Origin of the sequence: Trichloromonas sp. (assembly GCF_034006665.1) — a bacterium.
Classification (GTDB): Bacteria; Desulfobacterota; Desulfuromonadia; order Desulfuromonadales; family Trichloromonadaceae; genus Trichloromonas.
The window spans coordinates 1-56111 of sequence record NZ_JAVESI010000010.1; the positions used below are offsets into that span (position 1 = coordinate 1).

Consider the following 56111-nt stretch of genomic DNA (forward strand, 5'->3'; position numbering starts at 1 on the left):
CAAACCGGGTACCTGCCTCAGATGTACTGAGGGGAAGAATGGACAGGAGCCGTATACGAGGCCCGTACGTACGGTTCTGTGAGAGGGATGAGGCGAGCTTGATCTGCTCGCCTCACCCTACTCGATTTTTCGACGCCGGTCTTTTGGCGGAACTTTCGCGCCGGAAGAGGTGATTTCGCGAGGAGAAAACTTTCGGGCGACGTGAATGCCCGGCAATGTCTCGCCATCAGGGTAAAAATTCCCATACGGCGAAACCTTGGATGGATTCCCTTCGCCTCTGTGCTCCTTTTTCCTGCATTTATGGCACGTCGTTTGCTGGATAGGGCCGACGTGGATTGTTTATGTGCCGGCCGGTTGCCGGCGGTCACCGTCGCGAGAGGCGCTCCGGAAGATTCCGGTTGCTTCCGGCGATGCGGAAAGGAATCTCAATGAGAGAAACGAACAGCCCCTTGAACCTGGTTTTGCCCTATGTGATCTTGACGGCGGCCGCTTTGCTTCTGCTTTGGTGGTTTGACGCTGGGGCGGGGATCTTCTGGCTGGTTTTGGGAATGGCCTGTCTTTGGGGGCTGGTCACCGCTTGGCTGCTGCGGTCGCAAGTCGCCCGGGCCCAGCGGAGTCGCCGGGAGATCGACGCCCAGATCGATGAGCTGACGGCCAAGACCACGTCCCTGTTGGAGTTCATGTCCAAGGAATTCAATGACCAGTTTACCATTGTCCGCGACGAAAACCGCCAGGTGCAGGTTCTGCTCGCTGATGCCATCGACAAGCTGGTGGGCAGTTTCACCGGTATGGATGAGCAGTCTCACCGCCAGTTCGAATTGGCGAACCAACTCACCCGTCAGGGAGGGAAGAGTTCTGCAGAAGGGCTCGATTTCGAAAGCCTCTGGCGTGAGATCGAGGGGGTGTTACGTACCTTCGTCGACGCGGCTACGGAAAACAGCGGGGTCGCCAAACGTCTTCTTGAAGAAATGACCGCCACAAGTACCCAGTTTCTCGGGGTTTTGACCATGCTCGACGAGGTTAAGAAGATTGCCGATCAGACCAACCTGCTGGCAATCAACGCCACCGTCGAAGCGGCTCGGGCCGGGCAGGCCGGCAAAGGTTTCGCGGTGGTCGCCGGTGAGGTGCGCAATCTTTCGGTGCACTCCAACACGTTTAGCAACAAGATCGGCGATGAAGTCAGCGGCATCGCCCAAGCGCTCAACGCCGTGGAAAACACCATCGGCAAGATCGCTCGCCAGGAAGCCAGTCTGCTGACGGAAACCGACACTCGTGTCAAGGAATTGACCGGCAAACTCCACGCCTTCAACGCCCAGGTGGAGCATGCGGCCGACGAAATCGGCCGGATTTCCACGGAAGTCGGCGCCACCGTGCGTACTGCCGTGACCTCGTTGCAGTTCCAGGATATGTGCACGCAGATCATTGATCATGTCGGCAAACGCATCGACGCCTTGGGCGAGATCCTCGAAAGCCTTGCCCGCCTGCCTCTGGCGGCCCGGGAGTTCGCCGATGCCGACGAAACCCATTGCGAGAAACGCCTGCAACGCTTCGCCCGCCAACTTGGCGAGGCTGCGGCTCTGGTGGAACGCGCCCGGCACAATCCGGTTTCGCAGAAGAGTCTGGCGACCGGCGATATCGAACTTTTCTGAGAAGAGCAGCCCGACCTTTTCAACCCCGTAGTCAAGGGAGAGCTTTATGGCCAAAACAATTCTTGCCGCTGACGATTCCCGGTCGATTCTGCAGATGGTCTCTTTCACCCTCAAGGGCGCCGGTTACACGGTGGTCGAGGCTGGTGACGGCCAAGCTGCCCTCGACCTGGCGAAAAAACAGCCCTTTTCCCTGGTTATCACCGATCTCAACATGCCGCGCATGGACGGCATCGCCCTGATCCAGAACCTGCGCGCCTTGCCCAGCTACAAGTTCACGCCGATTCTGATGCTCACCACCGAAGCGGGGGAGACCTTCAAGACCAAGGGCAAGGCCGCCGGCGCCACCGGCTGGCTGGTCAAGCCTTTCGATCCGGAAAAACTGCTGGGTGTGGTCAAGAAGTTGATCGGTTGAGTTCCCGAGTCTGGTCCCTGGGGCAACCACCGGCCCGAATATCTTTCACCAAGCGATCGGAGATCCCATGCTCGAATCCACGCTCCTTGCGCCCGACGGTGCGCGGCCGGCAACTTTGCGGGTCAGCGGCCAGGCTGTTATCGCCTTCATTCTCCAGTTCAAAAGTGCCTTGGAGGCCGCTTTGCAAACGTATCCCGATCTTCACGTCGATTGCGCGGGAGTGACCGAGGCCGATTTTTCCTGCATGCAGCTGCTTTGGAGCGCTCACCAGAGCCATTCCGGGATGCGGGTCACCCCCGCCAGCTGCGAAGTTTTGGGGCCGGTAATCCTGGCTTCCGGGCTCGATCGGATCGATGGGTGTTGCATGGCTGATCATTCTGACGATCGTTTCTGGTCCTGTCCCGACGCTTCTCCGGGAAAAGTCTGAAACGAAGGGTTTCGCCTGCCGTTCCCGTTTTCTGCTACCCCGTTTAATGCCGAGAGGGAAGTGCCATGTCCAGTCCCCATGATGCCTTTCGCGAAGAGGCCTACGAGCTTCTCACCGCCCTGGAAAATTCGCTCCTCGAACTGGAAGAGTGCCCGGGCGATCGGGAGATTGTCGGCGCGGTCTTTCGCGCCATGCACACCATCAAGGGATCCGGGGCGATGTTCGGCTTCGACGACATCTCTTCCTTCACCCACGATGTCGAAACGGTCTTTGATCTGGTCCGCAACGACGAGCTGGAGGTGACCGGGCCGCTGGTCAGCCTCTCCCTGGCTGCTCGTGATCAGATCAAGGCGATGCTCGATGTGACCTGCGGCGGCGACCCCTGCGATTCTGCCCGTACCGAGGAGTTGCGTTCCGCCTTCCGCGCCTTGATTCCGGCCACGGAGGGCGCTCCCCCTGCCGCATCCGCTTCCGCAAAAGTGGAAAAAGCGGCGGTCGTTCGAGAGCGGACCTATCGTATCCGCTTCTACCCCAACCGTGGAATCGCCCTTTCCGGCACCAATCCTCTCTGTCTGCTCAAAGAACTGCGCGAGCTCGGCAAGTGCCAGGTGATCGCCCACATGGACGATGTGCCGCCGTTGGCCGAGCTCAACCCGGAACAGATCTACGCCTGTTGGGATGTGATTCTCACCACCGGCAAAGAGCTCGATGCCATCAAGGACGTCTTCATCTTCGTCGAGGACGAGTGCCGGATTCAGATCGACCTCATCGATGACGAGGAGCTGCTCGGCAACGACAGCAGCTACAAGAAGCTCGGCGATATCCTCATCGAACGCGGCGATCTGACTCCGGAAGCTTTGCGGGAGATCTTACGCCAGCAGAAGCGGGTCGGCGAGATGCTGATCGCGGCCAAGGTGGTCAGCCCTTCCAAGGTCGCCTCGGCTTTGGCCGAACAGCAGCAGGTCAAGGAGATCCGCAGCCGGCAGCAACAGAAACAGCAGGGGGGAGGGGATGCCGCAAGCATTCGCGTCCCCGCCGACCGTCTTGACCGGTTGGTCGATCTGGTCGGCGAGATGGTTACCATCCAGTCGCGTCTGTCGCAGATCTCCCTTGGCCGTGAGGATGCCGAGCTGATCTCCATCGCCGAGGAGGTGGAGCGCCTCACTGCCGAGTTGCGGGACAATACCCTGAACATCCGCATGCTCCCCATCGGGACCACCTTCAGCAAATTCAAACGCTTGGTGCGCGACCTCTCCCAAGAACTGGGCAAGGAGATCGAACTGACCACCGCCGGCGCCGACACCGAGCTGGACAAAACGGTTATCGAGAAACTCAACGATCCCCTGGTGCACATCATCCGCAACAGCATCGACCACGGCATCGAGGCGCCGGAGAAGCGCGAGGCGGCGGGGAAGAAACGCCAGGGGACGATTCGCCTGGCGGCCATCCACTCCGGCGACAGCGTCATCATCGAGATTGTCGACGACGGCGCCGGGCTCAACGAAGAGGCGATCCGGCGCAAGGCGGTGGAAAAGGGGCTGATCGGCGAGCAGGAGCAACTCAGCCGGCAAGAGATTTTTCAGCTGATTTTCGCCGCCGGGTTTTCCACCGCCCAGAAGGTCACCGGCGTTTCCGGACGTGGCGTCGGCATGGATGTGGTCAAGCGCGCCATTGAGTCGTTGCGCGGCTCCATCGACATCGACAGCACAGCGGGGAAGGGAACGATCATCCGCGTGCGCATTCCGCTGACCCTGGCGATCATCGACAGTCTGCTGGTGACTATCGGCGAGGATTGTTACGTCATCCCCTTGAGCGTCGTCGAGGAATGTATCGAACTGACCCGCGCCGATGTGGCCCAGGCCCACGGCCGCAACCTGGTGCGGGTACGGGACCGGCTCGTCCCTTACGTGTATCTGCGTGACGAGTTCGCCATCGCGGATGAGCCGCCGGAGATCGAGCAGGTCGTTGTCACCGCCGTCAATGGCAACCAGGTCGGCTTTGTCGTCGACCGGGTCATCGGCGAACACCAGACCGTCATCAAATCCCTCGGGCGCATGTACCGCGACGTGCAGGGTCTTTCCGGCGCAACCATCCTCGGCGACGGCAAGGTGGCGCTGATCCTCGATATCCCCCAACTCGTCCAACGGGCCGAGCAGGCGGCCTGACCGATAATCTTCTCCACGCTATTCTTCTCCCGAGCCGAAGGAGACTTAACCTCCTTTGGCGTCTTTGCGTTCGTCAAAATTTCGACCTCTCATGCCAGATTCCGACAGGGTATTTTCCCCGTGCGGCCTGTGCGGAAACTTTTCCCTAGCCACCCGAACAGGAGGAGTTAATCCTTTTTTTTGCGGATGATGAACCTTCTGATGTTTACTTTGGCACGTGACTTGCTCAGATTGAAAGTCGACAAACGATGCCCATGATGAGGTAAAATCTACCAGGTATTTTTCCGGTTCGGATTTGTGCTTCGCAATGGGCATCAGCGGCGGTTACCGGCGGGGTGAAGGCTCTTTTGGAAAGGAGATGCAGGCATGGCGGAAGCAAGCGGCAACGAGAATCACCAGTATCTGACCTTCAAACTCGACGAGGAGGTCTTCGCCCTCGGCATCGACAAGGTGCGCGAGGTGCTCGACTACACCAGCGTCACCAAAGTACCCCAGACCCCCGATTTTATGCGTGGGGTCATCAACCTGCGCGGCAGCGTGGTGCCGGTGGTCGACATGCGCCTCAAGTTCGGTATGGCGAAGACCGAACGCACAGTGAACACCTGCATCATCATCGTCGAGATCAACCTCGACGGCGAAACCACCATCCTTGGCGCCCTGGCCGATTCGGTGCAGGAAGTGCTTGATCTGGAGCCCCACCAGATTGAACCGGCGCCGAAAATCGGCACGAAACTGCGCACAGAATTTATTCGCGGTATGGGCAAGCGCGACGAGCAGTTCATCATCCTTCTCGACATCGACAGGGTCTTTTCCGGTGAGGAACTGGCGGCGGTACAGAAAGCGGCTCCGGATTAAGGAAACCGAAGATTTCAATGGATTTCGATTGGCACATCTAACCTGCAGGAGGACAGAATGAAACTTGGAGTCAAGATTGGTCTCGGATTTGCCGTATTGTTGGCCATAGCTGCTATTTTAGGGATTCTTGCCGTCGTGAACATGAGTACGGTTCGAACCCAATCAACCATGTTGCAACAAGAGTATGTCCCCGAAGTTGGCATCGCCAACCAGATTGAGCGCAGTTCTTTCCGCACCATGTACGCCATGCGCGGTTACGGGTTCACCGGTGAAAAAGCCTTTCTTGATACGGCCCAAGAGAACATTAAAGCCCTTCATGAACGATTGGAGAACGCCAAAAAGTTGGGCGATGCGTCGCCTAATCTGAAAGCCCTGCGCCCGGCGGTGGAAAAAGTTGAAAAGCTGGTGGACGACTATGGAAATCTGCTTGAGCAGACCATTACCATCAATGCCGCTATGGAGGAAGAACGCGGAAAACTCGATGCGGTCGCTCGTCAATTCATGGAGAACTGCAGCACTTTCCTGGCCGGTCAGAATCGGCGGATCGAAGAAGAAATCAAAGCCAACGTCGGCGAGGCGGGCCTAGATGAGCGTCTGAAAAAAATTACCCTGGTTAACGATATCATTGACCTCGGAAATGCCACCCGTATTGCCGCTTGGCGTTCGCAGGCGGAACGTGATCCGAAACTGATCGAAAACGCCACCGGCAACTTCGACCTGATGAAGAATAAACTAGGTATGTTGCGTGCGATTACTCGTCTCGAAGAAAACCTTAAAAATATCGATGTGACCGAAGCCGCGGCAATGAACTATCGACAAACAGTGAACGAATTTCTCAGCTTCTGGCTGAAAAACAACGAACTGGGCAAGCAGCGCGCCGAAGCCGGCGATAAGGTGGTTGCCGAAGCCCGCGAAGTTGCCGTGACCGGCATGGACGGCACCGCCCGCATTGCTGAAGGCGCGGTTTCCGCCTTGGCCACCGCCAGTACGATCATGATAGTCGGTTTGCTCATTGCGCTGGCTATCGGAGTTGCGGTCGCCATCTTCATTACCCGCGCCATCACCAAACCGATCTTTAAAGGCGTGAAATTCGCGGAAATGATCGCCGAAGGGGATCTGACCCAACGTCTCGACATCGTGCAGAAGGACGAGATCGGCCAACTGGCTCACGCCCTGAACACCATGGTCGACAAACTCAAGGATGTGGTTGCCAACGTCCAGTCTGCCGCCGACAATGTCGCCTCGGGCAGCCAGCAACTCTCGGCCAGTTCGGAAGAGATGAGCCAAGGCTCCACCGAGCAGGCGGCGGCGGCCGAGGAGGCGAGCAGTTCGATGGAACAGATGGCGGCGAACATCCGCCAGAATGCCGACAACGCCATGCAGACCGAAAAGATCGCCATCAAGAGTGCCCAAGACGCCCAAGAAGGCGGCCAGGCGGTGGCCGAGACGGTCGGGGCGATGAAGCAGATTGCCGAGAAGATCAACATTATCGAGGAGATCGCTCGCCAGACCAACCTGCTCGCCCTGAATGCGGCGATCGAAGCGGCGCGGGCCGGGGAGCACGGCAAGGGCTTCGCGGTCGTTGCCGCCGAGGTGCGCAAGCTGGCGGAGCGCAGCCAGAACGCCGCCGGGGAGATCGGTGAACTTTCCGGGCGCAGCGTCGACATCGCCGAGAAGGCGGGGGAGATGCTGGCGCGCATGGTACCGGACATCCAGAAGACCGCCGAACTGGTACAGGAGATTTCCGCTGCCAGCAAAGAGCAGGACACCGGCGCCGAACAGGTGAATCAGGCGATCCAGCAGCTCGATCAGGTCATCCAGCAGAACGCTTCGGCCTCCGAGGAGATGGCTTCGACTTCCGAGGAACTCTCCAGCCAGGCTGAGCAGTTGCAGGAGACTATCGGCTTCTTCAAGGTCGATATGCGTTCCTCGGCCATCGTGCGCAAGACCGCTGCCGCGAAGAGAAACAAGCCTGCGGCGGTCGCCCGGGTGAGTGCCGGCAAGAGCCAGACCGAAGCCGGCGGCCTGCTGCTCGACATGACCACGGGGCGTGACAAGCTCGACGATGATTTCGAGAAGTTCTGATAGGAACATGTGAGGGGTGAGGTGTAAAGGGTTAAAGGCCTTTGCGTCGCACTCCTTACGCCTCACACTTCACCCCTCACGTTCCCGGGGAGCCCATGAGCTTGCATCCCAAGGACTTTCAGCGCCTGAGCCGCTTCATCTACGAAGAACTGGGCATCAAGATGCCGGCGAGCAAGACGACCATGCTCGAAGGGCGCCTGGCCAAGCGCCTGCGCGCCCTCAAGCTTGACGGCTATGGCGCCTACTGCGACTATCTCTTCAGCCCCCAGGGTCGGGAAAATGAGATGGTGCACCTGACCAATGCGGTGACCACTAACAAGACCGACTTCTTCCGCGAACCGAACCACTTTACTTATCTCACCCAGACCGCCATCCCCGAACTGCTGAAGATCGGTACCGCCGAACGCGGCAAGCTGAGAATCTGGAGCGCGGGCTGTTCTTCCGGCGAGGAACCCTACACACTGGCCATGGTCCTGAGCGAATTCCGCGAGCAGCAGCCCCAGTTGGCGCTGCGTCCGCAGATTCTCGCCACGGATATTTCCAACCGGGTGCTCGACATCGCCCGGCGCGCCGTCTATCACCTGGATCGCATCACGCCCATCCCGGCGGCGGTGCGGCGCAAATACCTGCTGAAAAGCAAGGACAAGGATAATCCCATTGTGCGCATCGCCCCCGAACAGCGGGCGATGGTCAGTTTCGGGCGGCTTAATTTCATGGATGAGGAATTCGGATTGCGCGAATTGCAGGATGTGATTTTCTGCCGTAACGTTATCATCTACTTCGATCGGGAAACCCAGGAGCGGCTGGTGCGCAAGTTCTGTCACCATCTGCTCCCCGGCGGCTATCTCTTTCTCGGCCATTCCGAATCGCTGCACGGCTGCGACGTGCCGGTCGTGCAGGTGGCGCCGACCGTCTATCGGAAACCCCGGTCATGATTGCCTTGGCGCAGTTGCCGAAAATCTATCTCAAGCCGGGAGAACTGACGATCAACGAGCATCCAGCCGAAGTCGCTACGGTGCTTGGTTCCTGCGTGGCGGTGACCCTTTACAGCCCCCGGTATTCCGTCGGTGCCATCTGCCACGCGATGCTCCCCCGGGGCGGCGGATTCAAATATGTGGATGGCGCCCTGCGGCATATGCTGGAGGTCTTTGATCACCTGGGGATTCCCCGGCACGAAATTGAGACTAAGCTTTTCGGCGGCTCCGATATGTTTCCTGTGTTGAATCTGACGAAAGCTGACACGGTAGGGCGCCAAAACGTTGCCATGGCCCAGAGTCTTCTGAAGGAGGAGGGGCTGGTCCCCCGGGTCGCGGATGTGGGGGGAAGGCAGGGCCGCAAGCTGATTTTTTATCCCCATACCGGCGAGGTCTTTCTCAAGCGCCTGAATAAAAATTGGCGGGAAGGGTGAGCTCCGCTGGATTCCCCCTGCAATGATTCTGGAGGAATGAACGGATGGCCAATAAAATCAAGGTGCTGATTGTCGACGACTCGGCCGTGGTGCGCCAGACCCTGGCCGCTATCCTAAGTTCCGATCCCGAGATCGAGATCATGGCTACCGCCTCCGACCCCTTTGTCGCCGCCGAGCGCCTCAAAGAGGGCATCCCCGACGTCATCACCCTTGACGTGGAGATGCCACGCATGGATGGCCTGACTTTCCTGCGCAAGATCATGACCCAGCATCCGATCCCCGTGGTCATGTGCTCCAGCCTTACCGGGAAGGGCTCGGAATCGGCCCTCAAGGCCCTGGAATACGGCGCCGTCGAGATCATCGAGAAACCGGCCCTGGGCACTAAACAGTTCTTGCAGGAAGCCCAGGTACGCATTTGCGACACGGTCAAGGCTGCCGCCAGCGTCAAGGTGCGCAAACTCCCCTTGGCTTCCTTGCGCGCCGAGCCCAAGCTGAGCGCCGACGCAGTGCTGGCCAAGCCGAGTGGCAAGGCGATGATCCGGACCACGGAAAAGGTGGTGGTGATCGGCGCCTCCACCGGCGGGACTGAAGCCCTGCGTATTTTCCTCGAAGCGTTACCCGCTGACACCCCCGGCATCGTCATCGTTCAGCACATGCCCGAGGACTTCACCGCCGCCTTCGCCAGGCGTCTCGATAGTCTCTGCCGGGTGACGGTCAAGGAGGCCGCAGACGGCGATACGGTAGTGCGCGGCCGGGCGCTCATCGCCCCCGGCAACCGGCACACCCTGCTCAAGCGCAGCGGCGCCCGTTATTATGTGGAAGTCAAGGACGGCCCGCTGGTCTCCCGCCACCGGCCCTCGGTCGATGTCCTCTTTCGCAGCGCTGCCCGCTACGCCGGCAAGAACGCCGTCGCCGCCATCATGACCGGCATGGGGGATGACGGCGCCAAGGGGATGAAGGAAATGCGCGATGCCGGCGCCCGTACCATCGCTCAGGATGAAGCCAGTTGCGTCGTGTTCGGCATGCCTAAAGAGGCAATCAAGCTCGGCGGCGCCGAATTCGTCACGCCGTTGGAGAAGATCGCCGCCGAGATCCTGCGCCTCTCTTCCTGATTTCCTTTCCTCTCTCCTTTTTCTTTTCCCGTTGACCGTTTTTGTCGCCGCTTCTATCATGCGCGCACAGGTGTTCTGTTGCCTTCGGCTGGACAGCTGATACCTTTATGGAGATCCGTCCGTCTGCCGGCAAAAAACAGGTGGCGGGCAGGCGAACAGCGTTTGACGCAAAGGGAGAGGAGATCTCATGGAAATCGAGAAAGGCGCGGGGAAACTGGCCAAGACGCTGCGGGTGATGATTCTCGACAAGCCGGGGTATCTCGGCAAGCTGACTTCTGTCATCGGTATGCAAGGGAGCAGCATTGGCGATATCCGGCTGTTGCGCATGGGCTTGACCCACAATACCCGGGAAATGACCATCTACGTCGATAACGACGAGCAGATGGAAGAGATCCTCGACAATCTGGCCAAACTCGAAGGGATTATCGTCGAGGATGTCGTCGACCTGGTGCATCAGCTGCATGAAGGGGGAAAGATCACCATGAAGGGAACGCACCCCCTCAATACCATCAGCGACATCCGCAAAATCTACACCCCCGGCGTCGCAACCATCTGCCGTGATATCCAGAAACGTCCGGAGTTGGCCTACAAATACACGGCGATCCCCAACCAGGTGGCGATTGTTACCAACGGCACAGCGATTCTCGGTCTCGGCGATATCGGCGCGGTGGCGGGGATGCCGGTCATGGAAGGGAAGGCGGCGCTCTTCGACCGGTTTGTGGGGGTGAGCGGCATTCCCATCCTCATCGAGAGCAAAGATCCGGCGGTGATCATCGAGACGGTGAAAAACATCGCTCCGACCTTTGGCGCCATCAAGCTCGAAGACATCGCCGCCCCCGAATGTTTTGAGATCGAAGATGTGCTCGACCGCATTCTCGACATTCCGGTCATGCATGACGACCAGCACGGAACCGCCGTCGTGGTTCTCGCCGCGCTCCTCAACGCCACCAAGTTTTCCGGTTTGATGCTGGGTAAGTCCGCCATCGGCGTTATCGGTCTGGGCGCGGCAGGGATGGGGATTTCCAAACTGCTTCTTTCCTACGGGGTGAAGAAGGTCATCGGCACCGATCTGCAGGAGGCGGCCAAGGAACGCCTGGGGGCGGCCGGCGGCGAAGCCGGTACCCTGGCGGATGTCATGGCCGGCGCCAACATCGTCGTCGCCACCACCGGCTGCCCCGGCCTGATCAAGCCCGAGATGGTGAGAAAAGGGCAGGTCATTCTCGCCCTCTCCAATCCCAATCCGGAAATCACCCCCGAGGATGCCGTCGCCGCCGGCGCCGCTTTCGCCGCCGACGGCAAGAGCGTCAACAACGCCCTCGGTTTCCCCGGCATCTTCCGCGGCGCCCTCAATGTGCGCGCCCGGGTCATCAACAACAAGATGAAGATCGCCGCCGCCAAGGCCATCGCCGCCTGCGCCGAGGAAGGGGAACTTGTCCCCTCTATCCTCACCGACGAAGTCCACCAGAAAGTCGCCGAGGCAGTGGAGCGCGCGGCCTTGGAGTCGGGGGTGATCAAACCCTGGGAATAGGGGCGGTGAGGGGTGAGGAGGGTCGGCTGAAGGCTTTCGCTCCTCACCCCGTTCAGCCTTCAGTCTTTAGTCTTCAGCTTCCCTTCCTCTTCCCCCCCTTCGATCGGGATCTTCCGTCCTGCCGTTTCCTTTGTGCCGACCGGCATGCTGATTTCGAGGATGCCGTTTTTGCAGACCGCCTGGATCTTTTCGGCATCCGCCCCCTCGGGGAGCATCAGCCGCCGGCGGAAGGCGCCGAAGTGCGTTTCCCGCACCAGATAGTCATGATCTTTGGTCTCCCGGTCGGCGGTGCGTTCGCCGCTGATGGTCAGCATGTTGCCGTCGACGCTCACGTCGAGCTTCTCCCGCTTGACTCCCGGCACCTCAACGTCGACATGAAAAATGTGGTCCTTCATGTACGTGTTGATGGCCGGAGTGCCTATCCCCAGCCCCTCTCCGGGTTCGCGGGTCAGCCCGAAGGTGCGGCGGAACATGTCGTCCATTTCCCGGTGCAGCTGGCTCAGTTCCTTGCTCAGATCCCGAAAAGGATCCCAACGGCTCGGTAGCATGGCGTGCCTCCTTTCTCCTGCGTTGATCGTTCCTTATACCTTTACGCTCTTCCGACCGCCTGTCAACCACTGCTCTTGCGGAAATCTTTTTCCGGTATCTCCGAGTTTGGCGATGGGGAATTAAATTCTTGACACAAATGATAGAGTTAGATAAAAGTTCTAGTAACAATTATTTGGAGGGAAAGTCTGATGAAGTTTTCGACTAAAAGTCGTTACGGGCTGCGCGCCCTTTTCGACATGGCTTATCATTCCGGGAACTTGCCGACACAGATCAAGGATATCTCGCGGCGGCAGGATATCTCCCCCCGCTATCTGGAACAGATTTTTCAGGATTTGAAGAAGGCCGGACTGATCAAGAGCCGGCGTGGGCCGCAGGGGGGCTACATGCTGGCCCGCAAGCCCGAGGAGATCACCGTCCGGCAGATCCTCCTCGCCGCCGAAGGGGATTTGACCCTGGTGCTCTGTGCCAAGGACGATTGCGACGCGGGCAGGGGCAAGGGCAAGTGCGAGTTCGACAGTCGCTGCGTCACCCAGCAGGTCTGGGCCGAAGCGACCCGGAAGCTGTCCGCCTATTTCGATTCGGTGACCCTCAAGGATCTTTGCGATCAGGGCAAGGCCATGGGCCTGGAGAAAGAACTCGATCACCGCTTCATGTACTACATCTGACCGCGCCAAGGAGGATTCCATGCCGGTAACCACAAGCACCAGCCCCCTGGGGCAGATCGGCCGGACCCCCCTGGTCCAAATCACCCGCCTCGGCGACGGAAGCGGGGCCGCCGTCTGGGGCAAACTCGAATCGATGAACCCCGGCGGCAGCGTCAAGGATCGTATCGCCTTGGCCATGATCGAAGCGGCCGAACAGGAAGGGCTGCTCAAGCCCGGCGCGACCGTGGTCGAGCCGACCAGCGGCAACACCGGCATCGGTCTTTCCCTGGTCTGCGCCATCAAGGGTTATAAGCTGATTCTCACCATGCCCGACACCATGAGCCAGGAGCGGCGGCGGCTGCTCGGGGCCTACGGCGCCGAACTCGTTCTAACCCCCGGTGCCCAAGGGATGCGCGGCGCCATCGACACCGCCGAGGAACTTGCCCGGGCGAAAAAGGCCTATATGCCCCAGCAGTTCAAAAATCCCGCCAATCCCCGGATCCACGAAGAGACCACCGGACCGGAGATCCTTGCCGCTCTCGATGGCGCGGTTGACGCTTTTGTCGCCGGGGTCGGCACCGGCGGCACCATCACCGGGGTCGGGCGGGCGCTCAAGGCGAGCAATCCGCAGGTCCACATCGCGGCGGTGGAGCCGGCTGATTCGGCGGTCCTCTCCGGCGGCGACCCGGGTTTGCACAAGATTCAGGGGATCGGCGCCGGTTTCGTGCCCGATGTCCTCGATACGGCCATCTACCAAGAAGTCATCCGCGTCGGCAACGACGACGCCATCGCCACCGCCCGCAAGCTGGCCCGGGTCGAAGGGCTCTTTGTCGGCATTTCCGCCGGCGCTAATGTCTTCGCCGCCTTGCAGGTGGCCCGTAAACTCAAGCCTGGGCAGAATGTCGTGACTATCCTCTGCGATACCGGCGAACGCTATCTTTCAACGGGGATTTACGACTGAGGCGTGAGGCGTGAGGCGTGAGGTGTTAAACCTCCAAGAAGACAGCTCTTTTGGTTTTTTCTCCTCACTCTCGACCCCTCACACCTCACGGATTCAGGTTGAATTAAGGGATCGCATGGCGGCTCTGGATGATAAGTATCTGCGTTTGCAGAAGATCCTGCGCGGCCTGGGGTCGGTGCTGATCGCCTTTTCCGGCGGCGTCGACTCGACCCTGCTGCTGCGGGTGGCGGCGGCGGTGCTCGGCGCCGACCAGGTGCTGGCCCTGACCGCGACCTCGCCGACGTTCCCCCGCTACGAGCTTGAGGAAAGCCGTGCGTTGGCTGCTTCTTTCGGGGTCAGGCAACTGGTGGTCGAAAGCGATGAGCTGCGTAGCCCCGGCTTTGCCGAAAACGATCGCAGCCGTTGCTATCATTGCAAGAAAGAGCTCTTTTCTCTGTGCCGCGCCAAGGCCCAGGAACTCGGTTTCGTCGAGATTCTTGACGGCTCGAATGTGGATGATCTCGGCGATTTTCGCCCCGGCCGCCAGGCCGCCGACGAACTGCGGGTACGCTCCCCCCTGCTTGAAGCGGATCTCGGCAAGGAAGAAATCCGCGAACTCAGCCGCCGCTTCGGTCTGCCTACCGCCGACAAACAGCCCTTCGCCTGCCTTGCTTCCCGCTTTCCCTACGGCACGAAGATTACCGCCGAGCGGTTGGCCCAGGTGGAGCGTTGTGAAGATTTTCTGCGGCACCGGGATTTTCGCAACTACCGGGTACGCTATCACGGCGATACGGCGCGCATCGAGGTCGCGCCGGAGGAGATTCCGCGCTTTCTTGACGCCACCCTGCGCGAAGAGGTGGTAGCGGCATTCAAAGCCGCCGGCTTCACCTATGTCGCCCTCGATTTGCAGGGGTATCGCAGCGGCAGCATGAACGAGGTCGCCGCCTGAACGGCTGATGAAAAACGCCCATTTGCGGCGTTGCCCTCGTCCTCGTCGCTGCGACGTATCATTGAGGTGTCCCCCCCCCCCACACCTTAAACAGCTTTTTGGAGAACGGCTAAGCAAAAAGCGCCAAATGCAAGGCGCGCCATGGTTGAGCAATGAGGCGTACTTAGGTACGTCGAAGCCGCGAGGCCATGGCGGCAATGCAGCAGTTGGCGAGTTTTTGCGACGCCGTCAGGGAGGGAACCGATGCAACGCACCAACGCCTTGATCGCCGTCTGTTTCTGCGCCGGGCTGCTCGCCGCCCTGGTCAACAGCGTCGCCGCCTGGCTCGGCGGCCTCTGGGGGGTGACCGCCCTCTTCGGCGTCGACATGGCCCCCGAATTCACCCGCGCCTGGCTTTATCCCCGTCTGGTCTGGGGCGGCCTCTGGGGGCTTCCCTATTTCTTCACCATCCGCTACCTGCATCTGCGTCGGTGCTGGGCACGTAAGGGCCTGTGGCTGAGCCTTCTGCCCACCCTCGCCCAGCTCCTTTTCTTCTTCCCTCGCTTCACCGAAGCCGGCTGGTTCGGTCTCGGCCTCGGCGCCGCCACTCCGCTCTTCGTTATCCTCTACAATCTCGTTTGGGGATTCTTCCTCGGCGTCTTCGCCCGGCTGCTTTGGGGGCGGGGATGAGAGGCGCTCTTTTGTCGCGCCACTTTTGGGGGCTGTTTTTCCCCCTGCTCTTCCTGCTTCTGCTCGGTTGCGCCGATGCCGGGCAGGGGGAAGCCGTCGGTCGTGTCAGCTGGGTTCACGACGGCGACACCCTCAAGGTCGACGGCATCGGCACCGTGCGCTTGATCGGCGTCGACGTGCCGGAGACGGCCTCATCCTACCGTGACCAATATCTGCGCCGGCAAGGCGTCGCCAGTTCGATTCAGCGGCAAACGGCGAAAAAGGCTCTGCATTTCGTCATCGGCGAAGCCAAGGGAAAGCAGGTCAGCCTGTGTTTCGACGGCGAGCGCAAGGATCGTCACGGCCGCACCCTCGCCTATGTCATCCTCCCCGACGGCCGCAACCTCAACCGCCTGCTCCTCGAAGAGGGGCTGGCCGCCGTGTACCGGCGCTTCGATTTTCAGCTAAAGAAAGAGTTTCTGACGGCCGAAAAAGAGGCACGGGGCGCAGGCCGGGGGATGTGGAAAAAATAGTCGTTTACTCCCCAAAATCCCTCCCGTTCGCTTGTCCGCTTCCGCTTTTCCCCCTCCTGAACGTTGCGAAAAAAACCTAAAGTTTTTCCTTGCCGCCGCCGATAAGACGGGCAAGAAGAGAACCCTGCGGGTCTTCGCCTGTACCCGATCGCACCCCAAACAGGCTTCCGTGAATGAAAAAGGTGACCGTCATGACAGAGAAAATCAACTTCGGCAAGGGTATCGGCCCGATCGGCGCACCGAGCGTGCCGCGCAAGGTCGACACGGCTAAATCCGAGGCCGGCAAGGGCGCGACGGATCGGGTCGCTTTTTCGTCGGTGTTGCAGGAAGTCGGTAAGGCCAAGGAGGCCGGCGCCATGCAGAGCCCGGAACGTGCCCAGAAAATCGCGGCTCTCAAGAGCCAGATCGCCAACGGTTCTTATCGGCCCGACCTGGATAAGGTCGCCGAAAGCCTGCTCAAGTTCATCGGCAGGGAGGGCTGATCATGGCCGCCGACGGTGTGCGGGCCGACCTGGAACGGCTGCACGAACTGCTGCTGCGGGAGCGGGAATGCGCCAAGAGCCTCGCCGTCGACGAGCTGATGGCCGTCACCGAGGAGAAGGACGCCCTGCTGCAACGGCTGCGCCCGGTCACCGACGCGAGCCCCGAGGTTCGCGCCTTGGCCGAGATCATCCAGAAAGAGAACCGGCGCAACGCCTATCTTTTCTGGGCGACTCTCAAGTTCATCCGAGAAAGTGTGGGCTTCTTCAACCGGCAGGTGGCGCAACCCGCCTCTTACGGTTCCGCCGGCGGCCTGGTGCAACGCACCGGTAGCGGCATGTTTCTGACCGGGAAGGTGTAGCATGAGTGGCCTCATCAACGCTCTGAATATCGGCAAAAGCAGTCTGCTCGACGGTCAGCGCGCGATCGAGGTCGTCGGCAACAACATCTCCAACGTCAATACCGAAGGCTATTCCCGCCAGGTTCCGGTCTTTACCGACTTCCCCACCCTGAACATGAACGGCTTCATGGTCGGGCGCGGGTCGAAGATCGACGTCCTCGATCGCGAGTACAACAATTTTCTCGCCAAGATGATGCAGGAAAAAAGCGCCGCCCTCGGGGAGGAGGATGCCAAGTCCACCGCCCTGGATGAAATGGAGCGCATCATCAGTATCTCCGAAAACGGTCTCTCCGGCTCCATCGACAACTTTTTCGGCTCTTGGCAGGATCTCACCAACGATCCCGGCAGCCGCGTCAATCGTGACCTGGTGCTGCAATCGGGCGAGCGCCTGGTGCAGGATTTCCAGGCGACGGTCTCCGAACTGACCAAGCTTTCGGAGAGCATGAACACCATGCTGCAATCCCGGGTCGACGATCTCAACCTCAGCATCAACGAGGTCGCGAGCCTCAATCTGCGCATTTCCACCATCGAATCGACCGGCCAACCGGCCCTCGCCGACCGGGACAAGCGCGACCTGCTGCTGCAGAAGATCACCTCGCTGGTCGGCGGCACCAATACCGAAAACGCCGCCGGCATGGCTTCGATCTTTCTGCCCAACGGCCTGCCTCTGGTCTCCGACGCCACCACCATGCCGATACTGACCGAGCGGGTTGGCGACACCCTGCAGATCAGCCTCGACCTCGGCAGCCACAAATACGAACTCAACACCGAGCGGGTCGGCGGCGAAATGCGCGGGCTCATGTATCTGCGGGATGAATTCATCCCCGAGAAGGTCGCCGATCTCGACAAACTTGCCAACGGCATCATCACCGAAGTCAACGCCCTGCATCGCGCTGGAACCGGTCTCGACGGCAACACCGACCGGGATTTCTTCGCGCCCTTGGCCGAGGAAGCGGGCGCCGCCGGCATGATCCGCATGAACCTAGACAACTACCGGGAAGTGGCTGCCGGCGACTCCAGCGCCCCCGGCGACAATACCAACGCTCTGCGCCTCAGCGCCCTCGGCACCGCCCGGGTGATGGACGGCAGCGAAACCTTTGTCGGTTACTACGCCCGCATCGCCGGCGACGTCGGCGTCGAAGCGAGTCGCAACAAGCTGGCCCTGGCCGGCAATCGCGACGCTTTGACCCAGGTCGCCAATCTGCGGGACAACACCGTCGGGGTTTCTCTCGAAGAAGAAATGATTTCCCTGATCAAATTCCAGAAGAGTTTCGAAGCCTCGGCCAAATACCTCAGCACCGTCGACGAGGTGATGAGCCAGCTTCTGGCCATCCGGGGGTAGCGTATGAAAGCGAGCAACTCGACCACCTATCGCTCGATGATGCTGTTTCTCAACAGCACCACTTCCAAATTGCAGGATCTCCAGGTCGCCACCGCCACCGGGCGCAAGATGAACGCGGCTTCCGACAACCCCGCCGGGGTGTCGCCGGTGCTGCTCACCCGCTCGCGGATGTTGTCCGCCGAGAATCATTACGAAAACAACCTCGCCGCCATCGACCGCCTCAAGGCTCAGGACACCCAGATGGCCCAGGCCGAAAACCTCATCAACCGCGCCATCGAGCTCACCGTTTCCGCCGGTAACGGCACCTACAGCAGCTATGAACGGGAGGTTCTCGCCAGCGAGATCGGCGACCTGCGCAACTCCATGGTGAGCCTGGCCAACGGCCAGATGGACGGCAAATACTTCTTCGCCGGGTTCAACGATTTGACACCCCCCTTTGTCGAAAATCCGGCTCATGCTGGCGATCCGACCCAGCCGCCGATGCTTTACCAGGGGGACCAAGGGCGCAAACAGCTGGAAATCTCTCCGAGCGAGACCGAAACGGTCAACTTCACCGGCAGCGCTGTATTTCTCGGCGATGAAGACGGCGACGGCGTCACCGATCCCGGCCGGGTCGACATCTTCGCGGTCATGACCGGCATCGAGGAGGCCTTGCTCGCTGACGATGCGGCCGGCGCCACAGCGAAGCTCGGCGATCTCAACACCGCCCTTGAGCAGATCAGTATCAACCGCAGCCAGATGGGGGTGGTGGCCAACCGTATCGACCGCGCCAACGAGAATATCCAGGACATGGAACTCGACCTCGAAGAGGTGCTGTCCCGCTATCAGGACGCCGACCTCATCGAATCGATCACGGAAATGACGCAACAGGAACAAGCCTTGCAAGCAGCCATGGATGTGACGGGACGACTCTCCAAACTGTCGATCCTCGACTATCTGCGCTAGGAATAAATTACACGCCAGGGAGGGCCAGATGCTGGTATTGACACGCAAGGTCGGCGAGGGCATACGCATCGGCGACGACATCACCATCACCGTCGTCGAGATGAAAGGGGGCGGTATCCGCCTCGGGATCGTCGCGCCGCCGACGGTGAAGATCCACCGCCAGGAAGTCTACGATCGCATCCTCGAAGAGAACAAGGAAGCCACCCAGTGGATCATCGCCGATCTGGACAGCCTGAGTGACAGTCTGCCCATGCTCAAGGAGGTCAAATGAAGGTCATCAACACCCGTTTCGGGCAGGTGGAATACGATCCGGCTAAAACCCTGCACTTCCCTACGGGGATGATCGGCTTCGAGAACCTGCGCGAGTTCATCGTCATGCCCAACATCAAGCGCGGGCCCCTCTTCTGGATCCAGAGCGTCGAAGACCCGGAGATCGCCTTTGTTCTCACCGACCCCACCAACTTCTTCGTCGACTACCGGGTCGCCCCCGACGACAACGAGAAAGAGAAACTGGGGATGAAAGACGGGGACGACTGTCACGCCTTGGTGGTCGTCACCGTCAACTCGGGCAGCGACTTCACCTTCAACCTGCTCGCGCCGATCCTCTACGCCCCGGGCCCCAACCGCGCCATCCAGGTGGTGCTGGAGCACAGCAACTACTCGACCAAGATGCCCCTGCCCAAGGTGTAAGGGCGCGGCGCGCCGGAATAGATCGAAAGGCTACCTCGCGAAGGATGCGGAGTGGCCTTTTTTTCATGGATCGGCCCGCAAATCCGCCGGTGTCGGAATTTTGGCCGGGGCTTTGCAGATTCGAAATTGCCGCAGGGGTTTTCGGCGGCAAGGATCGATAGTGTCAATTTCTTGACAGGCTTCGGTCATTGGCTGGAAGGAGAATAGAGTGTGGCCGCAATGAAAATACAGGAACCGGAACCCTTCCGCGCGAATCGCTTCGGTGATCGCTATCTGCCCGGCGTCAACGGCGAGTGCTTCGAGCAGCTCGGCGCCGAGACGGTTTTCGCCCAGCAGTTCGGCGCCGACCTTTTCTGCCTCGGAACCTTTTACCTGGTCATCGGCACCGATTCCGGCCTGCTGCCGCGTTATCTTCTACGCAAGGGTATTCCCAAAGGGAGCTGTTACCTTTTTGTCGAACTGCCTGAAATTCTATCCCGCATCGATCGTTTGGATTCGGCAGGCATCCTCTACGCCACGCCCGAGGATTGCCGGAAAATGCTGGGGAGGCTCGGCATCAATGAGTATGTCTTCGCCGACAAGGTCCGGGTGATTTCCAGCTGCGCCGCCGAGGACTGCGTCTGGGAAGGGTACCGCGAGACTGGGCGACGGCTACGGCAGGAAGTCTTCCGCTTTATCTGGGATACGAAAGGCTCTCTCGATCTGGAGGTCTTCATCCGCCGGCAGCTGGAAAATCTCGCGGAAAACCGGGTCTCGGCCAATCTTCTGCGCGGCATGTTCCGGGGGAAGACGGCGGTGCTGCTGGCCGGCGGGCCCTCTTTGGACGACGTTATCCCCTGGCTGTTGGAACATCGCCCGCAAGTCGCCGTCATCGCCGCTTCTCGGGTGTCGCGGCGCCTGCTCGAAGTCGGCATCACTCCTGATATCCTCGTTTCCGTCGATCCAAAGCCGGTGAATTTCGATGTCAGCAGCGATATGTTCCAGTTTGAAGAGGACGCGCTGCTGGTCGCCAACTATCACCTCAGCCCCTGCATTCTGGGGCAATGGGGAGGGCGGGCGTCGGTCTGGGGCAGCCTTTTCTCTTGGGATTCCCCTCTCAACCGCCCGGCGCCCATTTCCCTGGGGCCGACGGTCACCAATGTCGCCTTCGATACGGCCGTGGAGCTGGGTTTCTCCCAAATCGTCCTGGCCGGTGCCGATTTCTGCCATAGCCGCGAAGGCTTCACCCATGCCGCCGCCTCGCGGGAGCGGGCCATTGGCGCCCGCTTTTCCGAGCGGGATGTGACGATGGAAACCTACGGCGGCTGGGAAGCCTATACCCATCCCAATTACGCCCTTGCCGCCCGCGAGCTGGACGCCCAGGCCGAACGCGCCCGCAAGCGCGGCTGCCGCGCCGTCAACCCAGCGCCGGGGGCGGCCCGGCTGGAGCACGTTCGCCATCTCCCCCTGGCCGAGCTTCCCATTGAACCCCTGAATGTGCCGGCCGCGACCACTCTCGCCGGGGTGCTGCCCGAGGATTCCGCCGCGACGCGCTCACGTCACTGTCGGGCCATGCTCACCGAACTCGACCGCGTCTCCGCCGTGGTGGAGCGGATCGGCAAGCTCGCGGAGCAGGCGACGGCGCTGCATGAGCAGTTCGCTTCCGCTTCCGACTCCGCCGACTACCGCAAAGGGCTGAAGGCGATCGGGCAAGCTCTGGGCCGCGAGGATCAGGGGCTGGTCCGGTTGATCAAATTTTTCAGCGTCCAGAAGTTTTTCCGGCTCAGCCATGCGGGGCTCGCCAAAGGCGGGGCCAGCGAGACCAGTTTCGACGACAACCGCGGCTACTACCTGGCCTATCGGGAAAACTGCGAGCAGTTTCTCAATCTGCTAAGGCAATCCCGCAAGCGGGTCGAAACGCGTCTGCTGGAGGATTCCCCCGCGCCCGAACTCCCCCGTCTGCTCGCCCAGTGGCGGGCGGACCGGCAGCCGGGACGGTCGCGCATCTGGCGCCGGCGGCATCCCGCCGACTTCGCCGCTTTGAGCCCCGAGCAGCAGGCGGAGTTGCAGGTTCTGGAAGAAGATTTCGCGCAACTTCGCGCCAAGGGCTACGCCGGTTGGACTGCGACCACCGCCATTACCCCCGGCGCCTACAACTGGGCGCTTTCCGGGGCTTTCGGGCGGATTCGCGACGCCTACCGCAAGAACGACCGCGAGACTTTGGCGCGGCTGGCCGGGGTTCTGGAGAACCACCCCCTGCCCAAAGCCAAGCCGTTGCTGGCCTTGGCCCAGGGGTACGCCGCCGAGTTGGCGGGCGACAACGATGCGGCGCTCGATGACTATCAGCGGGTTCTGGACACGGAGGACGAGGCGCTGCTCGAAGAGGCGCTGCGGGCCATTGCCTTTCTCTGCCTGCAAATTGGGGCGCTCGATGACGCCCTGCTCGCTCTCGAACATCTCGCCGGCCGCTTCCCGGCCTATCTGCTACTCTACGCCGACGGTCTCAAGGTTTCGGGTCGGGCGGAGGAAGCGCTGGAGGCCTATGCGAGCTATCTGGAGCAGGTTCCCCAAGATCTGGGCACCATGCTCAATCTCGGAGGTTACTATCGCAAACTGGGGATCGACGAGGGAGCGCGGCTGATGTTTACCCACGTTCTCGAAGTGGAGCCCACCCATCCCGTCGCCCGCAAGCTGCTGAAGGAACTCGGTTGATTTTCATAAGCCGTTGCAATGTTTGTAAATCACCGACTTTTTACCTATCATGGACAAGGCCGCTGCGATCATTCATCGTTGGTCGTCGGCCGTCAATGCCACTCGTGTCGGGGGGATTCCCATGCTGAACGGAAAAGCCGTGCTGATTACCGGAGGGACGGGCTCCTTCGGTAAAAAATTTCTTGAAACGGCGCTCGCCCGCTATCCGAAAATGCGCCGCATCGTCATTTTCTCCCGCGATGAACTGAAACAGTACGAACTCGCCCAGCAGTATCCGCCCGAGACCTATCGACAGCTGCGCTACTTCATCGGCGACGTGCGCGACCGGGAGCGGCTCTACCGGGCCTTTGAGGGGATCGACATCGTCATTCACGCCGCCGCCCTCAAGCAGGTGCCCGCCTGCGAATACAACCCCTTCGAAGCGATCAAGACCAACATCCTCGGCGCCCAGAACGTCATCGAGACCGCCCTGGAGCGGGAGGTGGAAAAGGTCGTGGCCCTCTCCACCGACAAGGCCGCCGCGCCGATCAACCTCTACGGCGCGACCAAGCTCTGCTCGGACAAACTCTTCGTTGCCGCCAACAACTACAAGGGGAATCGGGATATCCGCTTTTCCGTGGTGCGCTACGGCAATGTCCTCGGCAGTCGCGGCAGCGTCATCCCCTTCTTCCTGAAAAAGCAGCGTGAAGGGGTGCTGCCCATCACCGACGAACGCATGACCCGCTTCAACATCACCCTTGACGAGGGCGTGGAACTGGTGCTGCGGACCCTGGGGCGGATGTGGGGCGGCGAAATCTTCGTCCCGAAAATCCCCAGTTTCCGCATCGTCGACCTAGCGCAGGCGATCGATCCCGATTGCCGCCAGGAGATCGTCGGCATCCGTCCCGGCGAGAAGCTGCACGAAGAGATGATCACCGAAACGGACGGGTTCAATACCCTGGAGCTCGACGATCACTACGTCATTCTCCCCTCCATGCGCAACTGGACGGTGGAGAAGTTCCAGACCGAACGGGGCGGCCGCCGCTGTCCGGAAGGCTTCTCCTACAACAGCGGCACCAACACCGACTGGCTGACTGTCGAGCAGTTGCGGGAGCTGGTGCGCGGGCATATCGACTATTGCTGCCAGAAAGGGATCTCGTGAGCGAGCCCTTCATTTCCTACGGTCGGCAAAGTGTCGACGAGTCCGATATCGAGGCGGTCGTGGCGGTACTGCGTTCCGATTGGCTGACCACCGGGCCGCTGGTCGAGCGCTTCGAGCGGTCGGTGGCGGATTTCGTCGGCGTGGCCGAAGGGGTAGCGGTGAGCAGCGGCACGGCGGCGCTGCACGGGGCCATGCACGCCATCGGCATCGGCCCCGGCGACGAGGTCATCGTCCCGCCTATGACCTTCGCCGCCACCGCCAATGCCGTGCTCTACCAGGGGGGGACGCCGGTCTTCGCCGATGCCGACGCCGACACCCTGCTCATCGATCCGGCGCGGGTCGAAGAAAAAATCGGCCCCCGCACTCGGGCGGTCATCGCCGTCGATTACGCCGGGCAGCCCGCCGACTATGGGGTCTTGCGGGAAATCTGTCGCCACCGCGGTCTGATTCTGGTGGCCGATGCCTGCCATGCCCTCGGCGCCGCCGATGCTGGTCGCCCCTGCGGTTCTCTGGCCGATCTGAGCGCTTTCAGCTTCCATCCGGTTAAGCCGATCACCACCGGCGAGGGGGGAATGGTCGTCACCGACAACCCCGAATGGGCCGAGCGCCTGCGCAGCTTCCGCAACCACGGCATTACCGGCGACCATCGTCAGCGTCAGGAACAAGGTACCTGGTATTACGAAATGACCGAACTCGGCGGCAACTATCGCCTGACCGACATCCAGTGCGCTCTCGGTCTGAGCCAGTTGGCGCGATTGCCGAAGTGGATCGCCAGGCGCCGGGAGCTGGCCGCCCTCTACGACCGGGCCTTTGCCGGAACCGAAGTCCAACCCCTGGCGGTGCGCGCCGGGGCCGAGCACGGCTATCATCTCTATGTGGTGCGGGTGCCGGAGCGGGACCGGGTTTTCGCCGAACTGCGCGCCGCCGGGATTGGCGCCAACGTCCACTACATTCCGGTCCATCTGCACCCCTATTACCGCAGGCGCTTCGGTACCGGCGAAGGCCTCTGCCCCGTGGCCGAGGCTGCTTATGGCCGGATTCTGACCTTGCCGCTTTATCCTGCAATGAACTTTCTTGATGTTTCTCGCATCGTCGATTCTGTTTTTACCGTTATCAGGAAGGGAGCCTAGCTGTGAAAAAGGCTGGAAAGACCGAACTGAAGGATGTCATGTATGCACTGGGGGAAATATTTTCAGGCACCTGCTTCTCAAATACGGAATTCGATTATCTTAATGTCTTGAAATCGACAATCGAGACCTTGAGCGAAAAAGAAAAGTCCCAGTTGTACCAATGGTTTCTGGATGCGTACACAGGTGACAATTCCATAACCTTCAATTCTTTTGTTTATGAAAATTATCGAGATGACTTCTCGCTTGAAAATCTGACTAAAACGATCACCTCGGCGATGTCATTGAATGATTTTTATGAAATTTATTGGAATTTGAGCCGTAGGTTTTTTGTTCGAAGTGATGTCCCAACTAAAATATTCAAGCCATATGCAGACGTGGTCAGAGGTCATTTCGATAAAATTGTCAGCATGTTGAAACAGTCTAAGATTGTAGTGGCGCCAGCCTATCAAAAAAAATCAGAAATCAAGACGATTGCGATTCTTTCACCACAAATTTTGGGGATGGCACATTCTCCGACGCGCGAAGCGTTCAATCTGGCCTGTCATTTGATAAAAAATCATGGTTGTAAGGTTTCAATAATCAATTGCAATTCAATGAATTACAATAATTATCTCGGATTTTATAGCCCGTTTGTTGCCAACAGAAATACGGAATTAACCGGGCACCAGTCGTTGACTATCGATTATCTAAATTTCAAGGATGTCGAAATCGAGGTGTTTACTCTTGATGAGACCTTGATGTCCGTCCGAAAAATCAACAATTTCATGAACTATATCGACCAACTGCAGCCGGATGCCGTCCTCGCGCATGGGGAGAATCTGCTTTTCCAAGAACTCTTGTTTCAAAAAATACCCTCAGTTTTCGTCACCACCGGGGCGACGGTTCCCATCGCCCATTCGGATGCTTACTGGATTCCTGGCAATCTCTTTTCGGACGCCGGTGAAGAATATGCACATGCCTGGGGGCATACCGACTTCATGCGTGAATCCATGATCGTTACGCCCGCCGATGCCGCAGATGAACCATTGGAGCGGAGTCGATTCGGATTCAGCAAAGACGACTTTCTGTTTCTGGTAGCCGGGACCCGGTTGGCTAGTGAACTGGATAATGACTTTGTCGAATTTTGCCGGGAACTGGTTGCAAAGTGCCCGCATGCGAAGGTCGTTTTTGCTGGTTCCGGCGATCTGGATATCAGGAGAACCTTCGGCACGCTCACTAACTTCGAGCGGAAATTCATCAATGTCGGCATGATTCAGGAATTTTCGGCTTTCTGCCTGATGTGCGATGCGTTCATCAATCCCAAAAGACAGGGTGGAGGGACCAGTGCCCAGACTGCCATGATGAATCATCTGCCGATTGTGACCATGAATTTCGGCCATATCAGCTCGACGGTTCCCGAAAGTTATCGACTGCAAGATTATGCCGAGATGTTGAATTACTCGGTAAAGCTCTATTCCGATAATGACTTTTTGGCGCAAGAGAAAGTCTTCTTCTACAACCATTTCATTTCCGACCTGAAAACGGATCAACAGGTCGCCAAGATCTTTAAAAAACTGGAAGAAATTCATCGCCGTTATTGACAATATTCGCGAAAACCTCTGGCCCGAATTGGACAAGACCATGAACGTCGCCATCATCCCCGCTCGCGGCGGCAGCAAACGCATCCCGCGCAAGAATATCCGTCTCTTCAACGATCGGCCGCTGATCGCCTACTCCATCGCCGCCGCCCTGGAAAGCGGCTGCTTCGGGCGGGTGGTGGTCACCACCGAGGACGCGGAAGTGGCGGAGATCGCCCGGCGGGAGGGGGCCGAGGTGCCTTTTGTCCGCCCCGCCGAGTTGTGTGACGACTATGTCGGCACCATGCCGATTTTGCAGCATGCCCTGCGTTGGCTGCTGGCCGAGGGCTGTGCGGTTGATTTGGCCTGCTGCATCTACGCCACCGCGCCCATGCTCCATATCGACGACCTGCGCCGGGGGCGCGATCTATTGCAAGCCGCGCCGCACAAGCAGTACGCCTTCTCCGTCACCAGTTTCCCCTTTCCCATCCAGCGCGCCGTTCGCCTTACTGCCGACGGCGGCGTCGAGCCCATCCAACCCGAATGCATCCCCAAACGCTCCCAGGACCTCGAAGAGGCCTATCACGACGCGGGGCAGTTCTACTGGGGGCGCACCGAGGCCTTCCTCAAAGGCCTGCCGATTTTCTCCCGCCACGCCATCCCCATCATCCTCCCCCGCCATCGGGTGCAGGACATCGACACCCCCGAAGACTGGCTGCGCGCCGAATTCCTGCACCGCGCCATCCAACTGGCGGAGGCCGAGCGATAGGGTAATGGCGGGAAACAGGATCCGTTAGGGCTAAGGGCAAGTCAGCATCGAGGAGGTGAAAAAACGCGATGAGCGCACCTACTAAATATCAGACCATCGAGCATGGCGGGCATCCCGCTTTTGTGCTCGTCCCCTGGGAGGAGTGGCGCCGTATCGAACCGCTGCTTGAAGCCGAAAAGGCCAAAGCCTCCGGTATCCCCCAGGAAGTCGTTGAGGCACATGTCTTGCGGGATGTGCCCCTGATCAAGGCCTGGCGTGAGCACTTTGGGCTGACCCAGGAAGAACTGGCTTCACGGTTGGGGATTGCTCAGGCCAGCGTGGCGAAGTTCGAACGGTCCGGCGCCCAGCCGCGCACCGCTACACTCCGTAAAATCGCCCAGGCCTTGGGGCTGAGTGTGGAACAGCTGCTTGGGTGACGGCACTCTGTCGCGGATCGCGATTCGCGCTGATGCTTCGACGGTCATCGGCAGCGGCCATATCATGCGTTGCCTGACCCTAGCCGAGGTGCTGCGCCGCGCCGGGGGCGACATCGTCTTTCTCTGCCGGAAGCTGCCGGGTAATCTGGGGAAGGAAATCCGGCGGCGGGGCTTCGAGCTGATTTGGGTGGAAGGAGAGGGGCCGGACGGCCACGGGATGCGCGGCGGAATCGATCTTTTGATCGTCGATCATTACGATCTGGATGAACGCTGGGAACGATCCATGCGCTCCTTGGCGCGGCGGATCATGGTCATCGACGATCTCGCCAATCGGCCCCACGACTGCGATCTGCTGCTCGACCAGAATCTGTTGCCCGCTCTGGACACCCGTTATCAAGGCTTGGTTCCCGACGGTTGCCGGTTGCTCCTCGGCCCTGGCTACGCCCTGTTGCGGGATGAATTTTATCGGGCGGCGGCAAATGTCCGTGAGCGTACCGGCCTTACCCATCTCTTGCTCTTTTTCGGCGGCGGCGACGGGGACAACCTCACCGCCCGCGCCCTGCGCGAGCTTCGCGATACCGCCTTGACCGCCGATGTGGTCATCGGCGCGAGCAACCCGCGCCACGATGAAATCGCCGCGCTCTGCCGGGCCGATGGCGGCTGCTACACCCTGCATGTGCAGACCGGGCGCATGGCCGAACTCATGGCCCGCGCCGATCTGGCCCTGGGAGCGGGGGGCGGCAGTCATTGGGAACGCTGCCTGCTCGGTCTTCCTGCCTTGGTGGTGACGGTGGCTGAGAACCAGCGCGAGACGACCCGCCTGCTGCACGAAAAAGGTGCCTGCCTCTGGCTGGGCGAGGCCGCGAGCCTTCCCCCCGGTGCCTTCCGCCAAGCCCTCGACGATCTGAGCCGAAACCCTCAAAGACTCGCCGCCATGAGCCACGCCGCCCGTGAAATTGTTCCCCGCGATGGTGGGACGGCCAGGGTGGTGGAGGCGGTAAAATCCATCAATGTTGAATAAAAACAGATCGATTCGAAGGCTTTTCACCACAGAGCGCACAGAGGACACAGAGAAAAGCTGTTAGATTTCGGAAGCTTCACGTTGTGCGGGCAAGCCATTATTGACAGCCCCACCTCCCTGTATTACTTTTTAATATCAATATCCATGGAGGTCATCATGCCCAGAAATACGTCCGTTACCCTAGGGGAACATTTTGAACACTTCATTGCCAAAAAGATCGCGCAAGGGCGCTATCAATCTGCAAGCGAAGCGATCAGGGCGGGCTTACGACGCTTGGAGGAAGACGAAATCAAGCTTGAGTTGTTAAGAGATAAACTTGAGGGTGCCGAACAATCCCCTGTAGTTGACAACTTCAGATGTGAAGATTTTTTGAAAAAAATGCGTCAGAAGCATCTTTAGATGAGCGGCTCTTTCTTTTTACGGCAGGCGGCTGAAGCCGACCTTGAAGAAATCTGGTGCCACACCCTGCAAGCTTGGGGCAGTGAGCAGGCTGACCAGTATATCGAAGGGATTATTTCCCGTTTTGGCTGGCTGGCAAAGCACCCTCAGTTAGGCAAGCCCCGTACAGATATCAAACCCGGGTATTTGTGCTTCCCTGAAGGGCAGCATCTGATCTTCTACCGACGACAGGATAGCAATATTGAAATTCTTGCCGTTGTCCATCAGCGTATGGATTACCTGAAATCTCTCACCGATGAGCCCTAAACCGTAGAAAATGATGAATGATGAATGATGAATGAGCGGCCTCGGGTTGGGTTTTTTAAAATGGGGCGCCCGTGATGGGAGCTGATTGACTAACCCACTTCACCCCCTTGTTTTTTTCCTGATATTGGCGTTGACAATCCCTTTGAGCGGGCACGCTATGCCGCACAAGTTAATCCGCCATTGCCTCCCACCGGCGGCGCAGCTATGATAACAAGTACCCGCTTGGTGAAAATCCCACAAAAGACAGCACCACGTTACCTATCTTTATGCCGGGAGGACCCTAGATGACCGTAATCGATGTTGAAAAGATGACAGTTGCTGAACGATTGTTGGCCATGGAGAGTCTCTGGACCTCGCTTGAAAAGGAATACCAGCAAAGCGAAGTTCCATCATGGCATCGTCATATCCTCGAACAGCGTTGCGAAGAACTACGCCGTGGTGAAGCGAAAATCTTGACTCTCGATGAGTTGGATGCCCGCCGCAGATGATAACTGTTGATCGCGTTGTTGCCCTTGAGCCTGTTTCTGACGATCTCAACTCCGGGAAGAATTTTTATGATCAAATAGAACCGGGGGTCGGAGATTTCTTTTGGGATAGTCTGATGGCAGACATCCGGTCGTTGAAAATTTATGCGGGTGTCCATATGCGGGAGCAAGGTCTGTATCGAATGCCTGCGAAGCGCTTCCCCTATCAGGTCTATTACCTTATTGAGGAGCATACGGTTTATGTTGTTGCCGTCCTTCCGATGCGCAAAGATCCTTTGTGGGTGAAGGAAACGTTGACAGCGAGAAAACCTCTAATTTATTAGCAAGTTTGAAACCACAGCCGGCGCTTAAGATAGAACCCTGTAACCTCCTTGTTCTGGTTGCCGACAAAGATGATTCTTTGATGGCGTCGCAAAAACCCACCAACTGCTGCGTTGCTGCAATCGGCTCGCTGCTTCGACGTACGTAAGTACGCCTCATTGCTCGCCAATTGCGCGCCTTGCATTTGGCGCTTTTTGCGAAAGCATCTTTCTTTAGTTAAAGAGTGTGGAAAAATTAAGATTTTCCGCATTCATCACTCATCATTCATCATTAGCTTTTTATCGGGGAGGCATATGAACGACATCCGTATTGGCCGTCACCTTGTCGGCCCTGATCAGCCGCCTTTCATCATTGCCGAGATGTCCGGCAATCATGGTCATGATCTCGACAAGGCCCTGCGGCTGGTCGATGCCGCCGCCGAGGCGGGGGCGCAGGCGCTCAAGCTGCAAACCTACACCGCCGACACCATGACCCTCGATATCGCCGAAGGGGAATTCTTCATCGATGACCCAGCCAGTCTCTGGCGCGGGCATTCCCTCTACGAACTCTACGAAAAGGCCCACACCCCCTGGGACTGGCACGCGCCCCTCTTTGAGCGTGCCCGAAAGCGGGGACTCGAAGTGTTCAGTACCCCCTTCGACGCCACCGCCGTTGACCTGCTCGAAGCCCTGGATGTCCCCTGCTACAAAATCGCCTCCTTCGAAAACGGCGACCTGCCCCTCATCCGCCGCGTCGCCGCCACCGGCAAGCCGCTCATCCTTTCCACCGGCACCGCCACCCTGGTCGAACTGGCCGAAGCGGTCGCGGCGGCGCGCGAGGCCGGGTGCCGCGATCTGATCCTGCTCAAGTGCACCAGCAACTACCCGGCCGAACCGACCGATGCCAATCTTTTGACACTGGCGCACATGGCGCAACTCTTCGACTGCCAGGTCGGCATCTCCGACCACACCCTTGGCACCGCCGTGGCCGTGGCGGGCGTGGCGCTGGGGGGACGGGTGATCGAAAAGCACTTCACCCTGAGCCGCGCCGACGGCGACATCGACGCCGCCTTTTCCCTGGAACCGGCTGAGTTGCAACGCCTGGTAAACGATGCCCGCATGGCCTGGCAGGCGCTGGGGCGAGTGAATTACGGACCGACGGAGAAGGAGTTGGTCTCAAGAAAGCACCGGCGTAGTCTCTACATCACCGAAAATCTTAAGAAAGGCGACATTCTCACCGAAGAGAATGTCAGGGCAATCCGGCCGGGTTTGGGGCTGCCACCGAAATATCTGGAAATGGTGCTGGGGCGGGCGGTTGTCCGTGACGTTAGCAAAGGCTCGCCGTTGCAGTGGTCTTTGATTGGCTCATAATGTAGGAAATGATGAGTGATGAGTGATGAGTGATGAGTGATGAGGAAGGCGAAGCTGTGAAATGATGAGTGATGAAAAAACCTGTATTCTTCAGCGGACCAAGTTGTTCGCGTTGCGGATCATTCGACTGTATGGTGCTTTGCCGCGTACTACGGGGGGGCAGGTCATCGGTAAACAACTCTTGCGTTCGGGAACTTCCGTCGGCGCTCATGTTCGGGAAGGGAAGCGAAGCCGTTCCTATGCCGAGATGATCAGCAAGACCGAAGGAGCGATGCAGGAACTTGAAGAGAGCATCTACTGGTTCGAACTGCTCGAAGAATCCGGCATCGTGCAGCCGGAGCGACTTGCCGACCTGAAAAAAGAGGCGAATGAGTTGATGGCGATTCTTGTAACCAGTACAAGGACATTGAAAAGCAGGTCAACCAAAGGCAGCGGTAAATCTTGAATCGAAATAATTCATCATTCATCACTCATCATTCATCACTGAAAAGCGCCAATTGGCTGATGACCAGCGCCGGTGCCAAGGTCGATCTCGCTCGGCGTTTGCGCGTGGCCCTCTCCCCACATGGTCTGCGGCTTTTTGCCTGCGATATTTCCTCCGATTCCGCCGCCTTGCATTTTTGCGATGGCGGTTTTCTTGTGCCGCCGAGCAACGATCCCGCCTATCTCGATTCCCTTGTCGCCGCCTGTCGCGAGCGGGGGGTCGGCGTGATCCTGCCGACCCGAGACGAAGATCTGGTCTTCCTGGGCCGCTCCCGGGCGACGTTGACCGCCGCCGGTATCGAGGTGCTCGTTTCGCCCCTCGAATCCCTCGAAATCTGCCTGGACAAAATCCGCTTTCACGACCATTGCCTGGCCCACGGCTTGCCGGTTCTGCCCCGGGTGACGCAGCCGTCGCCGGAGAGTTTCCCCCTCTTTGCCCGCCTGCGCCGGGGCGCCGGGGGGAGCGCGGCCCAGGTGGTGCCAAATGTGGCGATGCTGCGCGCCCTGTACGGCGAGCCGCCCTGGCCCGATCTGCTGCTGCAACCCCTGTGCGCCGCGCCTGAATACAGCATCGATGCGCTCTTTGATGAAGACGGGCGGGCGTTGCAGTGGATCGCCCGGGAGCGGCTGCGGGTGCGGGCTGGGGAGTCGACGGTGAGCCGCACGGTTTCCATTTCCGCTTTGGATGAGTTGGTTCTTTTCTTGGCCCAATCCCTGCATTTGTTTGGAGCGGTGACGGTGCAGACCTTCTGGTCGGCGGCCGACGGCGCCAGGCTCATCGAGGTCAATCCGCGCTTCGGCGGCGCCTCGGCTCTGGGCATCGAGGCCGGGCTCGACACTCCCCGGCGGCTGGTGGCCTGGGCGCAAGGGGAGCATGGGGAATTCGTCCGGCCCCGGCCTTTGCGCTATGGGCTGAAGATGCTGCGCTACAGCCAAGATGTTTTTTGCAAGGGATGAACGGCATGCCCTGCCTTCTCGACAAGTACCGTCTCTTTCTCGTGGATATGGACAATACCCTCTACGCCGAGCGGGATTTCGTCCTCAGCGGTTTCCGCGCCGTCGCCGGTCATTTGGCGGCCTGGGGGCTGGATTCGGCGGCGGCTGGGGATTATCTGCAAAGGCGGTTTGATGCCTGTGGGCGGGAGAAGATTTTCAACCACCTGCTGCGGGAATTCGGCCTGGAGGCTACGCCGGAACGGATCGGCGAATTGGTCGAGGTCTACCGGGGGCACTGCCCGCACATAACTCTCTTCTCCGGCGCGGAAGAAATGTTGCGCTGCATGCGCGCACGGGGCCGGGTGGTGGTGGTCACCGACGGCCTGCCGGCGGTGCAGGAACGCAAGTTCAAGGCCCTGGGGCTGGAGCGGCTGGTGGATCAGGTGGTCTACTGCTGGGCGACAGGCTACCCCAAGCCCGACCCGAGGTCGCTGGAGGGGATAGTGAGGCAGGGCGATCCCGAAGCGGTGCTGATTGGGGATCGGGAGGATCATGATATGGAGATGGCGAGGCAGTGGGGGGTGGATGGGGTGAAGGTGGAAGGGGATAGACCAATTTCATAAATACGAAGAGAAAGTATAAACAAGGAGAAAAACTATGATTGATTTAACAAGAATGCTAACTTTTGTTTTTGAGAGATACGAAAAAAACAAGGATTTCGATGGTAGAAATAAAATATTTCGCTATGCGATTCTAGCTGAAGCTAAACTTAACAATGATCTTGCCTCGATTATCCTTCGAGAAAAAATAGAGAACGTTGTGAAAAACTGTCCTGATCTTTTCAAAGAATTTTCCATAACGATGTCAGAGGTTTTATTAACTTACGGAGTCCCTGCTTGTGTTGTATTCGACGAAAGCAGCCACCCAAAGGAAAAAAATATTTCTGAATTATCCAGTAGTAAATCGAGATTGAGTCAGTTTGAAATGAGAAGCGCTTCTGAGTTGTTTGAATTCTATAATAGAAAGTGTCAGCTAGTTAAGTCACTTTACAACTCCAGCTCATTAAATTTAAAAAGCATAAGTTTAGAGCTACGTATAAGAAATATTGAGTATTCTACTAGATCGATTATTAAAAAATTAGAGTAATTTTAAATTGTTTATATTTTGTAGATTCGATTATAAAAGTCAGTTATACATAATATAGGTTTTATATGTCTGTTGTTGTTCTTGTAAATCCCGACATCGAGCGTCTTCAAGAACGGTTTGGGACGGTAACGCTTACAAAGCTCAAACCACAACCTCCCTTAGGTTTGTGTTCTATAGCAGCAACCTTGTTGGAGTGTGGTCATTCTGTATCCATCGTTGATGGTTATGCGGAGGCATTGACACCGGCTAAACTTGCAGACCGAGTTCTTGAATTTAATCCGGAAATCGTTGGTTTTACCGTAACCTGTCTAAATGCAGAACACGCGGAATTGTCAGCGACGCTAATAAAAAGAAGAAATAACAAGATAAAAATAGTTTTTGGCGGACCACAAGTCACTCTTCAGTCTGATTCGGCCCTTGACTGCCCGGCTGTTGATTATGCTGTACTGGAAGAGGGGGATCTGACCTTTCCGCAAATGGTAGAAGCCCTTGAGCAGAATAGCGATCTGTCTGAAATTCCTGGAATAATTTTGCGCGACAGCGCGGGGCGGCCAAAACTTACCGCCCCGCCGGTGCCGGTTGCCAAACTTGACTCCCTTCCCCTGCCGGCTCGGCATCTGCTGGACTGGGACAATTACAACCTGAGTGGCGACTACTTGATGCCGGCTCACAGGGTGTTTACCTTGTCTTCCAGCCGAGGCTGTCCCTATCAATGCACCTTCTGTTCCAGCGCCACCCACTGGCGAAGCGCCTATCGTTCCCGTAGCCCCGAAAATGTGGTAGATGAAATAGAGACATTGATTCGTGATTTCGGTGCGGATGCTCTAAATTTTCGCGAAGATAATTTCATGGTGAATCACAGGCGAGTCGCCGATATTTGCCTTGAAATCAAACGCCGCAGCATACGCATCCCTTGGGTCTGTGAGGCGCGCGTCGACAACCTTAATCCTGAAATCCTCGCCTTAATGAAGGAGGCAGGTCTGACCGGGATCTGGTGTGGGGTCGAATCCGGATCGCCAAAAATCCTCAAGCAGATTAAAAAGGGCTATTCAGTGGATCAGATTCGCCAGGCTTTTAAGTGGATCAACCAATTGGGGCTGACCTCGCGTGCGGGGTTTATGATTGGTATTCCTGATGAAACGGAGGAGGATATCCAGAAAACTCTTGATCTGGCCATCAGCATCGAGCCCACTCACGCATATTTTCAATCATATGTCGCATTTCCTCGTAGCGAACTCTACGACTATGTTGAAAAGAACCATCTTTATTGTGACAAGTGGAGAGACGTTTATAATGTCAAGCCACGCAATATAGAAAAAAATAAGTATCATCAATTTGAATCAGAGATGCGACACAAGTTTGACCAAGCAAAAATCCTTAGGGTCAATAACAAAGAATATTTAAATAATATAGGAGAGCGAGTGTTAGTTTTTTGTACCGCTGGACTCGCCTTGATAGACGCTGCAATTTCTCAAATATCGATTCAGAAAAGCGACATAATAATTGACGCACTCTGTAACAAACGACTTTTAAGTCAGATGAAAGAACACCGAAAAATAGAAAAAGTCTTCAGTTACCAGACAGATTTTCTTTATCCGGTCAGCTTACCCCTAGAGCTTGATAATAATAGTTATGACACAATTCTCATTCTCTATAATAACGAAAACGGACAAGGCTATGAAAATGTCGTATCCGCCGCTAAAAAAATTAATTTCGGAAATTTATTAAGAATGAACAATCGCGGCATCATTCGAAAAATTAGTGCTGAAGCAGAAAAAAATCAGCACTCGGGTCAAACTGAAAGTGTTCATTGGTCTGATGCTCTTGCTGCTACAATCCCGCCGTTTGTTAAGGGTGAAGGCCGTTTACATCTGGGGTGCGGAGGTCATCTTTTAGAGGGCTGGCTCAATGTTGATATTAAAAATGCCCCAGGAATCATCCAAATGAAGCTCCCTGAAGGGCTGCGCCATTTTGAAAGTTCGTCCATGCGCCTCATCTACGCTTCACATTTTCTTGAGCATCTCGCGTATCCGGGAGAGGCGTTAGAGTTTCTCAAAGAATGTTATCGCCTGCTGACGCCCGGGGGCACCATTCGACTCATTGTGCCCGGCATTGAAAAAATAATCCGCGCATATGTCGCAGATGATGAGATTTTTTTTAAAGTCCAGGAGCAGTTCCATCCAAAATGGTGTTCAACCAAGCTCGAACACCTGATGTATGCGTTGCAGCAGGATGGAGAACATAAATATGGTTATGATTTTGAGACACTATCAAAGCTGCTGAGGCAAGCAGGGTTCGGTCAAATATTTGAAAGCGATTACAACGAAAGCCCATGCGACACACTTCGCATTGACTACCGGGGAAAGGGAACGTCTCTGTTCGTTGAGGCCTCCTGTGGTGAGAACAGCGAAATGCACTTACCAGAAAGCGCAAGTCACTTGAGCGGTAATGGCATACCACAATTTCAAAATGTTGGATTACGTGTCCTGGTTTTTTGTACTTCAGGAATCGCCATCGTTGAGAGTGCTCTGCGGAAAATCCGCAAAGACAACCCTGATTGCATCCTTGAAACCCTTTCGAATCAGGCGCTTGCCGCACGGATTAAAGGCCGTGAAGATGTCAGTCGACAATATGTATACACAGCTGAAAATGTTTCTTCCGCAACCCTGACGGATGAAAGGTTGCAATCGCTTAAAGAGCAGCACTTCGATACAATTGTAATAACCTTCAGTAACGGCCTTGGGCAAGGGTATGACGAAGTTATTGAAGTTGCCAGGAGTCTTCGCCCAGGAAAGCTTCTCAGTTATAATCGTCTTGGGGTTGTTGGAAAGATTGCTATTGAACAACAGGGCACAGCGATTGATCGTCCCCTATCACACAATTGCGAGTTAAGTTAATGAACCAGACATCATCTGTAATGAAACAGGTACAGAACGAATTTAGTGCCCTCGGCATCTCCTGTTCGGAAGAGCGTTTTACTTCCCTGTTGTCGATTCCGATCAATGAATACGCAGGTAATCTTCGGACCACGGTACAACGGTTGGACCTCAGTTCCGACGATCATCTGCTGATCCTGCGAACGGCCAATATCCACTTTGTTGAAGCCTTATTGACGGTGGTTTTTGAGGTGTTTCCGACTATCCGTGTCGATCTTGTAACCCAACAGGCTTTTTTGCCTTACATCAAACATCCGCAGGTCAATGCGATTCTGATACCCGATGGTCCGATCACGACAGAATCATTGGCCAATATTTTGACGAAAGATTCACAAAAAAAATACCTTCTGGCATTGGTCCCCTATTCCAATGCCTATGGGGACGGCTATGAAAATGTTATCTTGGCCGTTCGCAACAGTTTTTCGGGTAAAATGCGCGGTGTCGGGTCCAATGGACGCATGCGCATGATCTATCGTTATCCGCGTATCGCTTGGGCGTTGCGCAGACCACTGCGAGCGGCAGGTTTTGCTCTGATGCTCATACTTCTGACAGGGATGGCTTTATGGTTCAAGGGATTCTTGCCGGCGAAACGTCGGCTCAAAAAAATATACACCCCAGGATAACAGTTATTGTCCCTGTTCGTGATGCGGAAGGAACTATTGCAAAATGCATCCGAGCACTTCTTGCACAAGACTATCCACAGAGTCTTGTGCAGATCATCATTGCGGACAACGGTTCAACTGATCATACCCAAGAGATCATACGTTCATTCCCTGTCGAAATGGTGATTGAACCAAAAGCCGGTTCTTACAATGCGAGAAATCTCGCACTCCCGCTGGCCAGCGGTGAGATCATCGCCTTTACCGATTCTGACTGTGTCCCGGAACCCGATTGGCTCAGTTGCCTGATCCGTGGTTTCGATGACCCTCGGGTTGTCGGCTGCGGCGGGAAAATTGAAGATTTCATCGGCACCGGATGGGTCCAGTCATACAGCAACCGCTATGTTCTGCGGCAAGACCAGTCACTCGCCGAAAGCACGAGGCCACATCCTTATATCATCGGTGCGAATATGGCCTACCGCCGAGAGGTTTTCAGCGAGATCGGCACCTTTGATGGCCGCTTTATCTCGGGAGGCGATACCGACATGAGTTGGCGCGTCCAGCAGGCGGGCTACCGTATAAAATATGTTCCGGAAGCCGTAGTCCATCACTTTCACCGGGCCTCAGTCGCCGGGCTTTATGGACAATATTTCCGATATGGTATCGGGCGTCATTGCCTGACCTATAAGCACCTCAAAAAAACGGGCGATCAGAGGTATGTTTATACCGTCTGGCGCAGCGTTCAGCGCACCCATGAGGTTTTTTGCAGTTGGCTTAATTGTGTTTGGGAAACGGCTCTTTCCTCCCCGACGGCAAAAAACCTTTTTTTAGATTTTATTCGTCAGGGTGCCCATCTCTCCGGTCTTGTCGCTGGGAAATTTCTTTATGCCGGAAAGCTCTGAAAACTTAACTGTAAGCGTTGTTGTGCCAGTCTACAACGGAGCCGAGTATATCGGTGACTGCATAGAAGCATTGTTGCATCAAGATTTTAAGTCAGACCAGTTCGAGATTATCGTTGTCAACAACAGATCGACCGATAACACACAGGAAATTATAGATCGTTATCCGGTCCGCTCGCTTTATGAGTCTAAACGTGGCCCAGCCGCAGCCCGTAACGCTGGCATCCGGGCTTCGACCGCCAAGTTTATTGCTTTTACTGATGCCGACTGCATTCCGCATGATGATTGGCTTTCGAAGCTTATTTTTTCCATGACGGACTCTGTGTGCGGTGCCGGCGGCCAAATCCTTTCTTATTACGAAGATGACGCTGTTTCAACTTTTATAGATCAGATTGTTTTTCGTCAGCGTTACAACATATTGCAGAAAAATCCGCCCCATATCACCACAGCAAACGCCTGCTATCTGCGCACTTCACTTGAAAAAATAGGCCTGTTTGATGAATCCTTTCCTTTTGCCGCTGGTGAAGATCGCGATATTGGTGAACGCCTAGCTATGGCGGGAGGGACCTTTGTCTTCGCTGAGGCGGCAATAATCCGTCATAAACACCCACAAACACTAGAGGGTTTCTATCATCAACGTTTTCGCCATGGTTCTGGCCAATTTTATACAGTTCTCAAAAAATACAGTAAGATATCACTTCCACAAATGTTGAAAGAAATCAATAGTGACAGATTGATAAATTTGGGTTTTCAGGTTGTTTTCTGTAATGGTTCAAAACAGGAAAGATTCCTTCGGTTGCTGCAACTTATAGATTCTGCCGCATACACAAATGGACTTATTTGGAGATATTTTATGTATCTTTGCGGGAAATAACTCTTTCTAATTCGGGGAGTCAGCAAAAGGAAAAAATATGAAATATGCTTTTCAGGGGTATAAGAAAGCTTTTCTCGATGGTCTTGGACGTTTTGGGTTAGAAAATGCGACTCTTCTCGATGTCGGTTGTGGTCGTGGGGAATGTGTCACTTATTTAACTGAAACAACAAAGGCTGCCAAAGTCTTTGGGGTAGACCCGGGATTGAATGACAACCCTATGTACGCTGGCGCATCTCTCCAAGGTGAAAGTTATCAACTCTTCCCAGCATCTGCTGAAAATACAGGTTTCCCAGACCAGTCAATTGACGTAATCTTTTCGCTGGTGGTATTTGAACATTTACCTTTCCTGAAAGAAACGCTTGAGGAATTTTATCGCATTCTAAAGCCGGGAGGGATTTTTGTTTCCTTTTGGTCGCCGTTGTGGAGTTCACGTCATGGCCATCATTTTATGTTCTGGATTCCGGAGTTGGCGCCCTTACTCGAACCTTGGAGCCATCTTCTTCTTACGCAAGAAAATCTACGAGCTCAACTAAATGACTACCTGCATCCGAGCGCTGTCGACTATGTTATCCGCAGTATTTATGAGTCTTCCGCTCTTAATCGGCGTCCATATCGAGACTATATAGATGCATTTGCTGAGATGTCTTTAGAACGGGTTTACTTGAAAGAACTGATGACACAGGCTCCGCCACCCGAAGTTTTTGACAATCTGCCGATAAAATTTCGGGATGGGTGCAGAGTCGGTGGGTTTGACGTTGTCTTTCAACGCCCGGGGGGGAGTCGTCAAGTCAGCATTGATGAGGTTGAGGCCTTCTTCGCAGAAGTCCACAAGCCTGTTCCAAAACCGGATGTCATATTCATCGACAATGAAAAAATCCTTGGAGCAATCGGCAAAACAAAAGGGGGCACTTTGGTTTTCACGCGTCAAGAGGCCCAAGTTGCCGATGCTGAAGCATTACGTTCACAACTGAGCAACTTCACTCTCGTGGAACATGAGCTTAAGCCGGGTCAACTCATTCCTAAATATGATCTTGCCATCATTTTGCAGAGTACAGAGTCCAATTTTTCCTTCACCCAAGCCATTAGTCACGTTATAAGAGCGAAGAGAATTATTGCGGTAGACGAAACCGGTGTTGTCATGGAGTTGTCTTCGTCGTGAATCGCATGCAAAGACAGGGGGCTCTAAGTTGCAGTGTTGTTGTTCCAGCCTACAATTCGACCCCCTTTATCCGGCAAGCACTCGAGAGCCTCCTGCAACAATCTACCGTGCCGGAAGAGATAATCGTGGTCGATAACGGATCGTCGGATGATACGGTTGCCGTTGTTGAAAAATTTGGCCCTCCTGTCCGGTTGCTGCGGGAACAAAGCAGGGGGGCCTCTTTCGCTAGGAATTACGGTATTTATGGAGCTCGAGGCGACTTAGTCGCTTTCCTGGACGCAGATGATGTCAGTTTGCCCCTCCGGATCGAAAAGCAGCGGCAGGTCTTTATGGAGAGCCCTGCTACGGCCCTTGTTTTTTCAGCCATGGCTTATTCAAACGGAGATCTGCAACTCCTCGGAAGGCTGTCAAGGTGTGAAAACTTCTGTGAGAAAGGGTTTTTCGGACAGTTACTAGAGCGCAATCAGATCGGGTCGACTTCTGTTGCTATGGTTAGAAGATCGCGGCTTTTGGAAGTCGGAGGGTTTGACGTCCATATTACTCACAATGAAGAGTATGATCTCTGGTTACGACTTGCATCGTCATTCCCGGTAAAATATCTGGACGAGGTTCTGGTTCATTACCGCATTCACGGGAGCAATATAAGTCATCAGCGCGAAGCCCAAAGAGCCAATGAAAAAAAAGCCCTAGAGAAATATAGTCTAGTGCAAATCCGCCAAGCCCTCAAGGTCACCTACCCCGACGAGCCCTACTATCAACAAATTGCTATCGCCAGAATTCTTCTACGGGTGGAAAACATATGTGGCGCAAAAGAGCACTTGGAAGCATTGCGACATGTGTGGCCAGAGAGTTCTGATGCTGCTTTTTTGCTCGGCGTCTGCTACCAACTCAGTGGGAAAAACGACAAAGCGGTAAGAGAATATCATTCATGTCTCGAATTAAACTCAAATCAGGCTGAAGCATCCAACAACCTTGGCGTTCTGGCGGCAATAACAGGGGAGAGGAACCGAGCTGTCCTTCACTTCCAGGCAGCGATAAAATTGAGGCAACACTACTCCGACCCAATCGAAAACCTGCGTATCGTCCACTCACCTGAATACAATCCAAGTGCTCTGCGCAGCACTCTGAATACCCTGCGCAAAGAGCTTAAGCCCCTCTGACTTGTCTTTTCTTTCAGAAATTACACCTTATTCTGATTGGCATTAACGCATGCGTTTAGCCGAGCTAAATGTTATTAATGGCTTACAACTTAAGTGTGCGGTCTTTAAAAACTACAAAATTTTGTAAAAAAATGGCGTCCAAGTCCGACTCCATAAAAAACTTATGAGCCTGCTCAGGGCTTTCAACAATTGGTTCTCCACGTCCATTTAAAGAGGTGTTCATGACGAGAGGTATGCCAGTTAATTTATAAAATTCATTGATTAAATTATGGAAAATCAAATTGTCTTTTTTTGACACAATCTGCGGGCGGGTCGAACCATCAACGTGCACGGCAGCTGGTATTCGATTGATTTTATCTTTTCTAACTGGAAGGGCAATAATCATAAATTTCGCACATTGAGGAATTATTCCATCAATATAGTCGTGTTGAAATTCTTCTAAAATAGACATGGCCAAGGGGCGCCAGCGCTCTCTGTCTTTAATGTCATTTACCAAGTCCTTGTACTGTGGCTTGCATGGATTGCTGATGATACTGCGATTCCCAAGAGCTCTAGCCCCAGCTTCCATTCGACCGTTAAACCAACCGATAACTTTGCCATCAGCAACTAATTTTGCCGCCACTTTCCATGGGTTTTCAACGTGAAAAAATTCAGTATTTGTCGACTGGAGAAAGTCTAAGATGTATTCGTTACTGTATTCAGTGCCGTAATATAAATGCTCTAATGGTGTAAAATTTCGAATATCTGTGCTTTCCATTATTTCAAGGATAGCAGAACCAATCATGCAGCCATTGTCCCCTGCAAGTGGCTGAATAAAAATATTATCCACTAATCCAGAATGAAATATTCTATTATTCAAGCTAACATTCATTGCAAGTCCACCTGCTAAACATAAATTTCTTGAACTAATTCTTTGTTGGTTTGAACAGACAATTCCAATAATAATCTCTTCCACGGTTTTTTGTAAAAAATAAGCAATGTTTTTGTAGATTTGATCAATATCATTGCGTTTTTCTTTTATTAGCCTTTTTACTGAAAAAATTTCTTCAAGTAGGGCATAGCGGGTTTCGTAGTCTCCTACAATCAGTTTCTTTTCAACCTTATAGCCGTAGTTGTCATAAGAAATTAATTCTGTTGCAAAAATGCGCTCTATGTTTTCATCGGGATTGCCATACGGAGCTAGCCCCATAGTTTGACCTTCTCCACTGTTAGGCTGAAAACCTAGGAAGCCAGTCAGTGTTGAATAAAAAATTCCTAGCGAGTCGGGCCATACAAAGTTTTGTAATTTTCTTATTTTACCGCCTTCCGCAGCGTATACGGCTGTAGCCTCCTCCTCGCCTGTTCCATCGGCAGTAACAATTAGGCATTCGTCAAATCCGCTTAAGTAGTAAGCTGAGGCCGCGTGGCAAAGGTGATGGTTATAATATTTTATCGGTGGCAATTTTTCTGTTGGAAAAATTTTTCTAAGATCATTTATTACAATTTTAGTAGCCTCGGACATTATGTCGATAGATTCGTCTTTTTTAAGAAAAAACCACTTGTCTGGCTGAAAGGGAATAGTAATAGAATCAATGTTGCTTATTTTTAATTCATTAATCTTAAGTGATTTCAAAATAGACAGATGTGGGAACGTTTTGTGTGCGTTTTTTTTTCTGGTTAGTCTTTCTTCTTCTATTATAGAAAGTATTTGTGAATCTTTCATAATTATAGTAGTAGCATCATGAGAGCCAAAATATTTTGAATTACTCGGCTTGAAAGATAAAACATACATGAGAAGTCCTTTTTGTTTTCTGTTTAATGCAGAATAAAGTGACCATTTAAAACTTTGAAAAATACGCGATGGTTTTTTCAAGCCCATCATTTAACTGAATTGTCGGCTTCCAGCCAAGAGTTTTCTCAGCTAAATCGATATTTGGTTGGCGCTGCTTGGGATCATCCTGCGGCAGAGGCTGATAAACCAACTTTGAAGATGAACTGGTGAGTTCAATGACCCGCTCTGCTAATTCGCGAATGGTGAATTCCACCGGATTACCCAGATTAATCGGCCCAGTCACTTCTTTCGGCGTTTCCATCAGCCTGATTAGTCCCTCGATCAAATCATCCACATAGCAGAACGACCGTGTCTGGTTCCCATCCCCAAAAAGAGTAATCGGCTCACCCCGCAACGCCTGCATGATGAAATTCGAAACCACACGACCGTCGTTGGGGTGCATGCGAGGCCCATAGGTGTTGAAGATTCGAGCGACTTTGATCGGCAGCCCATGCTGGCGGTAGTAATCGAAGAAAAGCGTTTCGGCGCATCGCTTTCCCTCGTCATAGCAGGCACGAATGCCGATGGGGTTGACCCGTCCCCAGTATTCTTCCGTCTGCGGGTGGATCTCCGGGTCACCGTAGACTTCACTGGTCGAGGCCTGCAAGATCGTGGCTTTGACCCGTTTGGCCAAGCCCAGCATATTGATGGCGCCATGGACACTGGTCTTGGTCGTCTGCACCGGATCGAACTGGTAATGGATAGGAGAGGCGGGGCAGGCGAGGTTGTAGATTTGATCGACTTCCACGTACAGCGGAAAAGTGACGTCGTGGCGAATCAGTTCAAAGTGGGGATTGTCCAACAGTTCAAGAATGTTGTCCTTGCTGCCCGTAAAAAAATTATCGACGCACAGCACGTCATGGCCGGCATCGAGCAAGCGACGACAAAGGTGCGAGCCAAGAAACCCCGCCCCGCCGGTGACCAGAACTCGTTTTCTAAGTGAAATTCCCATGACATCTCCAAATGGCATTAGTCGTTATGGTAAATGATTTTCCCGCCGCAAACATTATGCCATTCGCTCATGATATTGAGCATTTGTGCCAAATTAAGTGATTGTTAAAGGCAAAAGCATTCACCACCGAGTTCACAGAGAACACAGAGAAAATCATTCTATTTCAATTGTTTAAGTCTTTTTTGTTCAGGTCTTCCTCGGTGTCCTCTGTGCCCTCTAGCGAGCGCAGCGAGCGGGTGGTGATGCTTGAAGTTTTTGATTTTCCACATTCATCACTCATCATTCCGTATTCATCATTTGTCTTTACCCCCATTCATCATTTCCTCCGGTATCCCATAAAGCACCAGATCCCCCAATGACGGGGAGTAGGAGTGGAGGTGGAAGCGGTAGCGGGGGAGGGTGGCGGCGAGGGACAGGGGGATGTGGAACAGGTCATCCTGGGAATGGTAGATGCAAATCGCCAGTTGCGGCCGAAAGCGCCGGATCGACTCCATCCCACCTTGCAAGGCCATCTGTTCCGCCCCTTCGATATCCATCTTGATCAGATCGAGTCGTTTCAATCGGCGCTCTTGCGCAAAGTGGTCGATGCTGACCGCTTCAATGCGGTTTTCCGCGCCGGTTTCCCCTTCCGCCACCCTCGTCCCCGGCCCGCTGTGGCTCAGGTTCAGTTCTCCCGGCCGATCCCACAACGCCTTCTTGATAATCTCGATATTCCCGAACCGTTCCATGTCACCACCGCGGCGGCTTTTCATGAAAGTCTCGCCCACCGGATCGAACCCGTAAACCTTCCCGCTTGCGCCAATCCTTGAAGCGAATTCGATGCTGTTGCTGCCGTCGAAAACGCCCCCTTCGATCACCACCGCTCCCTCCCCGAGGCGCACCCGATAGAGATAGGGCGTGCCGGGATGTTCCAGATACCATTGCGCCATCGCCGTCGGGTCGTGCGTCCGGGCGCAGTGCATGACTGTTCGCCACAGGGTACGGTCGTGGTCGTCGTACAGAATCCGCTCGACGGCGACTTCTTCCGTGAGGTAGCGGCCGTTGGCAAGATGCAGGTAAGCGTAATGGGCGGGGGCGACGATCAGGCTGACGATGCGCGGCACGGCTCGGTAACTCTCCAATACGGCATCGATCTCCCTTGCCCAGAGGTGGCTGGCGATGATGTAGAGATCGACCGCCGGCGGCGCGGCGAAGAAGGTCGCGGGCTTGCACACGGGGCGCCCCAGGCAGGTGCCTTCGCGGTAAGAATCAAGAAAAGCGACGATCACGACATCCGGCCGCTCGCTGCTCAGTCGCCGGTACAAAGCATGAGCCAATCCCCCGGTGCCGTAGATGACGATGCGGGCGTTTGCAGGCAAGGCTTGGAGATCGCGGAGATATTCGGTAGGTGAGGGCATGGGGAGGCAATGATGAATGATGAATGATGAATGATGAATGATGAATGATGAATGATGAATGATGGGCGCGCGGCATGCTGCTGTTTTACGGTCGGCTAAGCATCACGACCCAAAAATCTCTCACCACAGAGTTCACAGAGGGCACAGAGAAAAGCCATTGATTCCAAGTTGTTGAGACTTTTCTCCTCTGCCTTTCCTCGGTGTCCTCTGTGCCCTCTAGCGAGCGAACCGAGCGGGTGGTGAAAGAGACGGTGGTTTGGCTGAACTTTACGGGAGATATCCCGCTCAGTGACGGACATAGAGGGTTACCCCTTCTTTCCAGGCCGGACGCGCGACGGTGCCGGGGATTTCTTTGTCGCGCTCGAATTCATCGGGGGTCAGTATGATGATATCGCGTGCGAAACCGCTTCCGCGCAGCGTGCGATCCATGGCGACCATCATTGCCCGGCGGTTGCCGCGAAGGGGGGTTATGACCAACAAATCGACTTCGCTGTGAAGGTCGGCATCGCCCCTTGCCTGAGACCCGAAAAGAATAATCCGCTCCGGATCGAATTCGATGGCAAGTTTGCCCACGGCGTTGCGAATGGTTTCGGTGTTGACCATAAGAGCGAATCTCCTGTCTCGGTTAATACCCGAAAACTATAGCCGAATTGACCGACGAAAGGAATGATGAATGATGAATGATGAATGATGAATGATGAATGATGCGCGCTCGGTCAACTGCAGGGGCGCAGCATGCTGCGCCCTTACGGCCGGTTGCGTCATGCACAAAAATTCTCTCACCACAGAGCACACAGAGATCACAGAGAAAAATCATTGAATTTGTGGAGTTAATCCTTGTTTCAGACTTCGGCTTACCTCGGTGTCCTCTGTGTCCTCTCGCGAGCGAAGCGAGCGGGTGGTGAAAGAGGGGCTTTCGCCTCGGGAAGGGGAGGTGCTGTTGTAAGGCATGGTTAGCGATTTTCCGAGGATTTGGCATGCCGGGCGGCCAGTTTCGCGCGAATTTCTTCGATACCGATTGCGCGGCTCGGGTCGGATTGCAGGGCATCATAGGCTGGACCGATCTGCTCTTTGAGCCAGGCGTCAACCGCGCGGTCACGAGCGATCAGTGCGCGAAGCCCCTCGCGGATGACCTCGCTTTCCGTGGCGTATTCCCCCGTGGCCACTTTTTCTTTGATCATGCTCGCCATTTCTTTCGGAAGGGTGATGCTCAGTTGCTGGGTTGTTCGCATATCGCACCTCATGGTCGGGGTATGACTTAATCCTACACGGCGATGAGATGGAGTGCAATTTCTGATTTCAGGACGCGGACGCCTGATGCGTGCTCGGTCACATGCAGGGGCGCGGCATGCTGCGCCATTACGGTTCCGCTCCGCAATAACGACCAAAACTCTCTCACCACAGAGCACACAGAGATCACAGAGAAAATTATTGATTTTGAGGGGTTAAGACTTGCTTTTACCTCCGGCCTTCCTCGGTGTCCTCTGTTCCCTTTAGCGAGCGAAGCGAGCGGGTGGTGAGAATTGAAACGTTAATTCTTTGACGACTGCTTCGACCGTGGAAATTATATAATTGACTGAATATGTTTTTGGAGGCATTATTTCCGATGAATTGGAATGTTGTTTTTTGTGATGGGTTCGATGCGGAGTTTCAACGTTTACCGGGACCGCTTCAGGATGAAATTCTGGCCCATGCTTTTTGCTGAAGGAGTTTGGGCCGAATTTTGGTCGGCCTACGGTTGATACTCTCAAAGGGTCCAAATATCCCAACATGAAGGAGTTGCGCTTGGCTTGGGAGGGGCAGGTCTGGAGAATCGCATTTGCGTTTGATCCAAAACGGCAAGCAATTCTTTTGGTCGGCGGTGACAAAGCGGGGATGGCTCAGAAGCGTTTCTATAGGTGGCTGATCACTCTCGCGGACAAACGGTATGCGGATCATCTCGCCGCACTTAAGAACGATCAATCTGCCAATATGGGAGACCGAAATGGCCAGAAATCTTGAAGAAGTGGTTAGTTCCTTGCCGATTGAACGGCAGGAGAAAATCAGAGAACGGGCTGCCGAGCTGGCGACGTTGAAAGATTTGCGTATGGCGATGCAGAGAACTCAGGAAGATTTGGCTGCGTCACTTCATATCGGGCAAGAGGGTGTGTCGCGTTTGGAAAGGCGGACGGATATGCTGCTTTCGACTTTGCGCGGCTATGTCGAAGCCATGGGGGGCCGTTTGGAAATCGTCGCCCATTTTCCCAACCGTCCTCCCGTTGTTATAGACCGCTTAGGGGGCAAGGGTCAAAAAGCCGAGTGACGGGCATTGGCCGAATCTCACCCCAAAACTCTCTCACCACAGAGCACACAGAGAACACAGAGAAAGGCATTGAATTCAGGGTGTTAAACCTTGCTTTTGCCTCCGGTCTTCCTCGGTGACCTCTGTGACCTCTAGCGAGCGAAGCGAGCGGGTGGTGAGGATCAGAGATTTTTGCTTTTTCGCATTCATCACTCATCATTCCGCATTCATCATTTGCCCCTCCCCCCCCTTCCTTCCAAAAAAATCTAAAGTTTCCCCTGCTGTGGGTCGAAAAGACGGTCAACGAGACGACAACGGTTGTTTTTAGCCGATTTTTCTTTATCGACCGCACATCACAGGAGGCCCCTCATGGCAATGGTCATCAACACCAACATGGCATCGCTCAACGCGCAACGTCACCTTTCCGGCAGCCAGAGCAAACTGGCCAAATCGATGGAGCGTCTGGCCACCGGCAAGCGCATCAACAGCGGACAGGACGACGCGGCAGGCTTGGGTATCTCCAGCCGGTTGGGTGGCAAGATTCGCGCCCTGAATCAGTCGGTACGCAACGCCAACGACGGCGTCTCCATGGCGAAAGCCGGCGACGGTGCCTTGGCGGAAGTCGGAAACATGCTTGAGCGGATGCGCGAGTTGGTCAACCAAAAGGGCGACGGCGCTCTGAGTCCTGACGACATCGAAGCGATCAATGGGGAGATATCGTCCCTCGCGACGGAAGTCGGCAACGTTGTGACTAATACTAAGTTCAATGCAAAAAATCTCCTGAGTGGTGAGATTGAATCTACTGGCTACAAATTTACCGTTGGCGAAAATGGTGACAATGCTGGTGAGTCATACACGTTGAAGATCTCGGGCTTCGGTACGGATCTGAATGTTGGCCGTACCTCTACAGCCTCTCAAATCGAAACCGCCATCGACACGGTAAGCACGGTCAGGGGCGAGTTTGGTAAGTCCATCACCGTCCTCGAATCCCGCGCCGCCAACTCGGCCGCCCTGGCCGAGAACCTCTCCGCCGCCCGTTCCCAGATTCTGGATGCGGACATCGCGGCCGAGACGGCGGAAATGACCAAGGCGAATGTGCTGCAACAGGCCGGGGTCTCGATTCTGGCTCAGGCCAACCAGTCGCCGCAGACGGTGCTGTCGTTGCTGCAAGGATAGGTAAGAAAATGATGAGTGATAAGTGATGAATGATGAAAAACAGATAAGGCCCTGAAAATATTGAAGTTAAAAAATATTTAGCGGGATGTGAAAAAAATTCTAAAGTTTTCGACCGGGTCGGTCGATAAGATGATCAAGGGAAGAGATCGCCAGACTGCCGGGAAAGGGGGTGACTCGATCAGGCGTAACGTGCGAAATCTTCTAGAACACACAACCCGAAGGGCAAGGAAGCCCGTCACCACACCTCAAGGAGGAACATCATGGCAATGGTTATCAACACCAATATGGCATCCCTCAATGCGCAACGTCACCTGTCCGGCAGCCAGAGCAAGCTGGCCAAATCGATGGAGCGTCTGGCCACCGGCAAGCGCATCAACAGCGGACAGGACGACGCGGCGGGTCTGGGTATCTCCAGCCGTCTGGGCGGCAAGATCCGCGCCCTGAATCAGTCGGTACGTAACGCCAACGACGGCGTCTCCATGGCGAAAGCCGGCGACGGTGCCCTGGCGGAAGTCGGCAACATGCTTGAGCGGATGCGCGAGCTGGTCAACCAAAAGGGCGACGGCGCTCTGAGCCCTGACGACATCGAAGCGATCAACGTGGAGATATCGTCCCTCGCGACGGAAGTCGGCAACGTTGTGACTAATACTAAGTTCAATGCAAAAAATCTCCTGAGTGGTGATATTGAATCTACTGGCTACAAATTTACCGTTGGCGAAAATGGTGACAATGCTGGTGAGTCATTCACGTTGAAGATCTCGGGCTTCGGTACGGATCTGACTGTTGGCCGTACCTCTACAGCCTCTCAAATCGAAACCGCCATCGACACGGTCAGCACGGTCAGGGGCGAGTTTGGTAAGTCCATCACCGTCCTCGAATCCCGAGCCGCCAACTCGGCTGCTTTGGCCGAGAACCTCTCCGCCGCTAAATCTCAGATTCTGGATGCGGACATCGCGGCCGAGACGGCGGAAATGACCAAGGCGAACGTTCTGCAACAGGCGGGGGTCTCGATTCTGGCCCAGGCCAACCAATCGCCGCAAGTCGTTCTGTCTCTGCTCCAGTAATTTCATAGCCCGGAGTATGCCGGGGGACGGATCTCCCGTCCCCCGGTTTTTTCATCCCGGCTGTTGAAGGCTAGGGCCTTAAGGCTGGGAGAGGGAGTTTCGCCATGAAAATCGGATCATTTTCACCCACGGGCAACACGGTACAGCAGCAGGCGACCGCTCCCGAGAGACTGCAACGGGATCGGGATTCCGGCGGCTTTACCGGCACGTCCCCTAAGAATGAAAAAAAAGTTGCGCCTGAAGAGATTCTCGACAAGATTACCGCCCTGACCGACAACGGCACGCACAGCGTACGTTTCGAGATGGACAAGGATATCCAGGCGTTGGTGGTCAAGATCTATGACCGGCAAACCGATGAACTGGTTCGGCAGATTCCGGCGGAAGAGGTGCTGGAGACAGCCAAGGATTTGCGCAACTATCGCGGTTTGTTGGTCGACGACAAGGGCTAGGGCGGGATGCCGAGCTTGGGGAGGAAATCATGAGTTTTACTTTAGGTGGACTCGCCTCGGGAATGGATACCAACGCCATCGTCGAAGCGCTGGTGGGTGTGAAACGGACCCCTATCACTCGTCTGGAAGAGCGTAAGACACAGGAGAATGCCCGTCTTACGGCGATAAAAACCTTTGACTCCAAGCTCGATGCCCTGCTGGCGAAAGCCGATGCCCTTGAAACCGGCCGCGACCTCTTGGCCACCCAGGCGAGTGCGAGTTCCGACGCCTATCTTTCAGCTACGGCGACGAGTTCGGCGGTGCCTGGCAGTTACCAGATCAAGGTCGGGCAGTTGGCCCAGGTAGAAAAGTCCGTCTACCAAGGGGTGGCGGATAAAAGTACCACGACCTTCGGCACGGGAAGTCTGCAACTGAGCCATGCCGGTCTTTCAGGTGCCGTCGAGATTACCATCGATGAAAACAACAACACCCTCGAAGGCATCCGCGACGCCATCAACGCCAAAAGCACCGACAGCGGCGTCACCGCGTCGATCATCAACGACGGCAGCGGTACCCCCTATCGCCTGGTGCTGACCGGCAAAACGGTACAAGAATCCAATATCACTTTGGATGCTTCAAGCCTGACCGGCGGCGCCGCTTTTCCGATCAAGGATGCCGACGTCTCGCGCAGCGCCCAGCAGGCGATCGTCCAGGTGGACGGGGTCACCATCCTCAGCGACAGCAACACCCTGACCGAAGCGATTCCCGGTGTGACTCTCGATCTGAAGCAGGCCGCCTCCGGGTTTGATCCCAACACCCTGGAATGGGATGCCATCACCGCCACCAATGTCGCCGTGACCACGGATAATGCGGGCATTCAGAAAAAGGTCGAGGATTTTGTCTCTGCGTTCAATGATCTGGTCAAGGCTTCAAAGAACGAGTCGTTGGCAAACGATAGTGGGGTGCAAGGGGTGTTGCGCAGCTTGCGGAGTAAGCTTTTCAATTCGGCGGACGGCTCCGGGCTTTACCAGCTGGGGATCAAGACCGAAAAGGACGGTTCCTTGGCGGTTGATGCGACCAAGTTGAGCAAGATGATCAGCGACAATCTGGATGGGCTCAAAAATCTGTTGTCGGGGGATGATATCGCCGTCAAGGGGATTGCCGATCAGCTCAAGGAGTCGTTGACCAGCTTTACCAATCCTACTACCGGTTTGTTGGCCGGGAGGCAGTCGATTATTGAAAGCTCCCTCCGCAGTTTGGACAAAGAAATTGCCCGGGGGGAAGACCGGCTTTTGGCTTATGAGGAACAGCTTTACGCCAAGTACTCCGCCATGGAACAAATGGTCAGCTCGATGAATTCGCAAGCCAGCTACTTCAGCCAGCAAGCCGCTGTCTGGTCCAACATGGGAAGCTAAGGAGGCCGAAAGATGTCCGTTGCCTATATGAATCAATACTTCGAGAATCAGGTCAATACGGCCTCTCCCGAGCAGCTGCTGATCATGCTCTACAATGGGGCGATCCGTTTCATCGGCGAGGCCGAAGAGGCGATGGCGAGCAGGAAAATTGCCTATCGCGGCGAACGCATCAGCAAGGCTATCGCCATCCTCTCGGAGCTTTCGGCGACGCTCGATCATGAGATCGGCGGCGAAATCGCGGCCAACCTGGCGGCACTTTACGACTACATGATCCGCACCCTGCTGGCGGCAAATATTCAAGACGACGCGAGCAAACTGGGCGAGGTGCGGGAGATGCTGAGCGGGATGCGCGACACCTGGCTCGACGCCATCGACAAGGTGCGTTCCGAGCAGGCTACCGAGGCTTCCGAGAGCGTCGCAAAAAAGTATGAGGCGGCGCCCGCGGGATATCGCCCCCTGGCCGTCGCCCTCTAACCGGACGGGGGCGCCATGACCGGCACGGATGCATTGTTGCGGCAGACGGTGGAACAATACCGCGAATTGCTGGCGATCTTTGCCTCTCTCGAAGGGCCGCTCGCGCGGGGGGAGCGGGAGTTGATCGAAGAACGGGTCGCGGCGATGGAAGCCTGCCAGGCCGAGGTGCGGGAACTCGATGCGGCGCTGATGGCGCAGGTGACCCGTCAGGGACTGCCGGCCCACCTGCTTCCCTTGGGGCGTGAATACCGGGAACTGCTGGAGCGGGCAAGCGAATGCAACCAGGCGCTTTTGGAGCGGGCGCGGGTCCATCAGGCGTTGCTGGCGGCGGAGCTGGCCGAGCTCAAGGGGAACCAGACCGCCTTGGCCGGTTATCGCCTGCCCGAGGAAAGTCGCGGGCGGGGCTTGAGCGGAAGTTACTGAAAAGGACCGGGGCGGTAAGCTGTCCCGGTTTTTTTTCTTAAGAAAATCGTCTCTTTGGTCGATAAGACAAGCAAGAAGAGATATTCGGCTTCTGCTTTGACCAAGGAGAATTGTTATGTTCGCTCTGCCGAGAATCCTGCCGAAAAAATCCCCGCACGTTTCTTTTGCTTTTACCGAAGAAGCGACCGCGTCGATCTTGGCTTACGAGCCCAGCGACGAGCGCGCCTTCTTTCGCATCGATACGGAAATCGCGGTTCGTTACCGGCCGCTACGCGCCGAACGGCAAAGCCCCGAGCGCCAGTGGCGGGAGGTGAATCTCAGCGGCGGCGGCATCAGTTTCGCGATTGTCGAGCCCCTCTCCGTTGGGGAAAAAGCCTGGCTCGAACTGGAATTTCCCGGCCAGTCGGCCCTGGTGCGCTGCGTCGGAGAAGTTGTCCGGCTGTTCACCGCTGCGGACGGCGCCCGACATGCGGCCTTTGTTTTCGAGACCTTGGCCGCCCGCGACCAGGACCGCATCATCGCCTTCTGCCTGTCTGAACAGCGTAAACAGTTGCGGGAAAAGGTGCGGGTACACATGGTTTGATCGCTTTCGACTTCGTGAGAATTCCATCCATCCCTCCGGTCTCCACCGGGGGGATGTTTTTTCCGACAGCCGGGGCGTTCTGAACTAATGGGTTGCGCGATACCGGCCAATCCGTATACATAAAGGATAGGCTGTGCAAGCCGGGAAAGGGGATGACGATGCGCGTGGATGAACTTCTGGCCCACATGGGGGCCTTGCCCATGGTCAAGGTGGTACTGCCGACCCCCACGGGTTCGGTCTTTCTCGAAGGGAAGGTCGGCAAGGTCGATGAGACCGACTTTGCGCTGGAACTTTTCCCCCATCAGTTGACCCTGGCGGAGCTGACCCCCGGCGTCGAGGCCACGCTCTCCTGCGAGTGGTCGGGGCAGGTCTTTCTCCTGCGTGCCCTGGTGGTCGAGGCCTTGGAGGAGAAATATCTGCGTTTGCAACCGGTCAAGGTCGAGGAACGTCCCCAGCAGCGGGAGTTTTTCCGTATTGATGCCGAAGTTTTTCTCAAGATCTGGCTGGTCGACCACAAAACCTCCGGTCAGCAGGAAGTGCGCCGTCGGCAGATCAATCTGAGCGGCAACGGGCTGCGTTTCGAGGTCGATCAACCCTTGCATATCGGCCAACTGCTCGGACTGGAGTTGGGGCTGCCCGAGGTTGACGGCGAGGTGGCCCAAGGGGTGGGGCGCGTGGTGCGTCTGGTCGAGCAGGGGGAGGGGCGTCAGCAGGCGTCCCTCGAACTGGTGGAGATCGAAGAGACTGAACAGGATAAAATTATCCGTTTCTGCCTGGCCGAGCAGCGCAAGCAGCTGCGCATGCGGGTCAAGGTGCGTTGATTCTGGGACTGAAAGGTCGGATGGGGTAAGACGTGTTTTCGCCGGATGTGCTGACATTGCTGGAGGATTTTCGCGTCGCCCGGGTCGCTCTGACGACTGCGGAGGGGGAGCGGGTGCTGGAGTGCGCGATCCGCTTTATCCCCCCCGACGGGCTCGAAGCCCGTTTTCTCCCCGGCGAGCTGGCTGAAATTCCCCTTGCCGGCGAGCCTCTGTGCCGAGTCTTCTGCGAAGCGGGGCTGTCGACGTTTTCCATCCAGGCGCGGGTCGAGAAGGTGCTCGATGAACATCTCCTTCGCCTGCGCATCGAGGGGGGAAGCAGTCACGGCGATACCCGCCATCATTTCCGGGTCGACGCCCGGGTCAACCTGCGTTTCTGGCCGGTGGGCGGAACTCCGCCGGCGGCGGGGGAGTCGCTGGAAGTGAATCTCAGCAACGGCGGCATGCGCTTCACGACGGCGGCACCCCAGGAGCTGGGGCAGATGCTGAGAGTAGAAATCGGCCTGCCGGGGGAGGAGCTTCCCGTGGCGGCAACCGGCAAGGTGGTTGGGGTCTGGCGGAAGGAAGGGCAAGGGCATGAGGTGGTGGTGAAGTTCACCGAGCTGGCGCCGGAGCAGTTCAGTCGCCTCTCCGAATTTTGCCTGGGCCTCAAGTTCCGCAAGATGTGCGAGCGGGTGGAGTTTCTCGGGTCGCTACTGAAGCCGCGCCCGCCGGAAAAATGATTTCTAAGAACGGCTCTTGACGACCACTGAGACACAAAGATTTCAAGAGAGTCTTGCCTGGCAGATTGAGTTTCTCTTTTCTTCTTGAGGTTTTAACCCTCTGATTTTCCTCTGTGTTCTCTGTGCCCTCGGTGGTGAAATCGTTTTTTCCATAAGATCTAAAAAGCGCCGGTTGTTCGCCGGCGCTTTTCTCTTATCGGCCGGCCTTGTTCAGGCAAAGGCCACGGCGGAGCGGGGATAGGCGAGGTAGGGACGCAGCGGTTTGCCCGGTTTGGCCGGGCGAAGCGGGCGGAACAGTTCCGTGCGGTTGCGCCCCCGCTGTTTGCTCAGATAGAGGGCCTGGTCAGCTTCGCGGAGGAGTTCGGCCGCTTGGGTCAAGCCTTCCGGCCGGGTGCCGCTGATGCCGATGCTGGCGGTGACCGGGATGGTCGCCTGGCCCTCGCGTAGATTCAACGCCATGAGCGACAGGCGGATTTTTTCGGCGACGGCGTAGGCGTTGGCGGAGGTGGTGTCCGGCAGGATCACGGCGAATTCCTCGCCGCCGTAGCGACAGACCAGGTCGGAACAGCGGGTAATTTGCCCCAGGCTTTCGGCGACGGCGCGCAGAACCCGGTCGCCGACGGCGTGCCCGTAGGTGTCGTTGATGTGTTTGAAGTGGTCGAGGTCGATCATCAGCAGGGACAACGGGTTGCGGGTGCGGCGGGTGCGGGAAAGTTCGATCTCCAGGGAGGTATCGAGCTGGGCGCGGTTGTGCAGTCCGGTCAGGGCGTCGGTGCGGGCGAGTTTGGCGAGCAGGTCTTTCTCCTGACGCAGTTTCCGGGTCCGCTCCTGCTGGCGCAGTTGCCGGCGGATGCGAGCTTCGAGTTCGCGCTTGTCGGCACGGAAGGATTGATAATCGGCGGCGCCATGTTCCAGGGCCAGAATCTTTTCTGACAGTTGCTCTTTGTCGGCGAGGGCGAAGACCGGAATGTCGCTCCAGGTTTCGTTCTCTTCGAGGGCACGGAGAAGCTCGCGCAGCGTTTCGACCGTTT

62 protein-coding genes (1 of these 62 running past the window's edge) are annotated in these 56111 nt (G+C 56.1%); 54 read left to right on the forward strand and 8 right to left on the reverse strand.

The window, feature by feature from the left end:
• Positions 1–428 precede the first annotated feature (428 nt).
• The 10 genes from RBR25_RS05775 (at position 429) to RBR25_RS05820 (ending at position 11641) form a co-directional block, all read left to right on the forward strand.
• The gene (locus tag RBR25_RS05775) at positions 429–1649 is read left to right on the forward strand and encodes a methyl-accepting chemotaxis protein (RefSeq protein ID WP_432818590.1); all 1221 of its coding nucleotides are present in this window, start codon (positions 429–431) and stop codon (positions 1647–1649) included.
• A 46-nt stretch (positions 1650–1695) separates the two neighbouring features.
• On the forward strand, positions 1696–2061 hold the full coding sequence (locus tag RBR25_RS05780; protein ID WP_432818591.1) for a response regulator: 366 nt from the start codon (positions 1696–1698) through the stop codon (positions 2059–2061).
• 67 nt (positions 2062–2128) lie between these two features.
• The gene (locus RBR25_RS05785) at positions 2129–2488 is read left to right on the forward strand and encodes an STAS domain-containing protein (RefSeq protein ID WP_432818592.1); all 360 of its coding nucleotides are present in this window, start codon (positions 2129–2131) and stop codon (positions 2486–2488) included.
• A 65-nt stretch (positions 2489–2553) separates the two neighbouring features.
• Positions 2554–4653 (forward strand): chemotaxis protein CheA, encoded by a 2100-nt coding sequence (locus RBR25_RS05790; RefSeq protein WP_432818593.1) that lies wholly within the window; start codon positions 2554–2556, stop codon positions 4651–4653.
• 366 nt (positions 4654–5019) lie between these two features.
• Entirely contained in the window at positions 5020–5508 is a 489-nt protein-coding gene (locus RBR25_RS05795) for a chemotaxis protein CheW (RefSeq protein WP_432818594.1), read from the forward strand.
• 57 nt (positions 5509–5565) lie between these two features.
• Positions 5566–7593 carry a HAMP domain-containing methyl-accepting chemotaxis protein gene (locus RBR25_RS05800; RefSeq protein ID WP_432818595.1) on the forward strand — a complete coding sequence of 676 codons (2028 nt, stop codon included), beginning with the start codon at positions 5566–5568 and terminating at the stop codon, positions 7591–7593.
• Positions 7594–7688: 95 nt separating this feature from the next.
• A complete protein-coding gene (locus RBR25_RS05805) occupies positions 7689–8528 on the forward strand; it encodes a CheR family methyltransferase (RefSeq protein ID WP_432818596.1) in 840 nt (279 codons plus the stop codon).
• A complete protein-coding gene (locus tag RBR25_RS05810) occupies positions 8525–9001 on the forward strand; it encodes a chemotaxis protein CheD (RefSeq protein ID WP_432818597.1) in 477 nt (158 codons plus the stop codon). The genes RBR25_RS05805 and RBR25_RS05810 overlap by 4 nt, the downstream gene beginning before the upstream one ends.
• A gap of 44 nt (positions 9002–9045) precedes the next feature.
• Positions 9046–10113, forward strand: coding sequence for a protein-glutamate methylesterase/protein-glutamine glutaminase (locus RBR25_RS05815; protein ID WP_432818598.1), 1068 nt, complete (start codon positions 9046–9048; stop codon positions 10111–10113).
• Positions 10114–10300: 187 nt separating this feature from the next.
• The gene (locus RBR25_RS05820; RefSeq protein ID WP_432818599.1) at positions 10301–11641 is read left to right on the forward strand and encodes an NAD-dependent malic enzyme; all 1341 of its coding nucleotides are present in this window, start codon (positions 10301–10303) and stop codon (positions 11639–11641) included.
• 59 nt (positions 11642–11700) lie between these two features.
• On the opposite strand, the gene RBR25_RS05825 is transcribed toward RBR25_RS05820, so the two are convergent.
• Positions 11701–12189, reverse strand: a complete 489-nt coding sequence (locus RBR25_RS05825) for an Hsp20/alpha crystallin family protein (protein ID WP_432818600.1) — start codon at positions 12187–12189, stop codon at positions 11701–11703.
• A gap of 189 nt (positions 12190–12378) precedes the next feature.
• Here RBR25_RS05825 and RBR25_RS05830 point away from each other — a divergent pair, with 189 nt between their 5' ends.
• The 33 genes from RBR25_RS05830 (at position 12379) to RBR25_RS05990 (ending at position 41537) form a co-directional block, all read left to right on the forward strand.
• Entirely contained in the window at positions 12379–12855 is a 477-nt protein-coding gene (locus RBR25_RS05830) for an RrF2 family transcriptional regulator (protein WP_432818601.1), read from the forward strand.
• Between the two features lie 19 nt (positions 12856–12874).
• On the forward strand, positions 12875–13795 hold the full coding sequence (cysK, locus tag RBR25_RS05835) for a cysteine synthase A (RefSeq protein WP_432818602.1): 921 nt from the start codon (positions 12875–12877) through the stop codon (positions 13793–13795).
• A 115-nt stretch (positions 13796–13910) separates the two neighbouring features.
• Positions 13911–14723, forward strand: a complete 813-nt coding sequence (gene larE / locus RBR25_RS05840; protein ID WP_432818603.1) for an ATP-dependent sacrificial sulfur transferase LarE — start codon at positions 13911–13913, stop codon at positions 14721–14723.
• A 243-nt stretch (positions 14724–14966) separates the two neighbouring features.
• Positions 14967–15392, forward strand: coding sequence for a hypothetical protein (locus RBR25_RS05845; protein WP_432818604.1), 426 nt, complete (start codon positions 14967–14969; stop codon positions 15390–15392).
• The gene (locus RBR25_RS05850) at positions 15389–15904 is read left to right on the forward strand and encodes a thermonuclease family protein (protein ID WP_432818605.1); all 516 of its coding nucleotides are present in this window, start codon (positions 15389–15391) and stop codon (positions 15902–15904) included. The genes RBR25_RS05845 and RBR25_RS05850 overlap by 4 nt, the downstream gene beginning before the upstream one ends.
• Positions 15905–16095: 191 nt before the next feature.
• A complete protein-coding gene (flgM, locus tag RBR25_RS05855; RefSeq protein WP_432818606.1) occupies positions 16096–16386 on the forward strand; it encodes a flagellar biosynthesis anti-sigma factor FlgM in 291 nt (96 codons plus the stop codon).
• Positions 16387–16388: 2 nt separating this feature from the next.
• Positions 16389–16745: a hypothetical protein gene (locus tag RBR25_RS05860; protein ID WP_432818607.1), complete on the forward strand. Its 357-nt coding sequence runs from the start codon at positions 16389–16391 to the stop codon at positions 16743–16745.
• A 1-nt stretch (position 16746) separates the two neighbouring features.
• Complete coding sequence (gene flgK, locus RBR25_RS05865; RefSeq protein ID WP_432818608.1) at positions 16747–18126, forward strand: flagellar hook-associated protein FlgK; 1380 nt, start codon at positions 16747–16749, stop codon at positions 18124–18126.
• Between the two features lie 3 nt (positions 18127–18129).
• Positions 18130–19071: a flagellar hook-associated protein FlgL gene (gene flgL / locus RBR25_RS05870; protein WP_432818609.1), complete on the forward strand. Its 942-nt coding sequence runs from the start codon at positions 18130–18132 to the stop codon at positions 19069–19071.
• Between the two features lie 28 nt (positions 19072–19099).
• The gene (gene csrA, locus RBR25_RS05875; protein WP_432818610.1) at positions 19100–19342 is read left to right on the forward strand and encodes a carbon storage regulator CsrA; all 243 of its coding nucleotides are present in this window, start codon (positions 19100–19102) and stop codon (positions 19340–19342) included.
• Positions 19339–19761, forward strand: a complete 423-nt coding sequence (locus tag RBR25_RS05880; protein ID WP_432818611.1) for a flagellar assembly protein FliW — start codon at positions 19339–19341, stop codon at positions 19759–19761. The genes csrA and RBR25_RS05880 overlap by 4 nt, the downstream gene beginning before the upstream one ends.
• A 219-nt stretch (positions 19762–19980) precedes the next feature.
• Positions 19981–22452 (forward strand): 6-hydroxymethylpterin diphosphokinase MptE-like protein, encoded by a 2472-nt coding sequence (locus tag RBR25_RS05885; RefSeq protein ID WP_432818681.1) that lies wholly within the window; start codon positions 19981–19983, stop codon positions 22450–22452.
• A 121-nt stretch (positions 22453–22573) separates the two neighbouring features.
• Positions 22574–23593: a UDP-N-acetylglucosamine 4,6-dehydratase (inverting) gene (gene pseB, locus RBR25_RS05890; protein WP_432818612.1), complete on the forward strand. Its 1020-nt coding sequence runs from the start codon at positions 22574–22576 to the stop codon at positions 23591–23593.
• Entirely contained in the window at positions 23590–24723 is a 1134-nt protein-coding gene (pseC, locus tag RBR25_RS05895; protein ID WP_432818613.1) for a UDP-4-amino-4,6-dideoxy-N-acetyl-beta-L-altrosamine transaminase, read from the forward strand. Before pseB ends, pseC begins: the two co-directional genes overlap by 4 nt.
• Before the next feature lie 2 nt (positions 24724–24725).
• On the forward strand, positions 24726–26303 hold the full coding sequence (locus RBR25_RS05900) for a hypothetical protein (protein ID WP_432818614.1): 1578 nt from the start codon (positions 24726–24728) through the stop codon (positions 26301–26303).
• Positions 26304–26343: 40 nt separating this feature from the next.
• Positions 26344–27048, forward strand: a complete 705-nt coding sequence (pseF, locus tag RBR25_RS05905; protein WP_432818615.1) for a pseudaminic acid cytidylyltransferase — start codon at positions 26344–26346, stop codon at positions 27046–27048.
• Between the two features lie 68 nt (positions 27049–27116).
• Entirely contained in the window at positions 27117–27464 is a 348-nt protein-coding gene (locus RBR25_RS05910; protein ID WP_432818616.1) for a helix-turn-helix domain-containing protein, read from the forward strand.
• Positions 27457–28485, forward strand: a complete 1029-nt coding sequence (gene pseG, locus RBR25_RS05915; RefSeq protein WP_432818617.1) for a UDP-2,4-diacetamido-2,4,6-trideoxy-beta-L-altropyranose hydrolase — start codon at positions 27457–27459, stop codon at positions 28483–28485. The genes RBR25_RS05910 and pseG overlap by 8 nt, the downstream gene beginning before the upstream one ends.
• 156 nt (positions 28486–28641) lie before the next feature.
• Complete coding sequence (locus RBR25_RS05920; RefSeq protein ID WP_432818618.1) at positions 28642–28884, forward strand: type II toxin-antitoxin system ParD family antitoxin; 243 nt, start codon at positions 28642–28644, stop codon at positions 28882–28884.
• On the forward strand, positions 28885–29190 hold the full coding sequence (locus RBR25_RS05925) for a type II toxin-antitoxin system RelE/ParE family toxin (protein WP_432818619.1): 306 nt from the start codon (positions 28885–28887) through the stop codon (positions 29188–29190).
• 284 nt (positions 29191–29474) lie between these two features.
• Positions 29475–29678: an addiction module protein gene (locus RBR25_RS05930; RefSeq protein ID WP_432818620.1), complete on the forward strand. Its 204-nt coding sequence runs from the start codon at positions 29475–29477 to the stop codon at positions 29676–29678.
• Positions 29675–29998, forward strand: coding sequence for a type II toxin-antitoxin system RelE/ParE family toxin (locus RBR25_RS05935; protein ID WP_432818621.1), 324 nt, complete (start codon positions 29675–29677; stop codon positions 29996–29998). The genes RBR25_RS05930 and RBR25_RS05935 overlap by 4 nt, the downstream gene beginning before the upstream one ends.
• A 291-nt stretch (positions 29999–30289) precedes the next feature.
• A complete protein-coding gene (gene pseI, locus RBR25_RS05940) occupies positions 30290–31345 on the forward strand; it encodes a pseudaminic acid synthase (protein ID WP_432818622.1) in 1056 nt (351 codons plus the stop codon).
• Between the two features lie 61 nt (positions 31346–31406).
• Positions 31407–31790 (forward strand): four helix bundle protein, encoded by a 384-nt coding sequence (locus RBR25_RS05945; RefSeq protein WP_432818623.1) that lies wholly within the window; start codon positions 31407–31409, stop codon positions 31788–31790.
• A gap of 59 nt (positions 31791–31849) precedes the next feature.
• Entirely contained in the window at positions 31850–32785 is a 936-nt protein-coding gene (locus RBR25_RS05950) for an ATP-grasp domain-containing protein (RefSeq protein WP_432818624.1), read from the forward strand.
• 5 nt (positions 32786–32790) lie between these two features.
• Positions 32791–33387: an HAD family hydrolase gene (locus RBR25_RS05955; protein ID WP_432818625.1), complete on the forward strand. Its 597-nt coding sequence runs from the start codon at positions 32791–32793 to the stop codon at positions 33385–33387.
• 34 nt (positions 33388–33421) lie between these two features.
• A complete protein-coding gene (locus tag RBR25_RS05960) occupies positions 33422–33910 on the forward strand; it encodes a hypothetical protein (RefSeq protein WP_432818626.1) in 489 nt (162 codons plus the stop codon).
• A 65-nt stretch (positions 33911–33975) separates the two neighbouring features.
• A complete protein-coding gene (locus tag RBR25_RS05965; RefSeq protein WP_432818627.1) occupies positions 33976–36807 on the forward strand; it encodes a radical SAM protein in 2832 nt (943 codons plus the stop codon).
• Entirely contained in the window at positions 36807–37469 is a 663-nt protein-coding gene (locus RBR25_RS05970) for a hypothetical protein (RefSeq protein WP_432818628.1), read from the forward strand. Before RBR25_RS05965 ends, RBR25_RS05970 begins: the two co-directional genes overlap by 1 nt.
• Positions 37409–38347, forward strand: coding sequence for a glycosyltransferase (locus tag RBR25_RS05975; protein ID WP_432818629.1), 939 nt, complete (start codon positions 37409–37411; stop codon positions 38345–38347). The genes RBR25_RS05970 and RBR25_RS05975 overlap by 61 nt, the downstream gene beginning before the upstream one ends.
• On the forward strand, positions 38331–39218 hold the full coding sequence (locus RBR25_RS05980) for a glycosyltransferase (protein WP_432818630.1): 888 nt from the start codon (positions 38331–38333) through the stop codon (positions 39216–39218). The genes RBR25_RS05975 and RBR25_RS05980 overlap by 17 nt, the downstream gene beginning before the upstream one ends.
• A 37-nt stretch (positions 39219–39255) precedes the next feature.
• Complete coding sequence (locus RBR25_RS05985; RefSeq protein ID WP_432818631.1) at positions 39256–40377, forward strand: class I SAM-dependent methyltransferase; 1122 nt, start codon at positions 39256–39258, stop codon at positions 40375–40377.
• A gap of 5 nt (positions 40378–40382) precedes the next feature.
• On the forward strand, positions 40383–41537 hold the full coding sequence (locus RBR25_RS05990; protein WP_432818682.1) for a glycosyltransferase: 1155 nt from the start codon (positions 40383–40385) through the stop codon (positions 41535–41537).
• A gap of 82 nt (positions 41538–41619) precedes the next feature.
• Here RBR25_RS05990 and RBR25_RS05995 read toward each other — a convergent pair whose 3' ends face one another.
• From RBR25_RS05995 to RBR25_RS06020, 6 genes are all read right to left on the reverse strand, one after another.
• Positions 41620–43398: a carbamoyltransferase family protein gene (locus RBR25_RS05995; RefSeq protein WP_432818632.1), complete on the reverse strand. Its 1779-nt coding sequence runs from the start codon at positions 43396–43398 to the stop codon at positions 41620–41622.
• A complete protein-coding gene (locus RBR25_RS06000) occupies positions 43355–44299 on the reverse strand; it encodes a UDP-glucuronic acid decarboxylase family protein (RefSeq protein ID WP_432818633.1) in 945 nt (314 codons plus the stop codon). The genes RBR25_RS05995 and RBR25_RS06000 overlap by 44 nt, the downstream gene beginning before the upstream one ends.
• Before the next feature lie 163 nt (positions 44300–44462).
• Positions 44463–44612, reverse strand: a complete 150-nt coding sequence (locus RBR25_RS06005; RefSeq protein ID WP_432818634.1) for a hypothetical protein — start codon at positions 44610–44612, stop codon at positions 44463–44465.
• Positions 44593–45696 carry an FkbM family methyltransferase gene (locus RBR25_RS06010; RefSeq protein ID WP_432818635.1) on the reverse strand — a complete coding sequence of 368 codons (1104 nt, stop codon included), beginning with the start codon at positions 45694–45696 and terminating at the stop codon, positions 44593–44595. The genes RBR25_RS06005 and RBR25_RS06010 overlap by 20 nt, the downstream gene beginning before the upstream one ends.
• A gap of 285 nt (positions 45697–45981) precedes the next feature.
• Positions 45982–46299: a nucleotidyltransferase domain-containing protein gene (locus RBR25_RS06015; RefSeq protein WP_432818636.1), complete on the reverse strand. Its 318-nt coding sequence runs from the start codon at positions 46297–46299 to the stop codon at positions 45982–45984.
• A gap of 350 nt (positions 46300–46649) precedes the next feature.
• On the reverse strand, positions 46650–46928 hold the full coding sequence (locus RBR25_RS06020) for a type II toxin-antitoxin system ParD family antitoxin (RefSeq protein WP_432818637.1): 279 nt from the start codon (positions 46926–46928) through the stop codon (positions 46650–46652).
• A gap of 466 nt (positions 46929–47394) precedes the next feature.
• Here RBR25_RS06020 and RBR25_RS06025 point away from each other — a divergent pair, with 466 nt between their 5' ends.
• From RBR25_RS06025 to RBR25_RS06075, 11 genes are all read left to right on the forward strand, one after another.
• Complete coding sequence (locus RBR25_RS06025) at positions 47395–47697, forward strand: type II toxin-antitoxin system RelE/ParE family toxin (protein ID WP_432818638.1); 303 nt, start codon at positions 47395–47397, stop codon at positions 47695–47697.
• Entirely contained in the window at positions 47681–47998 is a 318-nt protein-coding gene (locus RBR25_RS06030; RefSeq protein ID WP_432818639.1) for an XRE family transcriptional regulator, read from the forward strand. The genes RBR25_RS06025 and RBR25_RS06030 overlap by 17 nt, the downstream gene beginning before the upstream one ends.
• Before the next feature lie 372 nt (positions 47999–48370).
• Entirely contained in the window at positions 48371–49153 is a 783-nt protein-coding gene (locus RBR25_RS06035) for a flagellin (protein WP_432818640.1), read from the forward strand.
• A 260-nt stretch (positions 49154–49413) separates the two neighbouring features.
• Complete coding sequence (locus RBR25_RS06040; RefSeq protein ID WP_432818641.1) at positions 49414–50217, forward strand: flagellin; 804 nt, start codon at positions 49414–49416, stop codon at positions 50215–50217.
• Positions 50218–50321: 104 nt separating this feature from the next.
• A complete protein-coding gene (locus RBR25_RS06045) occupies positions 50322–50666 on the forward strand; it encodes a flagellar protein FlaG (protein ID WP_432818642.1) in 345 nt (114 codons plus the stop codon).
• Between the two features lie 29 nt (positions 50667–50695).
• Positions 50696–52060, forward strand: a complete 1365-nt coding sequence (fliD, locus tag RBR25_RS06050; protein WP_432818643.1) for a flagellar filament capping protein FliD — start codon at positions 50696–50698, stop codon at positions 52058–52060.
• Between the two features lie 12 nt (positions 52061–52072).
• Positions 52073–52534 carry a flagellar export chaperone FliS gene (fliS, locus tag RBR25_RS06055; RefSeq protein WP_432818644.1) on the forward strand — a complete coding sequence of 154 codons (462 nt, stop codon included), beginning with the start codon at positions 52073–52075 and terminating at the stop codon, positions 52532–52534.
• Between the two features lie 15 nt (positions 52535–52549).
• On the forward strand, positions 52550–52957 hold the full coding sequence (locus tag RBR25_RS06060) for a hypothetical protein (RefSeq protein WP_432818645.1): 408 nt from the start codon (positions 52550–52552) through the stop codon (positions 52955–52957).
• A gap of 115 nt (positions 52958–53072) precedes the next feature.
• Complete coding sequence (locus tag RBR25_RS06065; RefSeq protein ID WP_432818646.1) at positions 53073–53540, forward strand: PilZ domain-containing protein; 468 nt, start codon at positions 53073–53075, stop codon at positions 53538–53540.
• 152 nt (positions 53541–53692) lie between these two features.
• On the forward strand, positions 53693–54361 hold the full coding sequence (locus RBR25_RS06070; protein ID WP_432818647.1) for a PilZ domain-containing protein: 669 nt from the start codon (positions 53693–53695) through the stop codon (positions 54359–54361).
• A 32-nt stretch (positions 54362–54393) separates the two neighbouring features.
• Positions 54394–55080, forward strand: a complete 687-nt coding sequence (locus RBR25_RS06075; protein WP_432818648.1) for a PilZ domain-containing protein — start codon at positions 54394–54396, stop codon at positions 55078–55080.
• 210 nt (positions 55081–55290) lie between these two features.
• On the opposite strand, the gene RBR25_RS06080 is transcribed toward RBR25_RS06075, so the two are convergent.
• Positions 55291–56111, reverse strand: the 3' portion of a protein-coding gene (locus RBR25_RS06080; RefSeq protein ID WP_432818649.1) for a GGDEF domain-containing response regulator. It continues 175 nt past the right edge of the window; 821 of the gene's 996 nt are visible here — the last part of the coding sequence; the start codon falls outside the window, past its right edge; it ends in the stop codon at positions 55291–55293.

Bases quoted from the DNA above. Each gene is read 5' to 3' on its own strand.
- RBR25_RS05775 (WP_432818590.1), top strand. From the start codon at position 429: ATGAGAGAAACGAACAGCCCCTTGAACCTGGTTTTGCCCTATGTGATC.
- RBR25_RS05780 (WP_432818591.1), top strand. From the start codon at position 1,696: ATGGCCAAAACAATTCTTGCCGCTGACGATTCCCGGTCGATTCTGCAG.
- RBR25_RS05785 (WP_432818592.1), top strand. From the start codon at position 2,129: ATGCTCGAATCCACGCTCCTTGCGCCCGACGGTGCGCGGCCGGCAACT.
- RBR25_RS05790 (WP_432818593.1), top strand. From the start codon at position 2,554: ATGTCCAGTCCCCATGATGCCTTTCGCGAAGAGGCCTACGAGCTTCTC.
- RBR25_RS05795 (WP_432818594.1), top strand. From the start codon at position 5,020: ATGGCGGAAGCAAGCGGCAACGAGAATCACCAGTATCTGACCTTCAAA.
- RBR25_RS05800 (WP_432818595.1), top strand. From the start codon at position 5,566: ATGAAACTTGGAGTCAAGATTGGTCTCGGATTTGCCGTATTGTTGGCC.
- RBR25_RS05805 (WP_432818596.1), top strand. From the start codon at position 7,689: ATGAGCTTGCATCCCAAGGACTTTCAGCGCCTGAGCCGCTTCATCTAC.
- RBR25_RS05810 (WP_432818597.1), top strand. From the start codon at position 8,525: ATGATTGCCTTGGCGCAGTTGCCGAAAATCTATCTCAAGCCGGGAGAA.
- RBR25_RS05815 (WP_432818598.1), top strand. From the start codon at position 9,046: ATGGCCAATAAAATCAAGGTGCTGATTGTCGACGACTCGGCCGTGGTG.
- RBR25_RS05820 (WP_432818599.1), top strand. From the start codon at position 10,301: ATGGAAATCGAGAAAGGCGCGGGGAAACTGGCCAAGACGCTGCGGGTG.
- RBR25_RS05825 (WP_432818600.1), bottom strand. From the start codon at position 12,189: ATGCTACCGAGCCGTTGGGATCCTTTTCGGGATCTGAGCAAGGAACTG.
- RBR25_RS05830 (WP_432818601.1), top strand. From the start codon at position 12,379: ATGAAGTTTTCGACTAAAAGTCGTTACGGGCTGCGCGCCCTTTTCGAC.
- cysK (WP_432818602.1), top strand. From the start codon at position 12,875: ATGCCGGTAACCACAAGCACCAGCCCCCTGGGGCAGATCGGCCGGACC.
- larE (WP_432818603.1), top strand. From the start codon at position 13,911: ATGGCGGCTCTGGATGATAAGTATCTGCGTTTGCAGAAGATCCTGCGC.
- RBR25_RS05845 (WP_432818604.1), top strand. From the start codon at position 14,967: ATGCAACGCACCAACGCCTTGATCGCCGTCTGTTTCTGCGCCGGGCTG.
- RBR25_RS05850 (WP_432818605.1), top strand. From the start codon at position 15,389: ATGAGAGGCGCTCTTTTGTCGCGCCACTTTTGGGGGCTGTTTTTCCCC.
- flgM (WP_432818606.1), top strand. From the start codon at position 16,096: ATGACAGAGAAAATCAACTTCGGCAAGGGTATCGGCCCGATCGGCGCA.
- RBR25_RS05860 (WP_432818607.1), top strand. From the start codon at position 16,389: ATGGCCGCCGACGGTGTGCGGGCCGACCTGGAACGGCTGCACGAACTG.
- flgK (WP_432818608.1), top strand. From the start codon at position 16,747: ATGAGTGGCCTCATCAACGCTCTGAATATCGGCAAAAGCAGTCTGCTC.
- flgL (WP_432818609.1), top strand. From the start codon at position 18,130: ATGAAAGCGAGCAACTCGACCACCTATCGCTCGATGATGCTGTTTCTC.
- csrA (WP_432818610.1), top strand. From the start codon at position 19,100: ATGCTGGTATTGACACGCAAGGTCGGCGAGGGCATACGCATCGGCGAC.
- RBR25_RS05880 (WP_432818611.1), top strand. From the start codon at position 19,339: ATGAAGGTCATCAACACCCGTTTCGGGCAGGTGGAATACGATCCGGCT.
- RBR25_RS05885 (WP_432818681.1), top strand. From the start codon at position 19,981: ATGAAAATACAGGAACCGGAACCCTTCCGCGCGAATCGCTTCGGTGAT.
- pseB (WP_432818612.1), top strand. From the start codon at position 22,574: ATGCTGAACGGAAAAGCCGTGCTGATTACCGGAGGGACGGGCTCCTTC.
- pseF (WP_432818615.1), top strand. From the start codon at position 26,344: ATGAACGTCGCCATCATCCCCGCTCGCGGCGGCAGCAAACGCATCCCG.
- RBR25_RS05910 (WP_432818616.1), top strand. From the start codon at position 27,117: ATGAGCGCACCTACTAAATATCAGACCATCGAGCATGGCGGGCATCCC.
- RBR25_RS05920 (WP_432818618.1), top strand. From the start codon at position 28,642: ATGCCCAGAAATACGTCCGTTACCCTAGGGGAACATTTTGAACACTTC.
- RBR25_RS05925 (WP_432818619.1), top strand. From the start codon at position 28,885: ATGAGCGGCTCTTTCTTTTTACGGCAGGCGGCTGAAGCCGACCTTGAA.
- RBR25_RS05930 (WP_432818620.1), top strand. From the start codon at position 29,475: ATGACCGTAATCGATGTTGAAAAGATGACAGTTGCTGAACGATTGTTG.
- RBR25_RS05935 (WP_432818621.1), top strand. From the start codon at position 29,675: ATGATAACTGTTGATCGCGTTGTTGCCCTTGAGCCTGTTTCTGACGAT.
- pseI (WP_432818622.1), top strand. From the start codon at position 30,290: ATGAACGACATCCGTATTGGCCGTCACCTTGTCGGCCCTGATCAGCCG.
- RBR25_RS05945 (WP_432818623.1), top strand. From the start codon at position 31,407: ATGATGAGTGATGAAAAAACCTGTATTCTTCAGCGGACCAAGTTGTTC.
- RBR25_RS05950 (WP_432818624.1), top strand. From the start codon at position 31,850: ATGACCAGCGCCGGTGCCAAGGTCGATCTCGCTCGGCGTTTGCGCGTG.
- RBR25_RS05955 (WP_432818625.1), top strand. From the start codon at position 32,791: ATGCCCTGCCTTCTCGACAAGTACCGTCTCTTTCTCGTGGATATGGAC.
- RBR25_RS05960 (WP_432818626.1), top strand. From the start codon at position 33,422: ATGATTGATTTAACAAGAATGCTAACTTTTGTTTTTGAGAGATACGAA.
- RBR25_RS05965 (WP_432818627.1), top strand. From the start codon at position 33,976: ATGTCTGTTGTTGTTCTTGTAAATCCCGACATCGAGCGTCTTCAAGAA.
- RBR25_RS05970 (WP_432818628.1), top strand. From the start codon at position 36,807: ATGAACCAGACATCATCTGTAATGAAACAGGTACAGAACGAATTTAGT.
- RBR25_RS05975 (WP_432818629.1), top strand. From the start codon at position 37,409: ATGGTTCAAGGGATTCTTGCCGGCGAAACGTCGGCTCAAAAAAATATA.
- RBR25_RS05980 (WP_432818630.1), top strand. From the start codon at position 38,331: ATGCCGGAAAGCTCTGAAAACTTAACTGTAAGCGTTGTTGTGCCAGTC.
- RBR25_RS05985 (WP_432818631.1), top strand. From the start codon at position 39,256: ATGAAATATGCTTTTCAGGGGTATAAGAAAGCTTTTCTCGATGGTCTT.
- RBR25_RS05990 (WP_432818682.1), top strand. From the start codon at position 40,383: ATGCAAAGACAGGGGGCTCTAAGTTGCAGTGTTGTTGTTCCAGCCTAC.
- RBR25_RS05995 (WP_432818632.1), bottom strand. From the start codon at position 43,398: ATGATGGGCTTGAAAAAACCATCGCGTATTTTTCAAAGTTTTAAATGG.
- RBR25_RS06000 (WP_432818633.1), bottom strand. From the start codon at position 44,299: ATGGGAATTTCACTTAGAAAACGAGTTCTGGTCACCGGCGGGGCGGGG.
- RBR25_RS06005 (WP_432818634.1), bottom strand. From the start codon at position 44,612: ATGGGGGTAAAGACAAATGATGAATACGGAATGATGAGTGATGAATGT.
- RBR25_RS06010 (WP_432818635.1), bottom strand. From the start codon at position 45,696: ATGCCCTCACCTACCGAATATCTCCGCGATCTCCAAGCCTTGCCTGCA.
- RBR25_RS06015 (WP_432818636.1), bottom strand. From the start codon at position 46,299: ATGGTCAACACCGAAACCATTCGCAACGCCGTGGGCAAACTTGCCATC.
- RBR25_RS06020 (WP_432818637.1), bottom strand. From the start codon at position 46,928: ATGCGAACAACCCAGCAACTGAGCATCACCCTTCCGAAAGAAATGGCG.
- RBR25_RS06030 (WP_432818639.1), top strand. From the start codon at position 47,681: ATGGCCAGAAATCTTGAAGAAGTGGTTAGTTCCTTGCCGATTGAACGG.
- RBR25_RS06035 (WP_432818640.1), top strand. From the start codon at position 48,371: ATGGCATCGCTCAACGCGCAACGTCACCTTTCCGGCAGCCAGAGCAAA.
- RBR25_RS06040 (WP_432818641.1), top strand. From the start codon at position 49,414: ATGGCAATGGTTATCAACACCAATATGGCATCCCTCAATGCGCAACGT.
- RBR25_RS06045 (WP_432818642.1), top strand. From the start codon at position 50,322: ATGAAAATCGGATCATTTTCACCCACGGGCAACACGGTACAGCAGCAG.
- fliD (WP_432818643.1), top strand. From the start codon at position 50,696: ATGAGTTTTACTTTAGGTGGACTCGCCTCGGGAATGGATACCAACGCC.
- fliS (WP_432818644.1), top strand. From the start codon at position 52,073: ATGTCCGTTGCCTATATGAATCAATACTTCGAGAATCAGGTCAATACG.
- RBR25_RS06060 (WP_432818645.1), top strand. From the start codon at position 52,550: ATGACCGGCACGGATGCATTGTTGCGGCAGACGGTGGAACAATACCGC.
- RBR25_RS06065 (WP_432818646.1), top strand. From the start codon at position 53,073: ATGTTCGCTCTGCCGAGAATCCTGCCGAAAAAATCCCCGCACGTTTCT.
- RBR25_RS06070 (WP_432818647.1), top strand. From the start codon at position 53,693: ATGACGATGCGCGTGGATGAACTTCTGGCCCACATGGGGGCCTTGCCC.